50 protein-coding genes and 1 pseudogene (1 of these 51 running past the window's edge) are annotated in these 57,671 nt (G+C 53.0%); 31 read left to right on the forward strand and 20 right to left on the reverse strand.

Annotated features, from left to right (window positions below; genetic code table 11):
- A partial coding sequence (locus tag JMI88_RS13210) for a cyclase family protein (protein WP_201362332.1) occupies positions 1–437 on the reverse strand: 437 nt, incomplete at its 3' end.
- 600 nt (positions 438–1,037) lie between these two features.
- Here JMI88_RS13210 and JMI88_RS13215 point away from each other — a divergent pair.
- Both JMI88_RS13215 and JMI88_RS13220 read left to right on the forward strand, forming a co-directional pair.
- Positions 1,038–1,565: a response regulator transcription factor gene (locus JMI88_RS13215; RefSeq protein ID WP_201362333.1), complete on the forward strand. Its 528-nt coding sequence runs from the start codon at positions 1,038–1,040 to the stop codon at positions 1,563–1,565.
- Positions 1,566–1,592: 27 nt separating this feature from the next.
- Positions 1,593–1,781: a hypothetical protein gene (locus JMI88_RS13220; protein WP_201362334.1), complete on the forward strand. Its 189-nt coding sequence runs from the start codon at positions 1,593–1,595 to the stop codon at positions 1,779–1,781.
- Between the two features lie 202 nt (positions 1,782–1,983).
- Here JMI88_RS13220 and JMI88_RS13225 read toward each other — a convergent pair whose 3' ends face one another.
- Positions 1,984–2,220 carry a hypothetical protein gene (locus JMI88_RS13225; RefSeq protein WP_201362335.1) on the reverse strand — a complete coding sequence of 79 codons (237 nt, stop codon included), beginning with the start codon at positions 2,218–2,220 and terminating at the stop codon, positions 1,984–1,986.
- Between the two features lie 674 nt (positions 2,221–2,894).
- On the opposite strand from JMI88_RS13225, the gene JMI88_RS13230 reads away from it, so the two are divergent.
- Together JMI88_RS13230 and JMI88_RS13235 are read left to right on the forward strand one after the other, a co-directional pair.
- Complete coding sequence (locus JMI88_RS13230; RefSeq protein WP_201362336.1) at positions 2,895–4,133, forward strand: MFS transporter; 1,239 nt, start codon at positions 2,895–2,897, stop codon at positions 4,131–4,133.
- Between the two features lie 174 nt (positions 4,134–4,307).
- Positions 4,308–5,360 (forward strand): FTR1 family iron permease, encoded by a 1,053-nt coding sequence (locus tag JMI88_RS13235; RefSeq protein WP_201362337.1) that lies wholly within the window; start codon positions 4,308–4,310, stop codon positions 5,358–5,360.
- Positions 5,361–5,435: 75 nt separating this feature from the next.
- On the opposite strand, the gene JMI88_RS13240 is transcribed toward JMI88_RS13235, so the two are convergent.
- Positions 5,436–6,098, reverse strand: coding sequence for a GNAT family N-acetyltransferase (locus JMI88_RS13240; protein WP_201362338.1), 663 nt, complete (start codon positions 6,096–6,098; stop codon positions 5,436–5,438).
- 339 nt (positions 6,099–6,437) lie between these two features.
- Between JMI88_RS13240 and JMI88_RS13245 the strand changes: the two genes are divergently transcribed.
- On the forward strand, positions 6,438–7,409 hold the full coding sequence (locus JMI88_RS13245) for a hypothetical protein (protein ID WP_201362339.1): 972 nt from the start codon (positions 6,438–6,440) through the stop codon (positions 7,407–7,409).
- 89 nt (positions 7,410–7,498) lie between these two features.
- Here the strand turns inward: JMI88_RS13245 and JMI88_RS13250 are convergent, their stop codons facing one another.
- A complete protein-coding gene (locus JMI88_RS13250) occupies positions 7,499–7,993 on the reverse strand; it encodes a hypothetical protein (protein WP_201362340.1) in 495 nt (164 codons plus the stop codon).
- Between the two features lie 277 nt (positions 7,994–8,270).
- Entirely contained in the window at positions 8,271–9,503 is a 1,233-nt protein-coding gene (locus JMI88_RS13255) for an FAD-dependent oxidoreductase (protein WP_201362341.1), read from the reverse strand.
- Between the two features lie 121 nt (positions 9,504–9,624).
- Here JMI88_RS13255 and JMI88_RS13260 point away from each other — a divergent pair, with 121 nt between their 5' ends.
- Positions 9,625–10,104, forward strand: a complete 480-nt coding sequence (locus tag JMI88_RS13260; protein ID WP_201362342.1) for a MarR family winged helix-turn-helix transcriptional regulator — start codon at positions 9,625–9,627, stop codon at positions 10,102–10,104.
- Positions 10,105–10,315: 211 nt separating this feature from the next.
- Positions 10,316–10,921 (forward strand): hypothetical protein, encoded by a 606-nt coding sequence (locus JMI88_RS13265; RefSeq protein ID WP_201362343.1) that lies wholly within the window; start codon positions 10,316–10,318, stop codon positions 10,919–10,921.
- Positions 10,922–11,049: 128 nt separating this feature from the next.
- Here the strand turns inward: JMI88_RS13265 and JMI88_RS13270 are convergent, their stop codons facing one another.
- Both JMI88_RS13270 and JMI88_RS13275 read right to left on the reverse strand, forming a co-directional pair.
- Positions 11,050–13,056 carry a GNAT family N-acetyltransferase gene (locus JMI88_RS13270; RefSeq protein ID WP_201362344.1) on the reverse strand — a complete coding sequence of 669 codons (2,007 nt, stop codon included), beginning with the start codon at positions 13,054–13,056 and terminating at the stop codon, positions 11,050–11,052.
- A 23-nt stretch (positions 13,057–13,079) separates the two neighbouring features.
- Positions 13,080–13,772, reverse strand: a complete 693-nt coding sequence (locus JMI88_RS13275; protein ID WP_201362345.1) for a CBS domain-containing protein — start codon at positions 13,770–13,772, stop codon at positions 13,080–13,082.
- A gap of 392 nt (positions 13,773–14,164) precedes the next feature.
- Here JMI88_RS13275 and JMI88_RS13280 point away from each other — a divergent pair, with 392 nt between their 5' ends.
- Positions 14,165–16,501 (forward strand): alpha/beta hydrolase family protein, encoded by a 2,337-nt coding sequence (locus tag JMI88_RS13280; RefSeq protein ID WP_201362346.1) that lies wholly within the window; start codon positions 14,165–14,167, stop codon positions 16,499–16,501.
- 252 nt (positions 16,502–16,753) lie between these two features.
- On the opposite strand, the gene JMI88_RS13285 is transcribed toward JMI88_RS13280, so the two are convergent.
- Positions 16,754–17,083 (reverse strand): hypothetical protein, encoded by a 330-nt coding sequence (locus JMI88_RS13285; RefSeq protein ID WP_201362347.1) that lies wholly within the window; start codon positions 17,081–17,083, stop codon positions 16,754–16,756.
- Positions 17,084–17,412: 329 nt separating this feature from the next.
- Here JMI88_RS13285 and JMI88_RS13290 point away from each other — a divergent pair, with 329 nt between their 5' ends.
- The 4 genes from JMI88_RS13290 (at position 17,413) to JMI88_RS13305 (ending at position 21,527) form a co-directional block, all read left to right on the forward strand.
- On the forward strand, positions 17,413–18,435 hold the full coding sequence (locus JMI88_RS13290) for a DNA methyltransferase (protein WP_201362348.1): 1,023 nt from the start codon (positions 17,413–17,415) through the stop codon (positions 18,433–18,435).
- Positions 18,436–18,578: 143 nt separating this feature from the next.
- The gene (locus JMI88_RS13295; RefSeq protein ID WP_201362349.1) at positions 18,579–19,379 is read left to right on the forward strand and encodes an inositol monophosphatase family protein; all 801 of its coding nucleotides are present in this window, start codon (positions 18,579–18,581) and stop codon (positions 19,377–19,379) included.
- A 158-nt stretch (positions 19,380–19,537) separates the two neighbouring features.
- The gene (locus JMI88_RS13300) at positions 19,538–20,671 is read left to right on the forward strand and encodes a L,D-transpeptidase (RefSeq protein WP_201362350.1); all 1,134 of its coding nucleotides are present in this window, start codon (positions 19,538–19,540) and stop codon (positions 20,669–20,671) included.
- 145 nt (positions 20,672–20,816) lie between these two features.
- Positions 20,817–21,527, forward strand: coding sequence for a hypothetical protein (locus JMI88_RS13305; RefSeq protein WP_201362351.1), 711 nt, complete (start codon positions 20,817–20,819; stop codon positions 21,525–21,527).
- Between the two features lie 297 nt (positions 21,528–21,824).
- On the opposite strand, the gene JMI88_RS13310 is transcribed toward JMI88_RS13305, so the two are convergent.
- On the reverse strand, positions 21,825–22,526 hold the full coding sequence (locus JMI88_RS13310; protein WP_268905994.1) for a serine hydrolase domain-containing protein: 702 nt from the start codon (positions 22,524–22,526) through the stop codon (positions 21,825–21,827).
- Between the two features lie 105 nt (positions 22,527–22,631).
- Positions 22,632–25,922 (reverse strand): hypothetical protein, encoded by a 3,291-nt coding sequence (locus JMI88_RS13315; RefSeq protein ID WP_201362353.1) that lies wholly within the window; start codon positions 25,920–25,922, stop codon positions 22,632–22,634.
- A gap of 211 nt (positions 25,923–26,133) precedes the next feature.
- On the opposite strand from JMI88_RS13315, the gene JMI88_RS13320 reads away from it, so the two are divergent.
- Positions 26,134–26,967, forward strand: a complete 834-nt coding sequence (locus tag JMI88_RS13320; protein WP_201362354.1) for a nucleotidyltransferase domain-containing protein — start codon at positions 26,134–26,136, stop codon at positions 26,965–26,967.
- 383 nt (positions 26,968–27,350) lie between these two features.
- On the opposite strand, the gene JMI88_RS13325 is transcribed toward JMI88_RS13320, so the two are convergent.
- Both JMI88_RS13325 and JMI88_RS13330 read right to left on the reverse strand, forming a co-directional pair.
- Positions 27,351–28,169: a hypothetical protein gene (locus tag JMI88_RS13325; RefSeq protein WP_201362355.1), complete on the reverse strand. Its 819-nt coding sequence runs from the start codon at positions 28,167–28,169 to the stop codon at positions 27,351–27,353.
- Entirely contained in the window at positions 28,166–28,744 is a 579-nt protein-coding gene (locus JMI88_RS13330; RefSeq protein WP_201362356.1) for an RNA polymerase sigma factor, read from the reverse strand. Before JMI88_RS13330 ends, JMI88_RS13325 begins: the two co-directional genes overlap by 4 nt.
- Before the next feature lie 285 nt (positions 28,745–29,029).
- Here JMI88_RS13330 and JMI88_RS13335 point away from each other — a divergent pair, with 285 nt between their 5' ends.
- The 5 genes from JMI88_RS13335 to JMI88_RS13355 all read left to right on the forward strand — a co-directional run bounded on the left by JMI88_RS13335 (position 29,030) and on the right by JMI88_RS13355 (position 37,286).
- Positions 29,030–31,030: a WD40 repeat domain-containing protein gene (locus JMI88_RS13335; RefSeq protein ID WP_201362357.1), complete on the forward strand. Its 2,001-nt coding sequence runs from the start codon at positions 29,030–29,032 to the stop codon at positions 31,028–31,030.
- 264 nt (positions 31,031–31,294) lie between these two features.
- Positions 31,295–34,348 carry a PAS domain S-box protein gene (locus JMI88_RS13340; protein WP_201362358.1) on the forward strand — a complete coding sequence of 1,018 codons (3,054 nt, stop codon included), beginning with the start codon at positions 31,295–31,297 and terminating at the stop codon, positions 34,346–34,348.
- A gap of 213 nt (positions 34,349–34,561) precedes the next feature.
- Positions 34,562–34,999, forward strand: coding sequence for a CHRD domain-containing protein (locus JMI88_RS40665; RefSeq protein ID WP_373323844.1), 438 nt, complete (start codon positions 34,562–34,564; stop codon positions 34,997–34,999).
- Positions 35,000–35,281: 282 nt separating this feature from the next.
- Complete coding sequence (locus JMI88_RS13350) at positions 35,282–36,295, forward strand: CapA family protein (RefSeq protein ID WP_201362648.1); 1,014 nt, start codon at positions 35,282–35,284, stop codon at positions 36,293–36,295.
- 133 nt (positions 36,296–36,428) lie between these two features.
- On the forward strand, positions 36,429–37,286 hold the full coding sequence (locus JMI88_RS13355; protein ID WP_201362360.1) for a DUF72 domain-containing protein: 858 nt from the start codon (positions 36,429–36,431) through the stop codon (positions 37,284–37,286).
- Between the two features lie 86 nt (positions 37,287–37,372).
- Here JMI88_RS13355 and JMI88_RS13360 read toward each other — a convergent pair whose 3' ends face one another.
- From JMI88_RS13360 to JMI88_RS13375, 4 genes are all read right to left on the reverse strand, one after another.
- Positions 37,373–38,008 carry an SGNH/GDSL hydrolase family protein gene (locus JMI88_RS13360; RefSeq protein ID WP_201362361.1) on the reverse strand — a complete coding sequence of 212 codons (636 nt, stop codon included), beginning with the start codon at positions 38,006–38,008 and terminating at the stop codon, positions 37,373–37,375.
- A gap of 192 nt (positions 38,009–38,200) precedes the next feature.
- Entirely contained in the window at positions 38,201–38,881 is a 681-nt protein-coding gene (locus JMI88_RS13365; RefSeq protein ID WP_201362362.1) for a methyltransferase family protein, read from the reverse strand.
- Positions 38,882–39,498: 617 nt separating this feature from the next.
- The gene (locus JMI88_RS13370) at positions 39,499–40,074 is read right to left on the reverse strand and encodes a ZIP family metal transporter (protein ID WP_201362363.1); all 576 of its coding nucleotides are present in this window, start codon (positions 40,072–40,074) and stop codon (positions 39,499–39,501) included.
- Positions 40,075–40,759: 685 nt separating this feature from the next.
- A complete protein-coding gene (locus tag JMI88_RS13375) occupies positions 40,760–40,924 on the reverse strand; it encodes a ZIP family metal transporter (protein WP_201362364.1) in 165 nt (54 codons plus the stop codon).
- A gap of 475 nt (positions 40,925–41,399) precedes the next feature.
- Here JMI88_RS13375 and JMI88_RS13380 point away from each other — a divergent pair, with 475 nt between their 5' ends.
- A complete protein-coding gene (locus tag JMI88_RS13380; protein WP_201362365.1) occupies positions 41,400–42,380 on the forward strand; it encodes a M56 family metallopeptidase in 981 nt (326 codons plus the stop codon).
- A gap of 376 nt (positions 42,381–42,756) precedes the next feature.
- On the opposite strand, the gene JMI88_RS13385 is transcribed toward JMI88_RS13380, so the two are convergent.
- Entirely contained in the window at positions 42,757–43,200 is a 444-nt protein-coding gene (locus tag JMI88_RS13385) for a BlaI/MecI/CopY family transcriptional regulator (protein ID WP_201362366.1), read from the reverse strand.
- Positions 43,201–43,758: 558 nt separating this feature from the next.
- On the opposite strand from JMI88_RS13385, the gene JMI88_RS13390 reads away from it, so the two are divergent.
- Positions 43,759–44,427, forward strand: a complete 669-nt coding sequence (locus JMI88_RS13390) for a DUF305 domain-containing protein (protein WP_201362367.1) — start codon at positions 43,759–43,761, stop codon at positions 44,425–44,427.
- A gap of 52 nt (positions 44,428–44,479) precedes the next feature.
- On the opposite strand, the gene JMI88_RS13395 is transcribed toward JMI88_RS13390, so the two are convergent.
- Positions 44,480–45,457, reverse strand: a complete 978-nt coding sequence (locus JMI88_RS13395; RefSeq protein ID WP_201362368.1) for a DUF1259 domain-containing protein — start codon at positions 45,455–45,457, stop codon at positions 44,480–44,482.
- 201 nt (positions 45,458–45,658) lie between these two features.
- Here JMI88_RS13395 and JMI88_RS13400 point away from each other — a divergent pair, with 201 nt between their 5' ends.
- The 7 genes from JMI88_RS13400 to JMI88_RS13430 all read left to right on the forward strand — a co-directional run bounded on the left by JMI88_RS13400 (position 45,659) and on the right by JMI88_RS13430 (position 52,087).
- Positions 45,659–46,108 carry a Chromate resistance protein ChrB gene (locus JMI88_RS13400; protein WP_201362369.1) on the forward strand — a complete coding sequence of 150 codons (450 nt, stop codon included), beginning with the start codon at positions 45,659–45,661 and terminating at the stop codon, positions 46,106–46,108.
- Positions 46,105–46,527 carry a chromate resistance protein ChrB domain-containing protein gene (locus JMI88_RS13405; protein ID WP_201362370.1) on the forward strand — a complete coding sequence of 141 codons (423 nt, stop codon included), beginning with the start codon at positions 46,105–46,107 and terminating at the stop codon, positions 46,525–46,527. Before JMI88_RS13400 ends, JMI88_RS13405 begins: the two co-directional genes overlap by 4 nt.
- A gap of 43 nt (positions 46,528–46,570) precedes the next feature.
- Complete coding sequence (locus JMI88_RS13410) at positions 46,571–47,269, forward strand: 3-keto-alpha-glucoside-1,2-lyase-like domain-containing protein (protein ID WP_201362371.1); 699 nt, start codon at positions 46,571–46,573, stop codon at positions 47,267–47,269.
- Positions 47,270–47,279: 10 nt separating this feature from the next.
- Positions 47,280–47,642 (forward strand): hypothetical protein, encoded by a 363-nt coding sequence (locus tag JMI88_RS13415; RefSeq protein ID WP_201362372.1) that lies wholly within the window; start codon positions 47,280–47,282, stop codon positions 47,640–47,642.
- A gap of 16 nt (positions 47,643–47,658) precedes the next feature.
- Positions 47,659–48,120 carry a chromate resistance protein ChrB domain-containing protein gene (locus JMI88_RS13420; RefSeq protein ID WP_201362373.1) on the forward strand — a complete coding sequence of 154 codons (462 nt, stop codon included), beginning with the start codon at positions 47,659–47,661 and terminating at the stop codon, positions 48,118–48,120.
- Between the two features lie 55 nt (positions 48,121–48,175).
- A complete protein-coding gene (locus JMI88_RS13425; RefSeq protein WP_201362374.1) occupies positions 48,176–49,537 on the forward strand; it encodes an MFS transporter in 1,362 nt (453 codons plus the stop codon).
- 309 nt (positions 49,538–49,846) lie between these two features.
- The gene (locus JMI88_RS13430; protein ID WP_201362375.1) at positions 49,847–52,087 is read left to right on the forward strand and encodes a sensor histidine kinase; all 2,241 of its coding nucleotides are present in this window, start codon (positions 49,847–49,849) and stop codon (positions 52,085–52,087) included.
- A gap of 488 nt (positions 52,088–52,575) precedes the next feature.
- Here JMI88_RS13430 and JMI88_RS13435 read toward each other — a convergent pair whose 3' ends face one another.
- Complete coding sequence (locus JMI88_RS13435; protein ID WP_201362376.1) at positions 52,576–53,418, reverse strand: MerR family transcriptional regulator; 843 nt, start codon at positions 53,416–53,418, stop codon at positions 52,576–52,578.
- Between the two features lie 403 nt (positions 53,419–53,821).
- Between JMI88_RS13435 and JMI88_RS13440 the strand changes: the two genes are divergently transcribed.
- The gene (locus JMI88_RS13440; protein WP_201362377.1) at positions 53,822–54,712 is read left to right on the forward strand and encodes a DUF2268 domain-containing putative Zn-dependent protease; all 891 of its coding nucleotides are present in this window, start codon (positions 53,822–53,824) and stop codon (positions 54,710–54,712) included.
- Between the two features lie 242 nt (positions 54,713–54,954).
- Positions 54,955–55,389, forward strand: a pseudogene (locus JMI88_RS13445) (GNAT family N-acetyltransferase); the annotation flags it as partial.
- 67 nt (positions 55,390–55,456) lie between these two features.
- On the opposite strand, the gene JMI88_RS13450 reads toward JMI88_RS13445, so the two are convergent.
- Positions 55,457–56,086: a helix-turn-helix transcriptional regulator gene (locus JMI88_RS13450; protein WP_201362379.1), complete on the reverse strand. Its 630-nt coding sequence runs from the start codon at positions 56,084–56,086 to the stop codon at positions 55,457–55,459.
- A 190-nt stretch (positions 56,087–56,276) separates the two neighbouring features.
- Between JMI88_RS13450 and JMI88_RS13455 the strand changes: the two genes are divergently transcribed.
- Positions 56,277–57,182 (forward strand): Rieske (2Fe-2S) protein, encoded by a 906-nt coding sequence (locus tag JMI88_RS13455; protein WP_201362380.1) that lies wholly within the window; start codon positions 56,277–56,279, stop codon positions 57,180–57,182.
- Positions 57,183–57,193: 11 nt separating this feature from the next.
- Positions 57,194–57,671, forward strand: the 5' portion of a protein-coding gene (gene folE / locus JMI88_RS13460; protein WP_201362381.1) for a GTP cyclohydrolase I. 236 nt of this gene lie beyond the right edge of the window; 478 of the gene's 714 nt are visible here — the first part of the coding sequence; it begins with the start codon at positions 57,194–57,196; its stop codon lies off the right edge, out of view.

Here is a 57,671-nt window from a genome sequence, read left to right on the forward strand (position 1 = left end):
TGCTCATAACGGTGAAATGGACAATCAAGGTAGGTCCCGGTATTGGTCACCATTTCAATCTTGCCGATCTGAAACTCAGTCCCCGGCGCATACTGCTTGCGCGACTCTTCGCGGCTCAGGTAATCACAGATCAGCGGCGCGGGCAATCCCTTGTAGGTGATCAATCCCTGCTCGATGGTATGGCTCAAATCGACCAGGCGCGGGCCAGCGGCAGGCAGGGGCACGCTGCTCTGACGTTTATGCAGTTCCTCCAGAATAAACTTATTGGAAATAGAGACACGACCAACCATCAGCAGGCGCATATCTTTGACGATCGCATCGGCCAGTTCCTGATCAGAAATATCGTCTCCCTCGATATCTAATCGGAATCCCTGTCCCTGCACGCTGCCACCGTTAGTAAACTCGATTACAAAATCGAACTGAACGCGTTTATCCATCAGAACCTTCCTATCACTGAATAACATGAGAACGTTTATGAGCGCTAAATTCATTTTGGTAGTATATTACAAGAGCTAATCGCGGTCTGTAAATAGGCAAAAGCTCCCTCCGCCTGTCTGAACGAGCGCAGCCGCCTGTGAAGCCAGCCGGGCCCTGGAGGCTCGGGATGATAAACATGGTGAAGAGCAAGTCGCATATAGGAGGTTTCCCCATGGAGATAGGAACGCGGCAATAGACATTTGGCGTGGGATAAATGCCTATTGCCTGTTGTGGCGCAGATGCGTCAATGCCAGCCGTACAAGCGTGGCATCGGGCTAGTCGGCGAGGCGATAGCGGGGGGAGAAACCAATAGACCGCAAAATAAGGGGAAAATTAAAGATTTTCACACAAATTTCACACAACTGCTCAGATGTTCACATGATTCTCACTCGTAATCAGGTAAGCTGTACATAGAGAAAGTTAGCACATCATCTGGATGTACTTTCTTTTCTGCATCGCACCAGCGGCAATCTCAGTCTGAAAACACACGCTGCGTTGCAGGAAGTGTTCTGCCCGGTTGGTTGAAAGGTATGGTAGCTAGCGGAAGCAGGATGCCCGTCATGCACGACCAAAGCGCTGCGAACGATCCGTCGGATAGCAGCCAGACAAATGGGATGGAGAGATCGCCTGCTGATGAGCGGTCACAGCCATCGCGTTTCTCGGATACTGTTATGCCCAACCAGCAACGAGATGGGGGGGCCAAACGCACATATCACATCCTGGTGGTCGAAGATGATCCAACACTCGCCACACTGGAAACTGATACATTAACAGCACAAGGTTATACTGTCGTTACCGTACATAGTGGTGAGCTTGCGATCACTACTCTCCATCACGCGATACCCGATCTCGTAGTGCTCGATCTTGAACTCACAGGAGAAATTCATGGCTGGGATGTATTGCAAGCATTGCGCTCACTGGCAACCATCCCTGTTCTCATTACTTCGAGTTCAGTCACCCATGCACGCTTGTATATGCGCGAAAGTGGAGAGACGCGCCTGACTTTGGATCATTTACCAAAGCCGTACTCTTTACAGGCGCTTCTGAAGCGCATTCAACGCATGCTGCCAATCTCACCTGCTCACTAGTTCTTCTTAGTACCAAAGGAGGCTCATATGGACCGCTACGAAGATCGTGAAATTCTACGTAAGGGTGGATTTGCTGAAAATGAGGTTGTTCAACTGAGCAAGCTTCGTAAAGACTACAGCGAACGGGAGAAAAGGCAGGCCCAGATCGTTAAACGCCGCATGGAATTCATTCGCTGGCTGGTCTCAACCGGAAAACTTTCCGATCAAATTGCCTAGTTGTTATGCGCCACAGCACTATAACTTGAAACTCAGGTGTTTAGATGCGCTCTGTGAATAGAAGTGGTACGGCGACAATCGTTCCGGTTGTCGCTTTTTTGTGGCCTGTCTTCCAGTTCTTCCACCTATCCTCATGCCTCAGTTCTGCAAAAGTGCTGTCTACCTCACCTTACCTCACTCACTCACCCACAAAACGAAACTGCTAGGATGGATCATTATCATCGTGCCGGACAATCAGGCCTTCCTGATCTTTGAAGGAGGTCTCGCACTGGAGCTTCTGCATCTGTGGATAAGGAGGCAGTTTCGACACTGCTCCCATAATGCGCGCCACCATATCGGCAGGCGGATCGAAATGTTCTAATTTAGAGAATAGGCGATCAACGTCTGCGAAATTATCATCGTCGTCGCTCTGAAAACGAACAGGTGAAACGTTCTGCATGTGCAATCCCCCGTTTATCATTCGTATCGCTCATAATTATATTACGGATAACTGGAAAAGGCGGTTTCAGTTTTTTCTAAGTTTTCTTATCTAATTCTTGGCTAAAATCACTGTTTCTCAGCAAATTATAAGCTAAGCAACTCACCAGGAAGAGTAAAAAAGCGGCAAGCTATTGCTAGCTCACCGCTGCCTGAAAATACGATCAAAATGCTGGCACCATCGCGCAACACACTTGCTGATCGTATGGCAGATACTAGTGTATACAGAAACTATCAGACGGTGTACGGGATATTAGCACTACAGCGTTGCACTAAGATGAAGCACACTACGAATTGACATTTTCTGACGTGTGTTAACAGACCATTTTGTGACCGCAGGGCTGTCATCTTTTATATACTTGATATTTTTTAGTCTTTCAAGGTGGATTAGTGGTGTGAAGCCGCCAGTAGTCTGCCAGCAGGTTTTTTTCGGCCACGACAAAAGTACCATGGCTATTTGTGAAGTGTGAAAAAACGTGCATATGCATATTTTTCACACTTCACAATACTTAATGATCATACAAGTAGATATTTTTGTGGATATACGTTTGCTAAGTTTAGATAAGTTTGTTATATTTAAATGCTCTGCTTAAAATTGCTAAGGTTTGACCTGAATTGAAGGAGATCTCTCTCATTATGCTGTCCCAACGACTTGGTATCCCCCAACACAAAGGGACGAAAAGCTTTTTACTCATCTTATTTATAGATGCACTAGGGACGGGCTTATTTGCGCCTTTCTCGCTCCTGTATTTCCATGTCATTGCCGCGTTGCCACTCACTGAAGTGGGTGTGGCGCTGAGTATCGCGACCATCTTCACTGTACCGATTGTGCCGCTTACCGGTACGCTGGTGGATCGCTTTGGTGCCAGGCGGCTGGTGATCTTTGCGCAATTGCTGCAAGGTATAGGCTTTCTAGGCTATCTATTGGTCAGCAATATGCCGCTACTGATCATCATGGCTATCTTTGTCAACATTGGACAACGCGTCTTCTGGTCATCTTACTTTTCGCTGGCAACCGAGCTGGCGGGGATAGGCGAAAGGGACCGCTGGTTCGGCCTGCTCGGCACCTCACAAACTGTCGGCTTGGGGATTGGCACGGCGCTGACCGGCGTGCTCATCTCAGCGCTTGGAACTATGGGATATTATGGCGTCACTGCGGTGAACGCGCTCAGTTTCTTCCTGGCTGCCGGATTGCTCTATTTCTATGTACCGGTAGAGCAGCACAAGAGCAGCGCGCACAAGGAAACGCAGAGAAGCTACAGGCTTGTGCTCAAAGACCGCCCATTTTTAGCGCTGATCGCCACCAACATTGCCTTCGCGCTCTGTTTAAGTCTGTGTGGATTAGGCCTACCGGTATACGCTACTGACGCCCTGCATATCCCGATATGGGTGGCTGGAGTAGCACTGGCACTCAACATGGCTGTTATTGCGTTTCTGCAAACATTTCTCATTCGTCATCTGCGATCGTTGCGCCGCACACGCACGATCATCATTGCCGGGCTCCTCCTGGGCCTATGGTGCCTGCTCTACATCCTGGCCCTCCCCCTACCACGCGTATTCGTCATTCCATACATCATCGTTGTCACCTGCGTGCAAGGGTTGGCGGAAGCTATTCATGCCCCCACCTCCAACGCCCTGGCGGCCGAAGCCAGCCCAGAAGCACTGCGCGGTCGCTACCTGGCGGCCTTCCAGCTCTCCTGGGCGATTGCTATCATCCTGGCCCCAACCATGTTTACAGTGCTCTTCAGCCTCCAACCGGCCCTGCCCTGGGCTATCGCGGCCGTGCTCATCCTGATAGCCAGTCTGTGTACCTTTTTCATTGAACCACATCTGCCAGCAGAGGCGATACGCACGCCAAAACAGATCGAGAGCTAACACTATTGGCATTGAGTTTCATCTTGCTCTTGACAAAAATATTAGGGTGCCCTAATATCTTAGTAGCCAGGTCGGATATTAGGGTTGCCTAATATCCGGGCATAGCAAATTTTTTTTGCACGGGAGGCATACGAAGCGCACTCCCCAGATTATGACCAGAGAGGATTTTACGTTGTGAAGAAGACGCTCTCTTCAACGATAGCACGCCCCGCTCTTCTTGTAGGACGAATAGCACTGATAGTTGGTGCGATAGTGGTAGCCGCAATATTGGTATGGCAAGGTATCACGGCAAATGGAAATCCAAATCCAACCGCCGCCCATATTACCCCCCAGGCAGCGATTGTGAATACAGGAATTCTCGTTTTCCGTGAAGGCCTGGAGTGTATTTTGGTATTGATGGCAATTACAGCCAGTATGATGGGAAAAAACCAGGGCTATCGGAAACCGATTGCCATTGGTTCGGCAATGGGCTTTGGGGTCGTGTTGCTAACGTGGTTCGCGGTGGTGGGTATTTTAAGCACACTTTCCAACAATCTACCGGCCCTGGATATCCAGGCGGCAACTGGATTGCTGGCCGTCATTGTGCTGATGGTCATTATGAACTGGTTCTTCCATAAAATTTACTGGACGGGCTGGATCTCTATGCACAATAAGCGCAAAAAAGCGTTGCTCAATCAGAAAAATGAAGAAGGACATTCACAATCTCGTCTGATGTCTGGCCTTATCTTGCTCGGCTTTGCCTCGGTCTATCGTGAAGGCTTCGAGGTCGTACTGTTCTTGCAAACCTTGCGGCTACAGGTTGGCTCGCTCATTGTCTTGTATGGTGTATTGGTCGGACTGGCCCTGACAGGGATTGTAGGCGCGCTCACCTTCGTATTGCACCATAGACTCCCCTACAAGAAGATGCTGGTGCTGACAGGTGTGATGCTGGGTGCCGTGATGCTGGTGATGGTCGGTGAGCAGGCACAGGAAATGCAGCTCGCCCACTGGATTTCAACCACGCCGGTCAACCTGCCGATTCCTGGCTGGATGGGCCTGTGGTTTGCCGTCTTCCCAACGGTCGAAACCCTGGTCGCGCAAGTCCTGGCAGCCATCGTCGTCATTGGTTCCTACTTCCTGGCTCGCTACCAGGTAGTCCTGTTACCGCGCAAACGTGGAGAGAAGCCCGCAGAGCGTCCGGAAGCTCCTCCCGCCCCGGTAGCAGAAACCAGTAACGCCACAGCCTAATCGGTCCGGGTCATAATAAAAGACCTTACAAAAAAGAGGAAGAGCGGTATATATCGCTCTTCCTCTTTTTTAGTGCTAGAGAGACTTTTGCATATATGTAACCATCTCGGAAAAGATTCTTTTATTGCCATGTTTGTCGATATGCTCCCATTGAATTTCAAATTCACCACGTCCCCAATCAACATATCCCAGCTTTTCATACAGCCGTTTTGCCCCGGGATTATCCGTACTTCCAACCTCTAATCCGATATGGGTGCATCTTTTTTCTGCGGCTAATCGCTCAGCTTCCTGAATCAACGCCGTTGCGACACCACGGCGTTGAAATTCACTTTTTGTTGCTCCTGCTTGCAGGAAGGCACGGGAAGTAATATCGAGGTAGCGGGTCACTTGTGCATCATAAGGGCCACTCCAGTAAAGTAAGAAATGTCCCACTGGAGTATAGTTATGCCAGGCGATCAGATAGACGCCTGCGCCACTTTTTTGGACCTCAAAGCGCTTATAATGGTATTTTGAGAGACTATCTGGATCAAATGCTTGCTCAAGGATATCTAATTGTGCTTCTTCCACTGGCTTGATCGTTATTTGCAATGTATCCCTCATTTTGTTTCCTGCTTCTTCACCTGGAATTGATAGCTCAATCATACCACAAGCCAGAACAGACGAAAATCCTGTTGAAGAATGAAACTTCGCTTTGATAATTGATGTTTTGCCCGACCGCAAAGCCGAAACAGCGGCCACATAGATGGCACATCACCCCGAAATTGAACTGGTAGTCGATATCGTGGAGGCGCGACGGCGCGGATCGCGTTTTTGCGTTCACAACAAATCAATAATGTCTTACATAAGAATTAGAGAAGATTCTTGACATAAGACACCTACATTGTGATAAAACAGAACACCTCTTTATTAACTTTTAAATACGGAAAAAAACTTTTGATCTGTCTTACCAAGGATGCCGTTAAATAAACTTTGAATAAACTTTAAATGAATAACTATATTTATACTTATAAACATTAGTAGTGACTAAAATCACACTAATCTTATTTGCCCCCCTTAAAAAAGAGGAGTAGCCCAACAATGAAACGATCCTATTTTATCGTTGTAACCACGTTGGCCTTAGCAATCGCAGTAGTGACCAGCCTTGCTAGCTCTATCAGCTCTGCTAGTGCTGCAAGCACAAGCGATGTCCTTCACTCCATCCACAGCATGAAGGTAAAAAACGCCTGTCGCACTAATTGCGCGGGAACCAATAACCTCAGCTACCATGGCGGCACAGGCGGTGTGGGCGTCGAAACCGGAGCGGACAAGGTATATTTGATCTACTGGGGATCACAGTGGAACAACAACGATCCCTCTGGCGAAGCAGCCATCCAACAGAAATTCTTCAACGGCGTCGGTGGCTCAAAATGGAACAATTCGGTGACTCAATACTGTGAAGGCGTCGCCACCGGCACAGTTACCTGTGGTTCCTCCGGCACTCATGCCACAAACCCTTCCGGCGTGCTCGCTGGTGTCTGGTATGATAATGCATCCTCGGCTCCTTCCAAGCCTTCTCAGTCACAACTTGCCAGCGAAGCAGTCAAGGCAGCGGCACACTTCGGCAACACAACTTCGTCTTCAAATACAACGGTTCAGTATGTGATCAACACCTCGACGGGCCATAACGCAAGTGGTTTCGGGACACAATACTGCGCCTGGCACAGTTCGACGAGCTCGAGCTACGGCAACATTGCCTATACCAACATGCCCTACATTACTGACGCAGGCGCGAGTTGCGGCGCCAACTTCGTGAACTCGGGTAGCGCGGGCTTGACCGACGGCATCACCATTGTCGGTGGTCATGAGTTCGCCGAGACCGAAACCGATATTTTCCCCAGTTCTGGCTGGGTCGATGGTAGCGGGAGCGAGAACGGAGACAAATGCGCCTGGATCAGCTCTGGCCAGGGCGCGTCTGCCAACATCACTCTGAGCACCGGCACCTTCCCTGTCCAGTCCCTCTGGAGCAATGCGTTCAATAACAACACTGGTGGGTGCGTCCTTTCCTACTAACTCTACCTTGTGTTGCACGAGGGGATCGCCAGGATTGGCGATCCCCTTTTCTTTAGGCAATCCTAAAAGCTGCCTCATCATCCACGGGCCTACATAGGCACAACCACATCACCTTCATCACCACACCCCGAAAAGTGAAGCCCATCTGACTTCGCCGCAACTCCCGTACACGTATAGGTCCTGGCCGCCGAAAGCTTCGCTGGCACAATAGCGTGCTGCATAGTATCGGTAACGGAACAGCTCTGGCCGCTGGTACGAATACTGAACGTATGAACGGCCACCGTATCGACAGACGTGCGGGTAAATCCAAGCGTTGCCGGTTGACACTTTTGATAGGCCTGCCAGAAACACGCTTCAGCCTGTTTAGCCATGGCCGCATTCAGTGGAAGACCCCGAGGACTCGTTTGTACGCTGCCGCACTTGCTCACTTGCCGGGTTGGTGTTGGATTCGGAGCCCCCTCTACCATAGAACCACACGCTGCTAATGCCACAGCAACCAGAACACAGAAGAATAGCATGGCCGCCACGGCACTCTGAGTAGTCCAGCAACTCTGCCGAAAGTAGCGTTGTAATCTGTGCACCATTTCTTGTAACTCCTGTTGAAGGCTCTTTTCGTATCTCCCAAAACCTCTGCACCAACTGCATCTACTACAGAAGACGATACCCAATCTGAAAAAGTTCCCGACGTAGAAGGACTCCTGAGGAATCCCTCGGGTTCCACGGCGTAAGCGCTCACAGTCTGGCTGAAAGGATTGTCCTGAGGACGCAAGAAGTGCAAGGCTCCCAACAGGAGCGTAAAGGCCGCAAAACACCCGATGCTGATGAGTCCGACGCACTTGGCCAGGGTTCTGTTCGGCTGGTTCATGAGCGCATCCTTTCGGTCGGGTGAGCTTGCTCATCCCAGTCAATCTGGTAGTGATACAACCATGCTTCAGCTTCGGGATGAACCAGGTATTTGAAGACCAGCGGCATGAGCAGATCCTGTATGCCGCGCACCATAGGACCGGCAACCTTGGTCATATTGGCTCTTCTCGCAAGTTTCGCAACTTTCTCTACCCGTGGACGGCGAGTGGCTTCGTACATGGACAGGGCGTGTTGCGTATCCGGGACGTCCCGCAGGGCTTTGGCGAGCGTGATGCTGTCTTCAAGCGCGAGCGACGCGCTCTGTCCCGAGGTCGGGGACGCCGCGTGCGCGGCGTCCCCGACGAGCACCATTGCATCACGATGCCAGCAGGGCACCTGCGGCAGCATATTCAGCAGCGAGGGAGTGAAGCCATGCTCTTCTGCAGTGGAGCGAATGATTTCGACCGCAGGGGTGGCATCCTGGGCGAACAGGTCAAGCAGCCGCTGTTTCCACTCCTGTCGGGAGACAGAAACCAATCGCTGCTCTTCCATTTCATTAGCGTACAGGGAAGAGGGGATGTTCGCAAACCAGTAGATCTCGCCGCTGGGACTGGCGATCCATCCGAAAAACGCCCGTTTGCCTAAAATGAAGGTAAAGGTATCTGACGATGCGTTGATGTTGGGAACACGCTGAGCGCTCACCCATCCACCAGTTCCAATCAACCCCACCAGTTGCGGCGTGGGGGCACCCGCATCAATCACCTGGCGCACGCGTGAGTGGATGCCATCAGCTCCCACCAGCAGATCGCCGCTGGCCGTCGTGCCATCCTCAAAGTGCACCGTGACCCCCTCCGGAGTGGTCTGGCAGCTTCGGAATCGCTTTCCCATCTCCAAGGGAATGCCTCGGCGAACCGCTTCGTCGCAGAGCGCCGAGGCAAGCTGGCCGCGCTCAAGCGCAATGCCCTCTGCATTGCTGCCCATTTCCCCGAGACGTTTGCCGCTTCCACTGTAGATGCCCATCCGCGACACCCAAAAGCCGCGCTCCATGACCGTCTCAAAAGTATCAAGGGTCCGTAACGCATAAACGCCATTCCTGGCGACCGTCAGAAACGCGCCTTTATTCTCTTCTGCATGTGGGCGTGCCTCATAGATGGTGGATCCTATGCCCACTCGCTGGAGCGCCAGAGCGACTGCTGGGCCGGCTATGCCTCCTCCGATAATCAGCGCGCGCTTGCCTATGGGGTTCGTCATCTGCTTTCTCCTATGGTATACTCTCCATAGCTCAAAACATGAGCAAGTGAAATCGTGGCTATCTCATTTTTTCATTATCTCAAAAATTGAGATAAAAAGACTATACCCGAAAGGATCAGCAATGTCAAGTGGTTCAGAAGAGCGCACCGCTCTCATTGAATCCCTGTCCCTGGCGATGCGCAAGGTCATTGTCGAAACCGTTCTCTTGTTCGATACGTTGGCAGAGCGGATCGGGGTCAACGCGACCGATATGCAATGTTTGAATATTCTGGATTATGAGGGACCAGTCCCAGCTGGACGGCTCGCTGAGTTGACCGGCTTGACCACAGGAGCGATTACCGCAGCCATCGATCGACTTGAACGAGCGGGCTATGTCCAACGCGTGCGCGATCCTCATGATCGCCGTCGCGTCGTGATTCAGCCCACACCACAGGAAGGTCAAGAGGTGTTTGGGGCAATAGACCAGACCTGGAAGGATTTGTGCTCGCGCTTTAGCGACCAGGAGCTGACGGTCATTCTCTCTTTCATGAACACCCTCTACCAGATGAACCGTGGCACCGTCGCGCATGTGCGTAAAGATGACGCTCGCTCTTCTACGTAACGCCTGAACAGCACGTGTGGCAGGGGGCAAGCGTCTTTGTGTCCACTCCTACCCTCTCCGTTTGAGGAGAGCAGAGCGTCTCAACCGTTTTGCGAATTACTCGACCGGTTCTCAAGGCAGTGTCAGAGCCAGGTTATTCGTCAAACAACAGAAAAAAACTAGCGCGTATTTCTGGCACAAGAAATTCATCGAAACAAAAGGAGGGTTGAACATGCACGATCCGGGAATGACCATAGCGAGAGGGAATATCTCCACGGATGTGAGCCACATAACCCACAAGGTTATCACTGAGTATAGTCGCATCGGAGATTTGGCGTTTGGCTACGGGCAGGGATCGGTGTTCGCCGGGTTCTCTCGAGATTCAGACCTCGACATTAATCTCGTATGGGAGCGTGCCTGCCCACCACAACTCTCGGAGCGTCCAGTGGCTCTTTTATGCGACTCAGAACGTGAACCGGTCCAGTTTGATGAAGCGTCCCTGGCGCTCGACAAATTATGGGTGGATGGTCGTCAAGTCGATGTGGTCCATCACACAGGGAAAACGTTCAACAATTGGCTTGAGCAGATCCGTCATGGCGATGGCTGGCTATTCCATGACCTGCAGGGCAAACTTCTGCGAGACGCCTACATTACCTGGTTCGCTGCCGAACACCATTATTGCCCACACATGAAGCGGCTGCATAGTTGGATTGAGCGCTTCAACATGAATGCGCAGATTTCCGAGATGGAACAAAAGATATGGGAAGTACCCAACCTGGCACCAAAACTTCAGCTCGTTGTCACGATGGTGGAGAACATTCTCCAGGTGAATCCATAGGTTCGGAGCTTGCCTCCGATTATCTCTCCACCGATGGGAATAATTGGGAGCATGGTCATGTATCCGATTATTGTCCTCGGCGAAGATAATAATCGGAGGCAAGCTCCGAACCTATTTTGCCACCCGCGTTACCAATGAGGTGTGAAGGCGGTCGAGCGGATCAGGCGGTTAAGGAACTGTTTGGAGACGCGCTGGTCCACGCGGTCCCCGATGCGGGCCACAAGCACGTTGGCAGGCTCCATGCTGACATTGGGTTCGGTAGTAGCATATTCCACAAAGCCCTGCGTGCCAAAGAGATGTTTGATCAGCTCGCGGTAGCGAAATGTGGAGATGCCCAACCCTTCGGCGTCCCAGTGCCAGGAGAGGCCAATGGCGAAGAAGATCATATCCTCTTTGGCATCGAGCTCCAGAGCAAAGGCCAGCAGCTCGCGCGCGATCCCCAGGCCGCGCCAGTCCGAGCTCACCTCGATAGCTACCTCGTAGAGATTTTCGACCCCTTCCCACCATTCATCGGCCGGCGCAATCGTAACCTGGCCGATGATCTCGCCAGCCGGAGTATGGGCTACTGTCAGGGCACAATCAGGACTGCGGGCAATATCCAGCAGCAACTGGTGCTCACGTTCAGGCATGCGAGCAAACGAGCTGAGTCCACGATCAGGGCGCAGGCGCTCGATCAACGAAGGTGGACTAAAGTCGCGCAGCAGGATCGGGCCGCGCATGGTCTGCAGCGTGCGAATACGCGATGGCGTCGAGGAGCGATTGAGGTGCAGCAGATCAAACAGGTCCGAGAGCGGCGAGCGATGGCGCGCAATCGGAAACGCCTGGCGGATCGAAGAAGGGATCAGCAAGTGGCGCACCATACCTACGGTCTGCCGGTTGGTATAGTTGATCTCCCAGCGCCGAGGCTGGGGAGGAAACAGCTCGGCCCGATCATTGAAGGTGGTTGGAAACTCCTCCTGGCTGGCCTCTTTGCCCATGATCTGCTGACCTTGCTGCTCACGCTCCAAAGCGGCCTGCCAGACAGGCTTCCAGCGCTCCAGCCACTCCTGCGGCAACTGCTCAGGGACCTCTTGGTCGGACATTTCGGCCCAGAGCTTGCTCCAGGCGCGCGGCACCACGCTGTAGAGGGCGTAGCCACCGCCGCCAAGGGCCACCCAGCGCCCATTACAGTAAGTATGGGCCAGTTGGTGAGCCAGCTTGATTTGCGCACCAATGCCCCGCATGGTCAGATTGAGATGCGTCAATGGGTCCCAGGCATGCGTGTCGCAGCCATGCTCGGTCACGATCACATCAGGCGCAAAGGCCGTCACCAATTGTGGCAGCAGGGGGTCAATGGTCTCGATATAGCTATCATCCTCGGTAAACGGCTCCAGGGGCACATTGATCGAGTAGCCACGACCACTACCGTTGCCCATCTCAAGCACATCGCCGCTACCAGGGAAAAGGTAGCGCCCCGTTTCATGAATAGAGATCGTCATGACGCGCGGATCATCATAAAAGGCTCGCTGCACGCCATCTCCATGATGAGCATCAAAATCGATATAGAGGATTTTGGCCTCGCTGGCCTGCAGGACATGCGCGATGGCGACCGCCGCATCATTATAGACGCAGAAGCCTGAGGCCCGATCAGACCAGGCGTGGTGCAGTCCACCCTGGGGGTGAAAAACGTGCAGGGGCCGCTCCTCTTCTGAAGCAAATGTGCCCCCTTCAGGCAGGCCCATGACCGCGCTGAGCGCTACCAGCGAGCCGCCGGTAATCACCGCCGAAACCTCATGCATCTGCGGCACCGCTGGCGTATCGCTATCCCCAAAACCGTAGCGTTGCGCCAGTTCGCTCCGCTGCTCTTCCTCTTCAGGCGTCATGGTTGAGGACACCGGCTCACTGAGACGCTGGACGGCCGCGATATAGGCAGGATCATGGATCAGGCTTAGCTCCTCGATCGAGGCTGGTCGCAGATTCATACGCGTGCGCTCATCACCAGCATCCCATAACTCGCTACAGCCCAGCAGATCGACTAGCGCCCGCAGCCGACCAGGATTCAGGGGGTGTTGCTCGCCAAAGTCATAGTTCAATTCCAGAGGATCGAATATGAGACGAGCCCGATGATTGGGAATCGAAGGATGTTGCTCAGTCATATCTCAATTGCCTCTCTGCTTACTTACCTGGACGCCAGCAAGGGACTGCCAAACGAGTATTGGATGCCTTCTGTTTTCAAGCGCAGTAGTAAAGGGGTCGGATTGATCGTACCCAGGCGCACGGTGGCAACGGACACCTTTCCATTGCTCTGCGGCGCCGCCAGCGCGCTGCGGATGTGTACATGTAGCTCCGCCGCCAGCAAGAGTGTGCGTGCCAGAGGCGTCATATCACCATGTGGCAGCGCAATATCTAGCTGCATGCCTGGTTCAAACGCCCCCATCGCCCGCGAGAGCGCGATCAACAGATCACTACGGGTCAGCAGGCCCACCAGAATGGTCCGCGTCTCACCATCCACCAGTTTATATTCCACCACCGGTAAACAATTCAAACCACGCTCAACCAGCAACTGGGCCGCCGCCGCCACGCTGGCCGTCGGAGTCACACGAATAGCCGCGCTATGCATAACCTCCACCACGCGCCGCTCCTGCCAGGGCTGCTTGCGCTGATCCTCACCCTCGGCCACCGCCACCGCCAGATCAATATCCTGCGCATACAGCAGGCCCTCACAGGTCAACAGCGCCACCCGCATCCCCTCGCCATTAGTTTGATAAATACGACGCGTCACCGGCAAATGATGAATGCCATACTGGCGAAACAGATTGGCAGCGTGAGCCAGCGTATCATCAGGCTCAACCGTCGTTAATTTTGTAGACATAATTTCTTGGACAATCACGACGCACCTCCCAGAAAGCATCATTGCACCTGGTTACTCGCAAAACAATCGCCGACGCCACTTGCCGAAAATTGGGTGCAAAGCCCAAAACATTCCATTTTATGCCAATGAGACACAAACGCGCCAAGAAAAGATTTCTTGGTGCTTTTGCCCATACATTGTGTTCCTAAATGATGTATTGGACACAAGGCCCGAACATACGGGACGATTAATTGTATCATAGCACATGATGCTCATGAATCGCTTTCTGACAATCCATGAGCATGTGGTTCGGGCCTTGCGCCCGATTTCCGAACCTATATTCCATCTGGCACGTATAAATTTGTGTAATATCGATACGACAAATTTATTCTATTGTATTAAAGGGGATTGTTATGAGTATGCTAGAGAGCGAAGATCCAACCACGCAACGGCCACAGGCCGTAAAGCATGATGATGAACCTGCGACTCAGCTTCCATCCCAGACTTCTCAGCATGCAGACGCAGCCGCGTCACCAACGCCACCCGATCAGCAGGAACCGGCCAAACAGCAGGCTGAACCGGCTCCGATAGAGCCCAGCACCGAGCCGGCTGAACAACAGGCCCAGGCTTCTCCAACAGCAACCAGCGCCGAGTCGGCCGACACTCCATCAGAGCCGGTCGAGCCTGCCAGCCAGCCGGAACCGGCATTTCCAGGCACGTCGGCCAATACGATCCAGGTGCCAATTGAGCAAACGCCTTCACAGACGACACAGTCTGCCCCGCTGCCGGCGGCTATTCCAGTTGTGCCTCCGATGGATGTCGAGGACCTGCTATCACTCAAGATCGCTTCCGATCCACAGATTTCACCAGACGGCAGCTTGATTGCTTATACCATCCTGGAAAGTGATGCCGGGGCAAACACGACGCGGAGCACCATCTGGCTGGCCGAAATCGCGGGTGGCAAGGCGGTGGTGCCACGTAAATTGAGCAGCGGCACATACCATGACATCACGCCCCGTTGGGCGCCTGATGGACAGAGCCTGGCCTTCCTGAGCGATCGCTCGGGCATACCTCAGATCTATTTGCTCACCTTAAACGGTGGCGAAGCCCAGCAGGTCAGCGACCTGGATCAAGGGATTACCGAATATAGCTGGCATCCCAATGGGCAGATTTTGCTGGCCCACAGCGCCTGGAAGCCACAGGACGACCAGCCCGAGGCCTCCTCTGAGAACTTCCTGCACATCTACACACGCCTGGGGAGCCGCTGGGACGGCAAGGGCTATAGCAATGGTCGTCACCAGCAACTCTGGCTCATCCCGCTCAGCGGCAATCCTATGCGCATCACCTCTGAGCCGGTCGATCTCGTGCAGTCCTGCTGGTCGCCCGATGGACAGGAAGTCGTCTTCTGCGCCAACCGCCGGGCTGATCCAGATCTAAGCGTGAGCATGGCGCTGTGGGTGCTGACGCTCTCAAACGGGCATATGCGCCGCCTGACGCCCGAAGAGGGTCTGGCCCAGATGCCCTCGTGGTCGCCCGATGGTCACCAGATAGCCTATCTCTACACGCCAGACCAGACCGAGGCGGGCAATATCATGCCCTGGATCGTCGATGCTCGAGGAGAAACGCCACGGTTGGCGGTCCCGGGTGCAGACGCGTTCACCTGCCAATCCTGGATTATTGATGAGCTACGTAATGAATACCTGACACCTCCTCAATGGTATCCTGATAGCCAGGCCCTGCTCGTACCGGTGCAAGAACATGGTCAGCTCCATCTTTATCGCCTCAATCTCAATCAGCAAACGAGCGAGCGCCTGACCAATGGCAATGGACGCTACATCAGTCCTCAACTCAGCAAGAATGGTCGGACGATCGCGATGGTGCGCGCCGACTGGTTCACGCCCGGCGATATCTGGTGCATGGATAGCACGGGCAAGCAGCCACGCAAGCTGACCCGCGTCAACGACGCCATCCTGCAAAGCCATCGTCTGACGCGCCCTAAACGCATCACCTGGCGAAGCTTCGACGGACTGGAGATCGAGGGCTGGCTCTACCTGCCACAGCTACCCGAAAACGTCAAAGCGCCACTAATCGTGTGCCCGCATGGTGGTCCCTCGTTGGCCTGGGGCGATAGCTACGTCCACGAATTCCAGGTCCTGGCGGGACGCGGCTATGCCGTGCTGGCACCCAACATCCGTGGTAGCGCGGGCTACGGCGAAGACTTCGCCCGCCGCGTCCTCAACGACTGGGGCGGCGATGACTTCAAGGACCTGATGGCGGGCGTCGACCACGTTATCGCCACTGAACCAATCAACGGCGAACGGCTCGGCATCGGTGGCCTCAGCTATGGCGGCTACATGACCAACTGGAGTATCAGCCAGACCACGCGCTTCAAGGCCGCGGTGAGCCGCAACGGCATCAGCTATATTCCCAGCGCCGCCCTGCTCTCCGACCAGACTATCTGGTTCAACCTCTCCATGGAAACGTGGGCACGCCAACACGAACGCTCCGCGCTTACCCATGCCGAGGCCATCCAGACGCCGCTCCTGCTGCTGCACGCCGAGGACGACCAGCGCTGTCCCTTCAGCGAGTCGAACCAGCTCTTCGTTGCGCTCCGCAAGCGCAAACAGCCCGTCGAGCTGATCGGCTACCGTGACACCAGCCACCTGATGGACTGGCCCGGCATCGGCACGCCCCAGCAACGCATCGACCGCCTGCGCCGCACCATCCAATGGTATGAGCGCTTCATTTAAACTATACCCACCTGCGCGCGCCCGGCGGAAATTTCCGCCGGGCTCTCACAAATTTACACAAAAATGTGCACAAATAGATCGGATGCAAGGCCCAATACATTTCATTTATGAAAGAACATCGAAGAACCAAACGCAACAAGAAAAGCGGGAAATCCCAAATGAATTCATAGAAAAAACCGCCTGCATCCATATAGATACAAATACAGATGCAGGCGGTTTGCACTTTGAGTTGAGTATAGTGCGGATGATGGTTCAAGCAGTGAAGAGTTGAACCATACAGTAGACAGCGGCTACGACCAGGCAGATGCAATAGAGGCCGGTCACAACTTGCGAAATCCTATTGGTGCCAATCGCATACCTTGGGCGCAGGCTGAACATGGCCAGGCGGGCCGTGATCAACATCACACCAATAAGTAAAAGAAAATCAATAATCTTAATGACAATATTCGCATTAAAGACTGCCAGCATAACAATAATCCCCCCAAAAGAGAGGATCGCCCCAAGAATATCGGCTGCCGCAATCGCCATAAACAACCCTTCATCATAGGATCGTGCAAGCAACATTGGCGTTGTCTTCAACATAATGTATAGTCCAGCGAAATATCCAACTATACTGAATAAGACCCATAGAACATTCGACATGTATTTTTAATCCCCAAATTTTTTCTGAGCACGCATTCTTTCTTGCTGCCCATGCAAGGTACATCCAACGTATCGACACAAATCTGATGCAGCGTCTGCGTTACCTGCATCGCCATTATACCATGCCATTAAAATGGATTGGAAACACAAACCTTTCATGGCTAGCTATAAAAGGCATCTGGAAACGCCGCGCACTATGGTGGATATTTTGGCCTGCATATGCTACAGTGTGCGCAGATGAAAACGCAAGCAAGGGGTGTTCCGAGCAGATGGCTGAACTGGTTTGGAAGGGAAAGAAGGCGCCGACATACAATCCTGCTGAGGTGGCGTTGAGCGTGGATGCTTGCTATGGTCTGGGCGATGAGCGACCAGCAAAACCGCCTGAGGGCTGGTATAATCGCTTGATCTATGCCGATAAAGGGCTGGTACTGCCGACACTACTGCCAGAATTTAGTGGCCGCGTCAATTTGATCTATATTGATCCCCCTTTCATGACGGGGCGCACATTTAAAGCCGGAGCGCAAATTCTCACCGCTGGCGGCATTTCCTATCAAGATATCTGGAACAATGACCTGGATGTATATCTGCAATGGCTCTACGAGACGTTTTACTACCTCCATCAATTGCTGGCTGAGAACGGTAGCCTCTATGTCCATCTCGATTGGCGGGCCACCCATTATGCACGGATTATGCTGGACGAAATCTTTCAGGCTGGCTCACGGAACAAAGGGGCCGGGCTCAAAAATGAGATCATCTGGCACTACCAATCGGGCGGACGAGCAACAAAGTCCTTTGCCCGCAAGCACGACACGATCCTTCTCTACACAAAATCGCGCCACTACCCGTTTCATGCCGAGCGCGTAGGCCAGATCCGAGGCAGCGAGAAACGCAACCACATGCGAAAAAGCATCGGACCCGACGGCCATCCGGTCTGGACGATCCGTACCGCCGGCAAGATATATACCTATACTGAAAACAGCGTGATGTCGCGGGACGACGTGTGGAGCGACATCAGCCACCTTCATCAAAAAGATCCCGAGCGCACGGGCTACGCGACCCAGAAGCCGGCCGCATTACTGGAACGTCTCCTACTGGCTTCGTCGGAAGAAAATGACCTGGTACTGGATTGTTTTTGTGGTAGCGGCGTTACGCCCGTGGTTTCAGAACAGCTTGGTAGACGCTGGCTGGCCTGCGACCAGAGTGAGGTAGCCATTTCGGTCACGCTGACACGACTTTTGCGCCAAAGTCGCCGCAACGTTTTTGCACTGCAAAGCGTTAAGGGGGTAGAATAAAAACGATTGCAACGGATGCAATAGTTGAAATGTGGCACACAGAGAGCCAATGCAGGCAGATCTTGCACGTACCGCATAAGTACTGATATGATACAGTAGTCACCCCTTTTGGAATGTATCACAAGAGATAGGCGAAAACAGCAATGCTAGAACTTCTAGAACAACTCTTTCGACAGGTCAGAGCTTACACGCAGGCAGAACGTTATGATCGCAAGCAGGTCTACGCTCGGTCGTCCAAGCACACGACGATGCAGTTTGACAGAGATGCTGAAGATTTGATCATCAATGGTCTCTCCACGAGCGGCCTGGGGTTTGAAATTATTACCGAGGAACGTCCAACCTTCGCGACATCCGAACATCCTCAATATCGCATTGTGGTGGACCCCATCGATGGCTCAACCAACGTTGAGCGAGGGATTATGGTTGCCGCGGTCGCCCTGGCCGTGCTTCCCATCGATGCCCCGGTTATCCCAGAAAATGTACAATGGGCCCTGGTCGGCGAGTTGTTTACCGGCACCGTCTTCGAAGCGCAGAAGGGCGGCGGCGCATTTCGCAATGGTCGTCGTTGTCAGGTGAGTACAACCAGCAACATCAAGGATTGTGTGGCAGGACTCAACCTCGATGGTCGCAATGGCGATACGCTGCGTTCCTTGCTGACCGAAAATCCACGCCTGGGTATTGTGCGGCGCACCGGCAGTTCGGCCATGGATAGCGTCTATGTCGCCAGCGGCACCTTCGATGCGTATATAGATATTGGAGATGATATTACGGGTGAGTCGTTCCTGGCTTCAGCCAGCATTGTTTTAGAAGCAGGTGGTATCGTTACGGACCATGAGGGCAAGCCGCTGCGCCCGATCACCTCGCTCAACGACAAATTCTCTCTGATACTGGCCGGCAATAAAAAGCTGCACCAGAGCATCCTGGCCAAGATTCAAAAGGGATGACTGGCATCATTGAACTGAATATTTGACAGACATAGCGAAAGGTATAGTAATATATATTGAGTAGGAACAAATAAGGCAAGGATATGTAATTATTCATAGCAAGAAATGCGTGTCATAAAAACGCTTGCCGCCATTTATGATCAAAAGGACTTTTACCTATGCATACGACACGGAGCACATCCACCTCTTCTATGCAGCGTACAGTGCTGTCGTATCTGCTGTGTGGTCTGACACTCTGCCTGATTCTGAGTGGGTGCCAGGTGCCCGGTTTCACGAACAATAATAGCACGAACAACAATACACCTACGGTCCCGGCGCCGACCCCAACGCCGGCGGTCAGCGCCAGCTTGAAGAGCCAGGGAACGATGGAGCTGCAGACGATGCAGCAATGGATCAATACGATGAAGCAGTATGGTGGTCAGGTCGATAGCTACCAGCAACAATATAACAGCGACCAGCAGGCATTGCAGAATGCGCATAGCGCCAGCACGTATCAGGTCGCACTGGATACGACGCGCAACCACGTCAACGATCTCAAATTGGCAGCCATTAAGCAAGAGCAGCAAACTACACAGCAACAGCTGCGGCAAATGGTATCCAGCTGGGAAAATAGCCATCCCCATCACGATTCATTTAACAACAAAACATATAAAATGGGCTTTGAATACGACGACAATACTGGCATTGGCACCTGGATCAAAGATGATCGATCCACCGCCAAAACATTTTCCGACTACCAGCAAATCGTCGAAAACACCAATATGTATATCACCAACCTCAAAGCCATGATGGACAACGCCAACGACAAAACGCCATATAACCAGCCGCACCAGACCGATCTGAAGCTACTCCAGACGTATAACAAGGCTGATCGGCTGGCCCTGGTCGTCTCGCTGAGCGAGCAAACGATGCGCGTCTATGACCATAGCAAGCTGATCAAAACTCTGCTGGTAACAACCGGCCAGCCCGACAAACCCACACCGCCGGGAAGCTGGTGGGTCGAGAGCCACCAGACGCATGTCACCTTTAAATCCATCGCCCCCAAAGGCAATCCCTTCTGGTTTCCCGATACCCCCATCAACTTTGCCATGCAATATCACAGCGACGGCTACTATATTCATGACAGCTGGTGGCGCGCCGAATATGGTCCCAATACGCAATTCCCACACCAGGATACCACCGGCGACACGGGCGCGGACGTAGGCTCCCATGGCTGCGTCAACCTCTCGAAAAGCGATGCACAATGGGTGTATGATCATGTCCAGCTCTTTACGGGCGTCATTATTTATTAAGGAGAAACAGAAAGGAAAAAAACAGCACGGCCTTTCGGACCAGATCGTCTGGTCACATAACTTACATCATAGCAACCAATCTGACTGAAGCTTTTGCGCGTAACAATGCAATGAAATTTTTCGTACAAAGAAGGTATGATCAATTATGCAAGAGTTTGATATACAGTTTGTATGCAGTGAATGGGAGCATATCAGAAGGCGCATCAAAACTGTCCATAATGGGAGCAAGGTCGCTGCCCTGCTTGGAGGATGTTGCCCGATAGATGTAGATAAAAACTGCGTTCCCCCACTGTTAATTATCCGTGCTTCGGCATACTATCAATATCGTAATCTGCTACCATTTGTAGAGGAAGACGTAGTCAGCTGGGCCATCGAGATGACACTGGGAATAGCATGCCAGGTCCAGCTATTACCTCCACTGGATGTCGTGCCACGCGTGCAGCCTCCACTGAATGTTGAGCTACGCGTGCAGCCGCCGCTGGTAGCCGTATCGCCAGCCGGGCAAGACTCACCGCTGACGCAACCCCTGGTGAAAACGCGCACCATCCGGCGCCAGAACTGGTTCGAGCCGCTCAAGCTGGAACGCATTCAAGCCGATTGGATGCAGATCAAGCAGCTCATCAGCGAGGAAGACAAAGACGGAGAAATCGCGGAGGCGCTGTCTGCTTGCCAGCCAATCGCGCTGGAAATGGATGAATATCCTCCAACGCTGGTCCTACAGGCCATCAATGCAGCCGCCCAGGCAACGCTAACCAGACATGCCACTGATGGCAGCCTGATGCTGGCCCTGCTCAACGAGATCGGCCACGTCTGCCGCATGAAAATCCTGGCGCCCGGCTCATCCTTGCCATCGTAACCTTCGCCAGAACAAACACAACAAGAAAAGCGACCCCCCATAGGTTCGAGGCTTGCCCTCGATTGCCCCACCGTTTGTGGGGCCCTGTGTCCTCGCCGCCTGGTTCCTCGTGGGAAGACACCCTGGCCCACGCGGTGCCCAAAAGCGGACCTTCCTTTTGGGCACCGCGTGGGGCAACGTGATGGTAAAAGCGGAGCCACGTCGTAGGGATACAGGGCCGCCACGCTGCGGCGGGCGGCAAGCGGCCGTTGAAGGCCGCACCTACGTGTCGTGTTTCTCCTCTGAAAATGATCATTTTCATGCCGCGTGGTGTCGCCAGTCGAAATCATAAAAAGGATAAGGCGATCCATCCTCTTCATAGCGCTGGGCCTGGAAGGCTTCCAGGACAGTTCCGATGTTGACGGACGCCCGCAACATGCCAAGGGGAAGGAAGACCTCCTGGCGCAGGAAGTCAGCATAGCTCTTGCCTGAAAGACGCGCAATCACCTCGCCGAGGATGCCATAGCCCAGGTTGGAATACTGATAGTGTTCCCCGGGAGCGTTCACCTGGTGGCCATAGCGCCGGATCGTCTCGTCCATTGACGGCGGCAGATACGGTTCATCTTGATAGAAAAACTGATAGTGCAGCGGCAGGCCCGAGGTATGGTTGGTCACGCGGTGCACCGTCGCCTCTTCGGCGCTGCCCACATGGGCCTGCAGCTTGCTATCTCCCAGATACTCATTGATGGGACGATCGAGGTCGAGCAGCCCGCGCTCCTTCAGAATCATCAGCCCGGTAGCCGTGGTAGGCTTGGAGATCGAAGCCAGCGAATACATCGTATGGGGCGTCGCTGGAATGCGGCGCTCGCGATCGGCCCAGCCAAAACCTTCTTCCCACAGAATGGTCGATCCCTGCGCCACGGCGACGGTGAGGGAGGGTATGCTACGTTCCACCAGCCCCCGCTCGATTCGTTCTCGGATGGCCTCAAACCGCTTCTGTTCTGACGATGTTTCAAGCATATCTTTCCCTCCTTATTCAATGAAGCGATCGCAGGGATCACCTGCGAATCACTTTTGTCTGTCGATTTCAGCAAAGATGTATTGCCTCTTGCATATCTCCTGCCATCAAGGAAAAACGTTCAGAGCGGCCTCGGCAACCAGCAGCGATGGGTCGGACTGGTACGTGTGCAGGCGAGCGATTAACTCAGGAGTCCAATTGCTGGAGTAACGCGTTTCGCGAGCCTGGGCGATCAGGGCAGCCAGCGCCACACGCCGGAGCCGCTCATCAGGGTGCTCAGCCAGAGCATCCTGCACGGCTTGTAGGTCGTCCGTTGTCATTGTGCGTGGATAGGTAGCATTGAGCAAATCGCAGGCATCCATCAAGGCATCGGCATGCAGCTGGTTGGTCTCAGCTAGATGCTTGAGTAACTCAATGATATCAGCCATTGGTAGCAGTTTAAATGCATTACACAGGCGTACTTTACCGGTGGCAGGGTATTCTGCCAGAACAGCAAACAGAGCTAGAGCCAGCTTACGCTTACTTTTCAGCTTCCTCTCCGAGATATTCAGGAAGTTGCGATATTTAGTTGAACGCCACAGTGAGAAGCAAGGGAGCAGCTCAAACATGCGGCGCCGATCCATGTAGAGGATGCGCAGGCTCTCCTGCAACTGAGGGATATCCCGATCAGTACAGATAGCCATGAACGCGGTAATCGCGGCTTCCACTTCAGCGGTCGACTGAGAAAGCATCGCATTCAACAACGTGGGCGTCAGGATGCGTTGCGTATCGCGCAGCGACAACTGCGCAATATTTTGCAACAATTCCAGACGAGCCTCCTGCCCTGAATGTTGCAACACAGTATGGAGAAGGCGCAGCAGTTGTTGCAATTCCTGAGGGGTGAGTTGCTCAGGCGAGATATGACCTATCTTGAAAGCCATACTACTGCTGGCTGAGCTAGCGGCAAGTTGCAGAATTTCCCAGGTCTGGGGTCGGTCCAGATGATTCCAGAGCGCCCGGATGCCTGCGGCACGTAAATCGGGATGGCGCTCGCTTTGCGTTTGCAGATCTAATAGATACTGATAGGCTGCGTCCAGAGATAATTTCCCGATCAAAAATATAATCTCTTTTTGCACCATCAATTGCGGAAATGTATATGACGTCAACAGATAGAAGGCCGCCTCTTCTGGCATGCGCCGCAGGGCACGCCACAATGCTCTCAAAGTAGAGCGTAACATGGCGGTCGATTCATTTTTTTCCGCCTGTCCACGTAAAAGTGAAAAAATGGCCTCAGCTGCCAGAGTATTATCAACCATTGCCAGCGCATTAATGGCGTTCAACTGCTGATTATAGCTATGCGTATCCTGACTAAGTCGCAGCAGGCGTTCTGGCGCGATAGGCGGTAAGGCAGCTAATTGCAAACATGTCTTTTTGAGGAGTTTACGATCACGCCCACTCGCTATATCCTGTTCCAGGTGCCCGGCATAGCGCTCTTGCTGAGATTGTGTCAGAGTAAGTGGAAAATCCACAAACAGGAGAAAACTGATCTCTTCAAGACTGAAACGCCCCTGTATCGTGGTTCGCTCCAGAAAAGGGGCCAGCAGGTCCTGGCGATAGCGCTGAAGATATTGTTCTACCTCTGAGACCAGAATCCAGCTGGGATCTTGCTGCACCAGCGCAGGAATCAGATTGTTCGAGAGTTCTGGCTGCCACTTGACAAGTAAACTCAAGATACTCTGGGCATCAGCGGTTGTCTGTGCCTTCTGTAAAGATTGAACAAGTAGCTGCGCCAATTCTGGAAAGTTACGGAACTGTCTACCAAAGGCCTCTGCACAAGCAACCAGGGCCTCGCTTTTATCCCGCTGCCGCCAATCAGTCAACGTTGGTAGAAAAATCGGAGCAATGCTACGAATAAGCTCGGGGCGGAGTTGCTCTTCGAGCGGCGGGACATCATAAAAATATGCAGGCAGCGGAAAGGTATCACGCACCTGTAAGATAGTGACCATCTGCTCAGCGGCCCATTGCGTATGCCAGGGAACGAGACGAATCAATAAATACATCAATTGCCATAATGTATGATTCGAGAGGTCGATTGCATCTAAGCTTGCATGCAACAATTCGGCCAACGCCGGTAGATGCGCTGTCTGCCAGGTGCTGGGAGGCAGAGAATTAAGGCCCTCAAACATAGATAGGCGAGCGGGGTCGGGCTCATTGCGATGCTCCAGAAACAATGCCAGCAGATCATCTAGTCTCTCGCGCTGATAGACTACCGAGCGAGCCAGCGTTTCTAATGCCTGGGCACGCCGCTTCACATCTGAATGCCGCAACTCATAATCCAGCTTCTCACACGCCTCAGCCCATGGCAGCAACTGCGCATACTCGCGACGTACCTCCAGTTGACGTAACGCAAGATCAGTACGAGACCAGATACGCCGTGCCTCCTGCTCACGCTGCTGACGAGACAGGAGCGTAAGAATCTCGAATGGGACCAATCCCTGGGTCGTCACATGCTGAAGCTGCGCCTCAAAGACTTCGACGCGCTGCCGGGGCGGCAAGATTTCCAACCACGCGACAAGCTGGTCATCTGTGCTATATTGCTGGGCGAGTATGTGCAAACGTTCAAGCGTGAGGCGCCGATGAACCTTGTACTTATACAGATCAATGCTAGCATGCACGGACAGCAACAGGTCAAACAGTTCATTGGGACGCTGACGCCAGAGCTCAACCAATTGAAGTTGGAACAACAGATCCGCCAGTAGAGGGGAACGCAATAATGCCAGCAAAGCATCCGGGAGCACACGAGCCAGGATAGGAATAACAGCATTCAGGTGGTCAACGAATAGCTCTTCCTGTTCAGCCAGGTTTTCCAGACGTTGCTGGAGGGCGGTCAATGCCAGATCCGGCTGCCAGCGTGCCAGGCGCCGCCATTGAGCGCGATTAAAACGTTGAGAGAGCTGGGGCAGATATTGCGCCACCAGTTCAGGCGAGCCGAACGAGAGTAAGCTGACAAGTGATTTATCCGCCTGACCAGCTAGCTGATGCAAGAAAAGATCGATTGGCTCCTGCAAATCATAGCGCCGCAAAAAACGTATCAGCGAGGCCCGCAACTCGCGCGGCACAATCTGTAATGCCTGCCGCTGCTGCTCCTGATTACAGGTTAAAGCCACCAGCTTCACGGCCAATTGACGAATACAGGCCGATGGATCTGATAGTGACGCGAAAACGAGATCGCCATTACGGCTACCGTAGCAAGCCTGCAGGGCCAGGAAACGCTCATAAAAAGGGCCGGTGGCCATCTCTGCCAGCGCCTGATCTAGCTGGGGATCAGCTAAAGCAAGTCGGCCGAAATCAACCATCCGACGAGAACGCTGCGCAAAGGTAAGAACTTCGACTTCCTGGAGAAGTTGTGCTTTATTCATGCAGAAAAGTGCGCCCTATATTATTTGGCACGGGCAACATGCACATGTTAGAGGGTTTCAAGAGGGTAATTCGGCTATTTCATCTACTACCAACCGATTATAATTGATGCAATTACGTCTGTCAACTCTTTTATAATATAAAGGGACCACTTCGAAAAACGATATCAAGAATCTTGCCATCCTGGATCTGACAATGAAAGGTGAAAATGCAATGACGGACGCGCATCACACCCGTAATGCAAGCAGGCTTATCGCATTCGCAGAGCAGGCGACCGCGATTCTGCACAAGAACGAACGCGTGCGCATTCTCTGGCTCACTGGCAGTCTGGCAAAAGGAACGGCAGACGGGCAGAGCGACGTGGACCTGCGCACAGCTGTGCGCGCAGAGGATTTCGCGACGATCGAGCAGTGGTGGCCAGACTTGCTCGACCAGATCGCTCCAACCGTCTGGAAGCATCGCTGGCCAGGATCAACCGACGAAGCTATCCTCGGCGCGATTACGACCGACTATGTACGCTTTGATGTGGTGGTTCAGTCGATGCAGGATAGGAAGCCGCGCACGTATGAAGCGGCACGGCTGTTATTCGATAAGGATGATCAGGCAAAACACTTTCTCCTGACGCAACCCCCACCTCCTCATGACCCCTCTACGCGCCTGACGCCTCTGGTAGAAGAGTTTATCCGCCTCGTGGGCATGTTGCCCATCGTGGTCGAACGCGATGATGTACCCATAGGCATGGAGGGGCAACTGGCCCTCCATAGCATGCTCATAAGCTTGCTGCTGCTGGAGAACGGGATTGATCGTATGTCCAGCGGCAAACGGCATGTTGCCGCACATCTCAACGACGAGCAGCGAGCTCTGCTGGCACAGATACCAGCCCTGGCTCCAACCATAGAGTCCATTACTGAAGGGATCCGGGCCTATGCTCGACTGTTTCTGCCACGAGCGCGACGCTTAATGGAAAGCTACGGGCAACCCTATCCAGAAGCATTCGAAGCGGCAACCATCCGCCATCTGCGGGAGACGCTTGGCTTGAACCTATAGGTAACCTCGTGACACCACACGTCGGCCCTGGCGCCCGGCTCATCTTTGCCACCGTAACCCTCGCCAGAACAAACGCAACAAGAAAAGCGAAAACCCATAGGTTCGAGGCTTGCCCTCGATTGCCCCACCGTTTGTGGGGCCCTGTGTCCTTGCCGCTCGGTATCTCGTAGGATGACACCTTCCCCCACGTGGTGCCCAAAAGCGGCCTTTGCTTTTGGGCACCACGTGGGGGAAGGCGATGGTGAAGAGCGGAGCCACGTCGTAGGGATACAGGGCCGCCACGCTGCGGCGGGCGGCAATCGAGGGCAAGCCTCGAACCTATGGGTTTCCTCTTTTCTTGTGCCGTTTGGTTCTCTTCTGCTTAAATGAAATACAACTGAACATTAATGGACTGTGGTCAATCGCTCGCTTCGCGTGGATGCGGGCTGGGCGCAGACGCGGCGGGCACGAACAGCCAGCGATGGTTCAGCCCACCAGCCTGTGCGCCTGGGATGAGCGCTGCGGGTCACCAAGCCCTGCAATCCCTGGCAGGTACGTTCGCGTCCCAACCAGCGTACAACCTGGGCATCGGCCAGCAAGGCCAGGCGATATTTGTGCCAGCCAGCCAGCACGAGAGAGCTTAATAGCACAATGAGAGCCAGCCAGAACGGCCAGGAGAATACTTGCTTCCAGGCCAGCCAGAACGAGGTCAGGCTGGCAATGACAACCAGGAGGCCCAGTAGACGGGAAATGATAAGTTGTCCGGGCTTCAGGTAGCAGAGGTAACGTGCCAGCCCACTGGCCAGCAAGACATCCAGTTCGTCCTGCTCCAGCATGCGTTCAAAACCCCGGCTGAATGTAATATGGATAGCGGAAGGCCACAAGAGCGAGACACCGATGGTCGGCAGCAGCCTGCGTCGGCGTAGATGATAGCGTAAACGAGGAGAAATCCAACCCTGAACATGTGCCTCCGCAGCCACATTACGCAGTGCTTCCTGCAGGTAAAACGGCACCAGGCGTATGGGGCGCCGGGCGCGCCTCAGCCAGCTCGGACCATCCAGGCGCACACGCCGCCGCCGCGTCAGCTGCTCCTGTACATCCATCCAGGCCGCAGAAGACAAAGGCTGCTCCTTGAGGGGAGGACCATAATAGTCTGTGAGCAGTTGCTCCAGGTCTCCAGCCCGCTGCTGTTTGGGCGACTTGTCAAAAGATTTATGCGTCACAGGCTGCTTCCTCCTCTTGAATCTTCTAATAAATAGTGTCGCAGTTGCTCACGGGCACGATTTAAGCGCGACTTGACGGTCCCAATCGGCCAATCCAGCACACTGGCAATATCGCTCTCGGTCAGGTCGGCTCCGTAGCGCAAAGCGACCACGCGGCGCTGCTCAGCGCTCAAGCGGGCCAGCGCCTGGCGCACCTCCTCGCGCTGTGCCACCAGTTCTTGCAGATCGCGCTGCTCCTCGCCATACACCACGCCCGCGAGCGCTTCCTGCTCCAGCACATCATGAAGAGATAGTGGATGCAAATGCAGGCGCTGCTTCTCCATCACATCCAGGGCATGACGATAGAGTATGCGCATCAGCCAGGGACGAAACGGACTACCAGCTTGAAAGCGAGGCAAACCGCGCCAGGCCAGCAAAAACGCGCCCTGAGTAATCTCCTCAGCCAGGGGTCGCTGATGACACATCCTGAGGGCCGCCGCCATGGCCAGGGCGTGATGCAATTCCCATAACTGCTGGAACGCCCACTGGTCTCCATGGCGTGCCCGCTCGACAAGGTCAGCTTCGCAGATAGACACACCGTCCCTCCCTTCTAACAAATACATACGGGAGGAGCACGCCAAAAGGTTCCGCCTGATCAGCTATCCTCAACATCCGTCTGCAAGTTAGCTTTGAGCGCCCCTCATCGCGGCGATCATTTTCAGCGCCTGCTTACTCTAATATCTAGCACCCAAAAAATCCTATTTTAGCGTTTCTTAACAAGAAAAAGAAATGATCCTGTCTCTAATATTGACTGAAATATATTATAACGCAGAAAAATAAGTCATCAGAAAAGCGTTTTTTAATAGGTAAGGAGATCTAATATGCGGAAGAAATCTTTCTTTCGGCCATTCCTATGGATGGCGTGCCTACTCCCACTATTGCTTCTCACAGCCTGTACGAGCCAGCCGACGCTAGACACCAGCGAGCCACCCACAATACCAACAATTGGCAAGACACCTGCGGCACACACCCCTTCTTTCCCCGAAGGGAAGGTACTCTTCACCTATAAAGGCCATCAGCAGCGGGGTTCTGATGGTCGCATGCGACATGTGACAGAGATACAGTGGTCACCCGATGGCAAACGCATTGCCTCCAGCGATGGGGTAACACTCGACATCTGGGATGCCTTGACCGGTGAGCACGCCTTCAGGGTCCCGTTGAAGTCAATTGGCCGCTTCACCTGGTCGCCTGATAACAGATATATCGCGACAACGGAAAGTAAAACGGATTCCAGTATTCAGATCTGGGATACAACCACGAACAAAATAAAACTTGTCCTGGCAGGAAAGGTCAATCCGCTTGTTGCTCCCGTCTGGTCCCCTGACGGCAAATATATCGCTGCCAGCGATCTCACACGCAAAACGGTACAGATCTGGAACCCGGCAAGCGGCAAGATCCTTTTCAATCTGGCCTCACCTGTTTCAAGCATACAACTCCTGGCCTGGGCGCCTGATAGCCAGCGCCTCGCAAAAGCTACCTGGAACAACATCCAGATTTTGAGCATCCCTTCCGGGAAAGTTCTGGCAACCAATCCTCTGCCTTTAACCTCAGCAATCGCGGCTTCCTGGTCGCCCGATGGCAAACAACTCACCACTACCACCAATTCCCCAGGCCGAAAACCAGCAATCGCCATCTGGTCTAGTGCCACGGGTAAGCTTGTTTCCATGTATACCGGCTATGATTTGTGGCCCTCGCTGGTGCAATTCTCACCCGATGGGAAACGCCTGCTGGTTGTTGACGGCTATGTCAATCCGCAGGTACAAATAAGAGATGTGGCAACCGGCAATTTCATTTTCTCTTATACAGGGGTGGTGCACGGGCTAGTCTCAACAGCGGCCTGGTCTCCTGATGGCAAATACATCACATCCAGCGATGAAAATACGATCCAGGTCTGGAGCGCCACGCCCGGACGTGAAATGCTCACCTACCTGGGTCTGTCATCGCTGGACGGCAATGGTGACTATGGGGTAGCGGCGCTGGCATACGCGCCCAACGGCCAGTATATCGTCGCATCTGGTGACGACAAAAAGAAGACAATCCAGGTCTGGAGCGCCAAAAATGGGGCGCATATCCTGACGCGCTCCGGAGTGGCAAGAAGCCTGGCCTGGTCCCCGAACAGTGCCTTGATCGCCTCGGCTCAAACGGATAATACAATCTACATCTGGAACGCGCTAACGGGGCAGCAATTACTGGCGTATAAGGGCCACCAGACGATCATCCAAAAAGTAAGCTGGTCGCCCGATGGAAAAAGCCTGGTATCCGCCGACATCGACGGCCATATCCAGATCTGGGACGCCAGCACCGGCCACCTCCGCACCAGCCTGACCGATCCGCGGCGCGATCTGTTTGCTCTAGCACTTTCTCCTGATGGGCACTTTCTGGTTGAAGGCGGCAGTTCCTTGAACGTCTGGAATCTTGCGACAGGAAAAATCGTCTATACCTACAAAGGGCAGAGCACGCTCATTTACGCTGCCTCCTGGTCACCCGACAGCAAGCGTATCGCCTCGGCAAGTTATGATCAGACCGTCCAGGTCTGGGACGCGACAACTGGCGGACATCCACTCACCTATCGCAATCACCATGAGAAAGTGTTTCTGGTCGCCTGGTCTCCTGATGGCAAATACCTTGTCTCAGCTAGCAGTGACCTGCCCAGGCGCAGCATCCAGGTCTGGAACGCCAGCACGGGCAAAACCGTTGTTACCTACGACGGAGTATTATCAAATGTGTCAGCGCTAGACTGGGCCCCTGACAGCACAGCGATTGCATTGGGAGGCTTACAAACGCAAGATATAAACATTGTCCAGCTCTGGCATCCTTTCTGAGCAAGCTCAGAAAAAACCCAGGGGACGGTTACGTTCACAAAGACGCATTTGATGGGTACGCAGATGCTCACCTTGTCTGTTGCTCTATTCGTGGTGTAATCTGAACGCATCTTCACCAATGTGAAAGCATGTGTGCAGGATGAGGATGGTGAGTATGGTCGCGCCAGCGAAGATGAGTCATAGGGGCAGGCAGCAGATGGTGGTACATGCAGCGTCCTTCAAGCGTCCGGCGCTGTTCCACATAGAGAAAGATGAGGCAGGAGGATGGAGGGCTATCTGGCAACCCGGAGCATTGCGCAACAGCTAGGTGTCAAGTTTGAAACGGTACGTCGCTGGGTGCGGCAGAGAAAACTTCCCGCTTTGCCGCTCGGAGGCGCGGGCTCTCGCATCAGCGAGACGGCGTATGAGGCGTCTTCTCACCAACAATCTGATGCTATCGTCCCATCCTTCACGGGCCCACCTTTCCTGCCGCTACAGGAACTATCGGAGGCTGAGAAGCACCTCGCCCACATGGCCGCCATCATCGATTCCTCGCAAGATGCTATTATCGGAAAAACGCTCGATGGCATCATCACGAGCTGGAATGCCAGCGCAAGTCGCCTCTACGGCTATACGGAGGCTGAAATACTGGGCCGCCCGATTACCCTGATCATCCCCGAGGAACGACACGCCGAGTATACACACATTATGGAACGATTACGTCGGGGCGAACGTGTCGAAGCTCTGGATACCATGCGTCAGCACAAGGACGGCACACGTTGTCCGGTCTCGATCACCATCTCACCCGTGCATAATACCAAAGGCGAGCTCATCGGAGCTGCCATCACCGCTCGCGATATCAGCGAGCGCGTGCAGATGGAAGCGGCCCTGCACACGAGCGAAGAGCGTTTCCGGGCCACCTTTGAACAGGCGGCGGTGGGCATAGCGCATGTTGCCCCGGATGGGCGCTTTCTCGCGGTCAATCAGCGGCTCTGCGATATGGTCGGCTATACTCGTGAGGAACTCCTCGCGCGCACCTTTCAAGACATCACCTTCCCCGACGACCTGGAGATCGATCTCGCCTACGTGGGCCAGTTGCTCTCGGGCAAGCGGCAGACCTACACGATGGAAAAACGCTACGTATGCCGCGATGGGTCGCTGATCTGGATCGATTTGACAGTCTCATTGGTACGCGATGAGCATGGCATCCCTCGGTACTTCATTTCTGTGATCGAAGATATTGATGAACGCAAGCACTTAGAAACGATCCTTGAACGTGAGCAGCAAGTGCTCCAGCAGATCACGGACAATATTCCGGATGTGATTGAGCGGTTTGACCGCTCCTTTCGGCGCCTCTACGTCAACCCCGCTATAACGGTCGCCACTGGCAAGCTGCCTGAAGAGATGATCGGCAAAACGAATGAGGAACTGGGCATGCCAGAGGAGGCATTGGCTCTCTGGAACACTGCGCTCAGGAGGGTGGTAGAGACAGGAGAAACAGGCAACCTGGAATTTTCCATTCCCTCTGCAACAGGTCCGCGCTTCTATCAGTCACATCTGGTTCCTGAACGCAATGCTCAGGGAGAAATTACTTCGATTCTCTCCGTTGCCCGCGACATGACAGATCTCAAGCAGACGCAAGCGGCGCTGGCTCAGAGTGAAGCACGAGCGCGCCGCTTCGTCGATTCTAATATTATCGGCGTGGTCATCGCCGACATGAACGGGATCATTGAGGCCAACGACGCCTTTCTGAACCTGATCGGCGCGACCCATGAGGACCTGGAAGTCGGGAAGGTTGACTGGCGGGCGGTGACGCCGCCAGAATACCTGCCGCGTGATGATCTTGGCTTGCAAGAGTTGCGCGAACGCGGGGTCTGTACGCCCTTTGAGAAAGAGTATGTGCGCTCGGATGGCAGTCGGGTCGCGGTTCTTATCGGGGCGGCCGCCGTACAAATAGAACCTCTACAATGGGTCTGCTTCATCCTTGACATCACTGAGCGCAAGCGCCAGGAGCAGCGCCTCCAGCAGGCATTGGATGCACTGCTCCTGGTCGCAGCGGCCCTGGTTATCCGCAAGGAGCCCACTGGCGCACTACAACACGATACTGCTCCATACACGGCGACCGCTCGACGTGTCCTGGTCCCCATTTGCCAGGTGCTTTCCTGTCAGGGAGCAATCCTGACGAAATTCTTCCCGGCCAGTGATATGATCGATATGCTCGTCACCGTTGGTTTTGACAGCTCTACCGAGCAGACCATATTTGGCCGTCTGCGGGGACAGTCCCTCTCCAGCCGGTTTGAAGACGAGACGCTTGTCGCGCGGTTGCATCGAGGAGAGGTGGTGACCCTTGACTTGACTCAAGAGCCCTACTCCCAGCGTCAACCTCGGCCGGACCTGCATACAGCTGTCGTCATCCCCGTCCGGTTAGGAGAGGAACTGGTCGGGCTCCTCACGCTGTATCTCCAGGCCGGGCGAGCCAGCTACACACAATGGGAATATACGCTTGCCGTTGCGATGGCAAAGCTGGCGGCATTGCTCATTGAGCGGGAACGCTTGTTCACTGAGCGTAAGGAGGCGGAGATGCAGGCGCGGACTGCACAAGAGGTCACGCGGCAGATGGACGATTTCATCGGGATCGTGAGCCATGAACTCAAGACTCCCCTTACGGCAATCAAGGGCAATCTACAGCTGGTCACGCGACAACTGCAGCGGTTGCAAGCGCAGGTGTCAGCACCGGAAGAAGAAAACGCGAAGACGACGGCCACAGCTCTGATGCTCTTGAGTCGAGCAACGGGACAGTTGAGCATGCAGACCCGTATGGTGAATGACCTGCTCGATGTCTCACGCCTGCGGACTGAGCGGCTGGAGTTGCAAGTGGACCGGTGTGATCTGATACGGATCGTGCAGGAGGTGGTGGAAGACCAGCGCGTCCTTGCTCCGACTCGTCACATCGAGCTGCACGCCACGGTTCAGGATATACCAGTCTATGCCGATGCCGGGCGCGTAGGACAGGTCCTGACCAACTATCTCAACAACGCTCTCAAATATTCGAAGGCAAGCTACCCGGTGGACATCCACGTGAGCCTGGAGGGTGCGATGGCGCGTGTTGCCGTACAGGATCACGGACCGGGTCTCTCTCCAGAACAGCAGCAGCACATCTGGGAGCGCTTTTATCGGGTCCCCGACATCAAGGTGATGAGTGGCTCAGGCGTCGGACTCGGACTTGGGCTGCATATCAGCAAACAACTCATTGAGCGCCAGAGTGGCCAGGTTGGTGTGGAGAGCGTGCCGGGAGCAGGCTCGACCTTCTGGTTTACGCTCCCACGCGTTCAGTCGTAGAAGAAGCACTGGCTGTTTTCAGGTCCTCTGCGCTCCCGACTCCCCTCTTCCCTGAAACAAAAAAATTATTCTGACGTGTCGAGAGGTAGATGGCCTGATAGCAGAAGAGCCAGGAAAGGAAAGGAAAGGATGAGAAGCTGCATACTTTGTAACAAACGCAACGTCGTTCGGGGAAGTATCATAGCGGTGCTGTTACTCACCCTGTTCACGATGATGAGTTTTACCGCATTGGCTCATGATCAAAATAGACACGTCACGAGCTCCCCTACAGTTACATCTCCTTCTGGAACAGCAGATTTAAGATGGGATCCACGGAATAGGGTGATTACCGCGACCCTTCATCTCAGAGGATTACAACCACGAAGTAATCACGCCGCGCATATCCATACCGGTTCTTGCGCATCAATGGGAAAAATTCTTTATCCATTCAAAAATGCCGTTGCTGATGCAGCAGGAAATGCGACATCAGTAGCTACCGTTAAGAATGTGACTGGCGGCATATCAGCAAAGGGCTGGAACGTCGTGGTTCACCGTGGATCCACTGCCCAAACGGGTGATCTTCTTTGTGGAGATGTTGTCAATTCAAAGAGGACAACATCGGTATCCGTGCCATTGCGAGCAGTCCCCGCAATGCATCAGAAAGGGGCCTAGCATCGCTAACTTTTCGCTGGAGTCGGGGATAGTAGCCAGGAAGATACAGGATGTCAACCTGCAAGTGGCGGCAAGCGACTCTGAATATTGGGTGGAAGGTTTGCCTTTCCATCGTACCAACATTCAGAGTCGCTTGCCTTTATCAGGCTGTTACTGTCTGTTCAACGTTGTAACGCATCACTCTAATAGGAAGGAAAGGAAGATGTTATGAACCAGGAGGGAGTACAGATTCCACTGGAACAGATAGATGCCTATCGCTTGCGTATTATGTCATCGATGCCACTGAAACTACTGTTAGTGGGCGACGTCATGCTCGGACGGCTCGTCAATGATATCCTCAAAGGTATATCTCCTGCTTATCCATGGGGAGATACACTGCCACTTTTCCAGGATGCCAACGTGCGCTTATGCAATCTCGAATGTGCTATCTCTGCTAGAGGAAAGCCCTGGTCCGCCACGCCGAAAGTATTTCACTTCCGAACAGACGCTAAAAATGTAGCCGTACTCAACGCAGCACACATCAATGCGGTCTCACTGGCAAACAATCATATCCTTGATTTTGAGTATGAAGGGCTATTTGATACACTACACTATTTGAAGCATGCTGGCATTCATACCGTCGGAGCAGGTGCAACGCTAGGTGAGGCATCTAAGCCTGTCATATGGGAAGAGCAAGAGAGAAAACTGGGACTGATCGCCTGTACGGACAACGAGCCAGACTGGGCCGCATCCGAGACAGATCCAGGCGTCTGGTATGTGCCAACGCGGATAGGGGATAGCCGGGCGCAGCACCTGTTCGAAATCGTGCAACGAGCCAGGGCGGACGTAGAGTGCCTGATCGTCTCTATACACTGGGGACCCAACTGGGGCTACGAACCCCCTCCTGAACATCAACCGTTTGCTCATGCGTTAATTGACCATGGGGCTGATATCGTCTTTGGACATTCCTGCCATGTTGTGCGCGGCATTGAGGTGTACAAGAACAGGCCCATCATCTATTGCGCTGGCAATTTCATCGATGATTATGCTGTTGATGAGGTTGAGCGGAATGATCAAAGTTTCATATTTCTGATCGAACTGAATGGGACGACGATTTCACGTGTGTTCTTGTATCCGACGGTAATCGACAATTTTCAAGCCAGACGAGCAAAGAATAATGAGCGCACGGCAATCGTAACCAAGATGCAGCAACTATGTACACAACTGAATACAGTAGCAAGATGGAATGAGCAAGAAGAGCGTCTGGAGGTGGAGATCAGTACAATGCCAGGCACAGATAATGTTGACCTTGTTTAGAATGGGAAGCTCTGCTTTTAATACACATGATGTGTTTTGCCTTGCCATCTTTGGTACAATATGAGGACCGCTGCGAACACAGTCTATCATCGCCCACACGGGGACGATATCGGTTGAAGGAGCAAAACACGCTATGTTTTATATTGGCTGCCCGATGTGGGGATATAAAGAGTGGCTCGGAAATTTCTTCCCCGCCCGTACGCCCGCGAACGATTTTCTGCGTCTCTACAGTCAAAAACTCACGACCGTCGAGGGAAACACTATTTTTTACGCGCTACCGTCAGCGGAAACCGTGGCGCGCTGGTCGCAGGAGACGCCAGCCAGCTTCCGCTTTTGCCCTAAAGTGTTGCGCAGCATCAGCCACGAGGGGCAACTCTCACAGCAGAAAAGTGAGACGCTGGCCTTTATCGAACGCATGCGGGGCTTTGGGGAGCGTCTGGGACCCATCTTTCTGCAACTGCCGCCCTCCTTTGGTCCCGCTCAGATCGATCAGTTGCAGGCGTGGCTGGACTTCTGGCCCGAGGAGGTGCGCCTGGCCGTCGAGGTGCGCCACCCAGACTTCTACCAGGAGCCACACGTCGGCACGCTGGACGAGCTGCTGCGCTCCCACAATGTTGCGCGCGTCATCATGGATACGCGCCCGATCCGCACCGGCACGCCCAAGGAGCAGAAGGAGCTGCAGGCCCGCGAGCGCAAGCCCCACCTGCCTGTTCACATCACCACCACCACCGATTTCGCCTTTGTCCGCTACATCGGCCACCCCAGGATAGAGGTCAACGAGCCATTCCTCGATCACTGGGCCCAGCAGCTCGCCGACTGGTACAAGCAGGGCTTAACCGTCTACGCCTTCTGCCACTGTCCCTACGAGGTGCACTCGCCGGAGATCTGCTACCAGCTCTACCAGCGCGTGCGCGCCCTCATCTCCCTGCCCCCTCTCGCATGGCAACCCGAAGAGCCTGACTCAGGCCCGGAACAGATGCGCCTCTTCTAAGAGCTTGTAAGCTTCAGGTGGCCGATCGAGCACAGGCCATCCTGCTTGCCGTGCAAGCAGGATTAGGATCGTTAAGGAACAGAGCACTAAGCGATGGCTTGGACAGCTCGTAGCCAATGCTGGGCCATCAACGCATGCCCGGCTTCAGAGGGATGAACTCCATCGGCAGCCCAGAAGGCCGCATCCCACTGCGTAGCGGCCTCGGCAAAAATAGTATCAAAGGGAATCAAAAGAGCGCCGTACTCCTGAGCCAGCTTATGGACAACGGCAATTTTGGGATCCAAATCGGCTCTCCAGTCTTTGCGATCAGGAGGAACTGGCAAAGCGAAGGGTTCACAGAGGATCAGGCGGGCATCAAGTTTAGCTTTCACACTATCCAGTAATTGGCGATAATTGGCCTCATATGCTTCGACAGGAGTTCTATCATTCTGATCAAAAGCGCGCCAGGTATCATTTATGCCAATCAATATGGAAACCCACGTAGGATGCAGATCCAGGCAGTCTTTCTGCCAGCGCAGGGTGAGATCGATGGTTCGATGACCGCTGATGCCACGATTGAGAAAGTGAACCGCTCGCGCCGGATAGAGTGCCTGAAACCAGGCGGCAGCCATCAACGCATATCCTGATCCAAGATGATAAGGATTGTTATAATCGCGCCCCGCGTCAGTCACACTATCGCCCTGAAAAAGAACGGTATCGCCCTGTTTTAACAATGGTTCCATATATACCTCATTTCGCTTCATTACAATACAATGTTACTGGTAAGATCAGCCTTTCCAAATATGCTACCCAAAGTCAGCAGGCTTCTTCCAGTCTTCATGCATAATAGACCCGACAAACAAAGATTTGTTGAGTTCCGGACGAACAAACCAGATCAGAAATGTCTTCTCCTCCCGAGCACGATCCGTGCCTGCTTACCAGATATACGGGATGAAGCGATATTTGACCTGTGCCATATAGGCATCGTACCCTGGCAATTCCTCTCGCAATACACGTTCCTCCAGGATGGCTCGCACCGCCATCCCAGCGATCAGGACCAGGGCGAACAGTAAGCCGTACCACGATCCGAGCAGCAGGGGCGTTCCGAGAAAGAGGAGGAGCGCACCGGCATAGAGCGGATGGCGCACATAGTGATAGGGGCCGGTGGAGATCACCGTTTGTCCCCGTTCTTCCTGAATACGCACCGTTGGTGAGAGGAACGCGTTTTCCCGAAAGGTCAGGATCATGAGAGGAAACGAGGCTATCAGGGCAATAGTACCTATGATCTGGAGGAAAAGAGGCACGTGCGACCAGTGAAATCGCACCGCGTCCAGTGGCATCAGAATGGCCCAGGCAAGACAGAGCAGGTAGAACAAAGGCATGAGCACCCTGTCCCAGGTTTTTTGATTTGGTTGGGAGAGACTGAAACGCTCTTGCAGCAAGCCAGGGCTGGATGTGAACAGCATCCCGATGTTCACCAGAGTGTAGCCTGCTAACAGGATCAAGAAGATCCAACCAGCAGGCCACAGAAGCGTGCCTGCCGGAAGAAACAGAACCAGAGCAATAAACAGAAAGCTCATTACGGTCAATACAAGTGTTTTGATCAAAAGAGTCATAAGTCACCTCTTTCCATCAGGCTGTGGGTCACGACACAACGGTATCTCCAGACATCCATCCGCTTGAGGCACAGATCGTGCCTCTCGGTAATCGTCTCCATCAACACATCAAAGGATGGTCTGTTCAATCTGACGCATCCGCGCATTACATTCTAATAACAGGCTTTACAAAGCCTTCAGGTTTCTCATACGAGGCCGTGAACGCTTCCTGAATTGCATCAAGCTCATAATAGTGAGTGGTAAGCTCATCCAGACAGAGCTGATGGGACGTAAGAGCGCTGCCTTCATAGAGAATTCCTTTCTACTATATGATCCTGAATCCGCGTGGTCCCTCTCTACTATATTTTACAATCATTACCGTCTGCGGGTGTAAACTACAGTAAGAAACTGGCCCATGGGGCTAGAACGCGATTTTGAATGTAGACCTCTTACGATAGCCTCACACGATCATCATCCTCAATGAAGCTCTCTCTATGCAGATATAGAAAGCGCTTAAGCCATGTATAATCGGATGAACAGGCGGTGCTTTGTGTCTTTATGTTCTTCATGATCTTAAAGGCACAAAGCTCTGGCAATCTCTCCGTTTTTCCACCTCAGTTTTCACACATCAGTTAATGTTACCCAATAAGTGTGGTTACTACATAAGCAAAAACGGCACCAAGTACTGTGAGCATCAGCGTGAAGATACTGCTTTTCTCCTTATGGGCTTCAGGGAGGACGTGAGATGCACCTATATACAGGAGAAATCCGGCCAGGAAACCAAGATATAAGGGCATCTGTCCCTCGGGGATCTTGATCAATAACGTTGATGCAGCGCCAAGAATAGGAGCCACAGCGACCAGAAGGAGCAAGCGAATAGCCTGGAGCCTGGTAAGTTTGTTCAGCAAGAGCAATGTCATCGTATTGAGGCCGTCACCAATATCGTGCAGAATGACAGCGAACGCCACCAGAAATCCTAGCGTAGGACTTACCTGGAAACTGGCGCCAATTTCGATCCCTTCTAAAAAGCTATGGCCCGCAAATGCCAGTGCGGAGGCCACACCAATCACAGGATGGTGATGAGAGACAACTTCTTTACGATTTTGACGAGCATTCAGAAGAAGAAACAGCTTCTCAAGAAGATAAAAGAAGAGGAAGCCCGCGACAAGCATTGCAAAGGCGGTCACCTTCACGAAGTGGGGTATCCCTTCCATCAGCTCGTGCGCCGCATAGGCGCGTATTCGATTCTTTTCGGAGAAAGGGGAGGTTGAGAGCAAATGACCTCTGGGGCGGTGGCTTACCTGGCGGGAAACCTCAAGGGGACAATAGCATGCCACAAAGCCGGGCTTGCCTGAAGGCGTTTACGGCAAGGCCCGATTGCCCCGCGCATCATGGTGAAGCTGAATTGCCGAACCTAGCCTACCAGCGGCGGTAAGGAACGCTCGTTGTTGGAGATAGCGCCTGTTGCAACGTTCCCGAAATACACACCAGTTGAGCAGGGGTGTGAAATACACTGGGATGGATGAGACCAGTGGAACGCTCTCTTCGGGAAGCGATGGGAAATGATCCCATTTAAGGAGGCGAAAGGGCACCTAAAATGCGCTAGAACGTCGAATACGTGAGAATGCGGGATACTCCTCCCTGTGCAAGCAGAAGGAGTACAGAGCCATCGTAGTACTCGTGGAAGTTACGCCCCACCAAGGAGCGCCAGAAAGTGGCGTACAGGGGAAAGGGTGGCAGGGAGTACAGAAGAAGAGGGGATGTTGACGCGTGATGCGCCGATAAACAGTCCTCAGAGACTTCTGGAAACTGGAGAGCCCGTTGCATCGAAAGGTGCCCGGCGGGTTCGGGAAGGGGCCATCGGAAAAGGGCCGCGTTTAGCGGTACCTCGCTGGTGGCCTACTTCATAAACATTGCAGGTAAAAGATCAAAACAGACGACTCCAATCAGTACTCCTGCGGTAAATCCCATGATGAGATGCAGTTTTTCGCGGAAACGGAGCGCAAAAATGCCACCAAAGCAGGTAGAAAAGAACGTAACAAATGAAAGAAGGATCGCATTCATGTGTTTCTCCCTTACACCATTTCCTCAATTTCTCTCGAGCAAACCCCAACATGAACAAAGAGATGCACTTCCTTGTGTATACATAAGAGCAAAAATGCGTTTTTTAAGCAGCAAAAGCTATTTTCCCTAATACTATCCTACATAGTACCATCAATGATAGTAAAGCAAACATCGTTGATAGATACATAGCTGGAAAGTACCAACCATACTGCGGTCGTTGGGATAGAGATAGAGGGAAAACGCAAGCATCATAGCATTTTATCTCTGGGCAGCCAGAACAAACTCCCGGATACTTCTACTATTCTCATCTCCTATGGTAAAATATGTATAACAACAGCAAAAAAGAAAAAAATCGCGTAAGAACCACACGATGGGGAACACGACATCCCTTTTTTGTGGAACGTTTCTTTCTTACATAGCATTCATCTATGCCAGTCATCACGATAATAAGGCAGTGGGCAGAGGAGGCAGGGCAGTGCATACGTTGATTGGGGGAGCAATTTTTCTTTTGCTCATACTTGGAAGTAGCGTCACCCTCAAAAACCTGAACAATATTTCTCAGTGGTCACAACGACGCAATCTTCAACTGCTGGTTCTTGCTCTCCCCTTGCTCCCGCTAGGATTTGGCCTTTTCTGTCTGTATCATTTCTTGGAGCACCTCTGCCTTGCTGGAGATCCGCCATGGGATGAACTGCTGGAAAGTGTGCTGCCGCTCATCACCGCTGCACTGATGATAGGCGCACTTATCACAACACTGGTCCGCTTCTTTTTGATGCGTCGCTTCATTTCCCACTATCGCCAACGTGCTACTGCGGACATCCAACAGCGTGTTGATCGGCTTGTCCGGGGGCGATACACCACACCTATTCAGGTGTTTCTTCTTCCTGTTCAGCATCCAATTGCTTTTACCTGTGGTTTCTTCCGACCTATGATATTTCTTTCACCCTGGATGATCCACCATCTCGATACCCACGAGTTGGATGCAGTGTTGGCGCATGAAGTCGAACATGTGATACGGCGAGATTATGGTATCCTGTTCGTGGCCACCTTTTTACGCGATGCATTCTTGTACCTTCCGACCAGCCATATGGGCTATCATCAACTACAACAGGATAAAGAACTGGCCTGTGATGAGCAAGCCGCTTTCACTACCCGGCGTCCGTTGACTCTGGCCAGCGCATTAACCAAAGTGTGGCTGCATGGAGTGGGCGAAGAGCAGCATGTATCCACGGGACTGGCGCAATCACTGTTACCACACCATACCACCATGAAATATCGTGTCGAGCGGCTTCTTGAGGCCGCACCTCCCATTCCATCCCAGACCAGGAACTGGTACCGCTGGAACATCTGTGGGATTGGCATGCTCTTACTCATCCAGATCCTCTTCTTTTTTGTCGGGATGAAATTGATCGGCTGTGATCCTGCCATGACCATCATGCATCTCCTCCAACGATGAAGCAGTCGTCTGCAAAAGCAACACTGATAATGTATGGATGATCACACAGAAAAAGATGAATACATCAGCAGGGAGATGCTATTTTTCTGCTTAAGATGTAAGAATGTGTCTAAAGCCTATCGCCATGGGAAGCAAAGCGCCCCCGTACGGGCGGGCGCATCCACGCCCGCACCCGTTGTAATTGGTGGTGCAGAAAATGTGCATAGCACATTTTCTGCACCACCAATTACAACCATTTTGAGCACCGAAGGTGCGAATCGTCAGGAGCCGAAGGCGCGAAAAGAGGGCATTCAGACACACTCTAAAACATTGCGGAGAAGAGTCGTTAAGAAGATCAGTGAAGGTTTTTTTCTGAAAAAGAGACAGAGATCCCAGTCTACTCTGCCTCTTCCTGGCGTCGTCGACGCGCGATTTCCTCATACAATCGGCGAGCTTGTTGAGCCGCCTGGGGATCTTGGATGGCATGAATACTATCGAGCATCTCTCCAGAAAAACTGACAAAGAGATCTTCAAGAATACGCCCCACGAAGTGTGAGATAAATTCCTGCTGCGTATAATTCGGATAATACACATATGCCTGATCCTGCTTTTCCACACGCAACAGTTTTTTCTTCGCCAGACGCGTCATCGTGCTCATGACGGTTGTATACGCAATGCGCCGTCGCTCATAGAGCGCTTCAAAAATATCCCGCACAATGGTCCCTTCATGAGCGGGCCGAGCCCAGATGAGTTCCATAATTTCGGCTTCCAAATCACCCAAAACTTTGCGAATGCCAGGACGATCAGGGCGAAAGGTACTCAAATCTATCTCTGCGTCCATACTCATCTCCTTATCACAATGTCAGTGGTATCCATGCACAGGCGAAGAGGATAGCGCATTGTTCACACGACGCCATATCAATACTCTCTTCCCATGGATAGTTCTCGTCCCATACATGTGCGTATTCTACCATAGAGCGCGCGGAGAGCATAGTACAAACTCGGAATATCAACCCTTATGTTATTTCTGGCTGTTTTGTTCTTTCACAAAAGAAGCATAAACCCAATAATGGGGTGAAAGTAACAAAGGGTGTGACTGGATTATTCCGCTTTGTGGTTCAGACAGAAACATCATAATAAGCTTTTGGTACTCATTATGGGAGTACCACACAACCTGGAGATCTACTGTAACTACGCTCCTGCCCACAACGTAATGTCAGAGGATAGCATACTCAAGGTACGCCACAACTGGTACGATGTGCTTAGTACTATTGACAATAGTATACTTCCTCTCTATACTGTAGCACTGAACGAAGGCACGTCAAAATGACCCAAGGACCTGTTACGGTGTCCGTTCTACCTACGCTTGTATGCAAGTCAGAAAGAGAGAAATACACTCATGAAACGACATACCTGGGGACTGCTCATCGGGAGTCTTCTTGTCATCATCATACTTGCGTCTTGTGGCGCTCCCACTTCATCAGCCAAACAAGATCTTCCCAGTACGAAGAAACAAGACTATAGGGGATTGGTGATGGCAGCCCCGACTACAGCCCCAACGATGAAGACAGGTAGTGATCCCATGACCGATAGTCTCAAGGACCTCACAGGCAAAGCATTTGAAGTGAAGTTTATGCAAGAGATGATTGTTCATCATCAAGCTGCTGTAGATATGGCAAAATTGGTCCCGACCCATACCAAACGTCCTGAACTGAACACGCTCGCCACCAACATTATCACCGCGCAAACCAAAGAGATTGGTCAAATGACCACCTGGTTAGACCAATGGTATAAAGAAAAGCCTGTGACAGATGCGATGAGCGTGCCTGGAATGATGGATATGATGGGCGGTATGGATCAGCTCAAGGCTGCGAAAGATGCTGATTTCGACAAGCAGTTCACCACGATGATGATTCAACATCATCAGCAGGGCGTCAACATGGCCAATCTCATTCCTTCAAAAACGCAGCGGCCAGAATTAACACAGCTTGGTCAAAATATTATCAAAACACAGAGCGCAGAAATCCAGGAAATGAAAAACTGGCAGCAAGCATGGTTTAAAGCATAACATGCGTCCCTTGTTCTCGCTCAGGAGAAACAAGTCCTCCACGTGCCAGTTCCTAGCTTGCTTGAGCGCTCCTGGTTTGATCAAGGGCTGCCCGTAACCCCCGCGCCAGTTTGGCCGCCGCATCGTTAGCCCAGAAATGCAGGTAGAACAGGCGTGGGTTTTCGGTGAGCATATGGCCATGGACAGCCGTGACCTCGATGCCATGTGCCCGTAGAGCCTTTATCACCGGGTTGACCTCCTGGGCGAGCAAGACAAAATCACCTGTAATGACTGCATTTCCCAGCCCGGTTGGCTGAAAGTTGATCGCTGTCGCTGTGCCCATTGCAGGTGGAATGTCCATACCATCAACACTGATCTTTTCTGCGCGTGGGATACTGTACTGATAGATGCCAGCATTGGCCTTGCCATGATATTTCAGAATGGCATCCAGCTGCCTGGTATCGAGATCAATCGGCTGCGGTTGACTGGGGGAGGCGGGCGCGGCCAACGGCGTTTTGGTTTGCGTCAGGGCCGCATGGATTCCTCTCGCAAGCTGAGCCGGGTCCCCTTGCCCCTCAATGTGCAGATACATGATACGTGGTGTCTCACCTAACAGGTGATTGTGTAAGGCGGTTTGCTGGATGCCCTCCTGTTGAAGCCTGGTCATGACCCCGTTGGCCTCATCTTCTGTGAGCACCAGGTCTCCCATCACCATCGCGCCTGATCCCATCGGAAGAAACTCGATATGAGTTCCCAGAGCCAGGCCCGATTTAAGAGAGACAGTGCCAATCCGTACGGCGAGGTCAGTTCGTGGGAAACTATATTTGTAAACCCCTCCTGGCTGCATGGCGCCTGCCTTGCCCATGGCCTGATCAACTTGCTTCCAATTGATCGGTGGAGACGGTGTGCTTGCCGTACCTCGTACAGATGCCTGGCTCGTTGTTGCTGCTCCTGCACAGGCACTCAGGAGCAACAGAACAAGGATGCCACTACAGGTCAGCATGCTGACCATGAACCAGGGACGTCGCTGCTTTCGTTGTTTGCTCATCATTCACTCTCCCTCTCTTCGACATCAAAATCCCTTCCGCGTGAACTCGTTAGCGAGATGGCTGCTCCATCCTTGTCTTTTCGGCTGTCTCGCCATACAATGTAACCACGGTTATTATAATCCATAACGCAAGTTATGTTCCGTCGTTTTTGATCATGCATAGAGGATCCTATGCACAACTTTTCACCGCCAGGAGGCATGCTGATGAAAGCACCGCAAGCACGGACGTGGGTACTGCTCGTCTACAAGGTTCCGCGTGAACCCACCTCTCATCGTGCCTATGTCTGGCGGAAATTGAAACGGCTGGGAGCCCTGCTCGTGCATGATGCCGTGTGGGTCTTACCTGCCACGCCGTGGACGCAGGAACAGCTGCAATGGTTGGCGGTGGAGATTCTTGAGTTAGGGGGGGATGCGCATGTGTGGGTATCACATGAGTTGTTGGTAGGACAAGAGGAAGCCTTGATTCAGCAGTTTCAGCAGCGGGTGGATACGGTGTACCAGGAGATCCTGCATGCTCTGAAACAAGAGGATGTCGACCTGATCGCCCTTTCACGCAAATACCAACAAGTTAAAATGCAAGACTACTTTCAGTCAGAACAAGGGGAGCTGGTTCGCACGCAGCTCTTGTCAGCACGAGGAGGACGTGACGTATGAAGTGGGTAACCTGGGAACAGGTGGGCGTTGACCGTATGGCCTGCGCCTGGCTGATCCAGAAATACATTGATCCACAGCCCGAGTTTGTGTTCGTGCCTGTGGGAAAGACGCCGCTGCCTGAAGGAGCGGAACCTTTCGATATCCCAGGGATGCGTCTGTCCCACCATCGGGGACATTGTACGTTTTACACCATGCTCAAAGAATATGATCTAGCTGATCCCATACTGCACCGCATTGCTCGCATTGTTGATGAAGCTGATGTGGTCCAGGAGGTGATGGTAGAGCCGGTTGCGCCGGGTTTGGATCTGCTCACGCGGGGGATCCGCTTAATCAGCCCCGACGATCACATTGCCCTGGAACGCGGGCGGCTCATCTACGATGCGCTCTATGCGCAATTGGCGCGAGGCGAGCAAACGTGATGCAGAACTCGGACGCGGCGGGATTCGAGAAAGGACGGAAAACATGTGCGCTTCTGATGTTGGAAGACGGGGAAGATGGAGACACCACAGCGGGTGGATAGCTCTGCTGCTCATCGTGTTTCTGGTGGTTGAATGCGGAGCAAGCCAACCCACCACGAAATTCCAGCCGATGGGTAGAAACATTACCCCAGGGCAAACCACGCAGTGGATGTTCGATACCGATCCCGTGGGAGGACTGCCTGCGGGAGCCACCGCATTGAGCGGCACCTGGGCGGTGCGTGCGGAAACCGATGCACCCAGTCCGCCGAACGTTCTCTGCCAGACAGGGACAGCGGAGTTTCCAGCTCTCTTGCTCAGCAACAGTGTGTACACAGATAGCGTGATCACAACGCGTTTCAAACCAATCTCTGGTCAAACTGACCAGGCTGCGGGGATCATCTTTCGCATCCAGGATAAGGACAACTACTACATCTTGCGGGCAAACGCGCTGGAAGGGAATGTGAACGTGTTTATCTACCAGGCTGGACAACGGAGCCTGCTCAAAGAAGGAACGGCGAAAGTGGTCACGGGACAGTGGCAGGAGTTGCGCGGGGAGGTAAAGGGCTCACATATGCGGGGATTTTTGAATGGAACGCTGGTCGTAGAGACAACTGATACCACCTACAAAGCCGGGAAGGTCGGCTTGTGGACCAAATCCGACTCGGTAACCTGCTTTGACAATGTGCAGGTGAAAGCTGCCTAAGGAGGTGTAGATGATGTCAACATTTCCTCTCTGGCATATTGCCCTGACCGCAGGGATTGGATCTATCATGGCTCTCCTGCTGCTCGTGATCGGTCGCCGATGGTTCAAGATAGAGGCACTTTACGAGATGATCATGCTTGCCATCGTCGTTGGCTTTTCCATTTTTGTATGGCGATCAGTGGGGAATACGGCTGTGCTGAATCTTGATCTCATTCCGGCAGTCAGCCCGAACGATGTGCTCTGCCCGGTCGTGACCTACGTCTTGCTTGGGCTGTACACCACGTTCCAGGAAGATCGCGATCCACGTCGATGCGCGCAGGCGTGTGCGGTCCTGACCCTGCTGTCTTTTGCCGTCAACGTGATCACGATTTGAAAGGAGCACAGCGATCATGAAGTGGATTACGCGTGAACGAGTCAAAGTGGACCGCGTGGCCTGTCCCTGGCTCATCAAAAAGTTTGTGGATCCGGACGCCGAGTTTCTCTTTGTTCCACCAGATCAGGTGATGGAGACCGCCGCACAGGCAGGGGCGATTCCTTACGATGTGAAAGGTGTGGAACTGGGACATCATGGCAAGGAATGCTCGTTTGAGGCCATTCTCAAGACCTATACTTTGACAAACGATCTGGCCCTGGTCTTGCTCGGCAAGATCGTCAATGGCGCGGATACCGACAATACCCTCTGGAACCAACCTGAAAGCGCGGGGCTCAAGGCGATCGCTGAAGGCTTCCGGCACCTGGGCTTCAAAGACGATAACGCCCAGAATGCGGCAGAATGGATTGTCTATGATGCGCTGTATGCCTATTGTCGGGAAATGATCCGCCAGGGCAAACCCAATGGAGAGTTCAAGTAATCACGTCACTCCCATGCAACGACAACCACAGAACCAGGATGAAGAAGGAACCAGGATGAACACAGAAGATGAGGCTGCGAGAGTGGATCCCGGAACAGATCACAAGCCAGGAGAGGCAACGGGAAAACGACATCAACGAGATGCTCGGCTCATCGTCCTCATGCGTGGGCTCCGCTCATTTTCCTATGGGCTCATTGCCGTGCTGCTGAGTGTGGCACTCAGTCAGGCCGGGTTTTCTCCCGCTGAAATCGGCCTGCTGATTACTGTGTCTCTGATCGGTGACTTTGTGGGAACCTACCTGATCGCGCTCGTGGCGGATCGCTGGGGACGGCGCCGAACGCTATCCATCCTGGCTCTCCTTATGGCCGCAACCGGCCTGATTTTCGGATTAGTCAATCTCTACGCGATCCTCCTTGCTGCTGCGTTTTTCGGGACCCTTGGAACCTCTGCATCCGAAACGGCTCCTTTTCTGCCCATTGAACAGGCAATGTTACCCCAGACCTGCGCGCCCAGGCAGCGTACTGCCCTCTTTGCCCACTACAACCTGGTCGCAACGTTTGCCGGAGCCCTGGGGGCGCTCGCTGCAGGCCTACCTGATCTGCTGACGCACGTAGCCATACCATCAGCGACAGGTATTCGTCTCTGCTTTGGAATCTATGCGCTGGCGGCACTCATCGTAGCCATGTTTGCTTCCCGGCTCTCAGTGGTGGTCGAGGCTCCACAACGAGCCATCGTCCAAAAGGAAACTATGTGGCAACACGTGCTCCCCCAGCTTGGACAGCAGCGCAGGCGTGTCTTCCTGCTCTCTGGACTCTTCAGCATTGATGCGCTCTCCGGTGGATTAGTGGTCCAGAGTTTGTTCGTGTTGTTCTTTCACCTGCGCTTCGGCGTCCCGCTCTCGCTGCTGGCAGTACTCTTCTTTGCAGCCAATCTCTTCTCCGCCCTCTCATTTCTGGCAGCCGCCCCACTCGCACGGCGGATCGGGTTACTCAATACGATGGTGTTCACCCATCTACCATCAAATCTGTTGTTGGCCCTGGTTGCACTCATGCCAACCTTCCCGCTGGCCGCCACCCTGTTACTGCTCCGGCAAATGCTCTCACAGATGGATGTCCCTACCCGTCAAGCCTATACCATGGCCCTGGTGGCTCCAGAAGCACGCACGGCAACGGCGAGTGTCACCTCTTTAGCACGCAGTGGTGGCTCCGCAATCAGCCCGGTGGTGTCTGGCCTGCTCTTGCAGGGGCCCGGATTGGCATTGGGTCTTCCCCTCATGCTGGCTGGGGCGATCAAAATTGGGTATGATCTCTCACTGTGGGCCATTTTCCGTCATGTGCCAGTAGAAGACACGCAAGAAGCATCCATCGATCCCACCGCACACATGGATGCTTCTTCAAAGAAAAAAGGCAACGCGTGAGGAATACATTCATCGGCACATCAATTTGTAGCAACGTAGTGTTGCACTTTTTAAGCAGGCGCTACCATAGTAGAGTTAGGTGTAGACAAAAGCAGGTGGCAACTGCTGTGTTTGATCTCCTTCTATCCTGCATGATACTCTGAAAGAGAGAACAATTAGCAGGAAACGACGCTGCTTCTCGGGGCATTCCTTAAGCACGGGCATTCAGAACCAGGAAACTTTTTCGTTTCATCCTGAGATCACCCTCTCCTGTAAAGTTTAATAAGCGTTATCAGATCTGAACCTGTTTTTTCACAGAGAAGAAAACCTATGGATGCAAAGCTTCACCATCCTCTTGCGCAACAAACCGATGATCTGAAGGCCTCGCCAGCACGGTTGCGTGCACTCACCCAGGAGATGTTCGATGTCTTTTGGATGCTGACCACAACAGGAGAGCTGCAATCAACGGATACTCGCTGGCATGCCTTTCCAGAACTACAAGACCATCAGGGCAGGAGATGGCTTGCAACCTTTCATCCGCTCGATCATCAACGAGTGAATGAAACATTCACAGAAAGCGTGACTAGCGGACAACCCCATGAACTGACATGCCGTCTTCTTCAGAGCGATCACACCTATACCCTGACTCGCCTGCGCTTTATCCCGGTGCACGATGCCTCTGGCACGCTCGATGAAATCCTTGCCTGCGGTACGCATCTTCATCAACAGGAACAAGCGAAAGACATGGGTGAGGCAGAGGTGCAGCTTGCTCTCCAGGCTTCTGGCGTCGGCACCTGGAACTGGAATCTTCTCACTGGTGAGTTAGTCTGGGACGACCAGAAACGGGCCCTCTTTGGCCTCCTACCCGGGACACCCATCAGCTATGAGTGTTTTCTGGGCGCATTACACCCTGATGATCGTGAGCTTACGCACCAGATCAATATGCAGGCACTCGCTGAGCAACAAGAATATAAGAAGGATTATCGGGTCATCTGGCCTGATGGGAGCGTGCACTGGCTGACCGACCGAGCACGCATCAGCCGCGATGAGACCGGAAAGCCAATCCAGGTCATCGGTGCAACCATCGATATTACTGAACGGAAACAGCGAGAAGCACAGCTTCAACAAGCCAACAACCAGGTGAACACCATTCTCGACAGCATCACTGATGCGTTTCTCTCCCTCGATGCACAGTGGCGCTACCGCTATGTGAATCGACGTTTAGAAACGTACCTTGGGATGACGCAAGAAGAGGTGCTGGGGAAATGCATGTGGGAAGTCGTCCCGGCACTCCTTGGTACCCCATTTGAAGACCACTACCGTGCAGCGATGCAGAGCGGACACACAACGCATTTCGAGGCCTTCCATCCCGCGTGCGGGAACTGGTTCGAGGTCCATGTTTACCCTCAACTAGATGGGCTCTCCATCTACATGCACGACATCAGCGAGCGCAAACAAGCGGAAGAAGCGCTGCGCGAGAGCGAAGCCCGCTTCCAGCGGCTGCGCGAATCGAATATTATCGGCATGATCACCACCGATGAACAGGGAAACGTCCTCGAAGCCAACGACGCCTTTCTTGCGCTGCTGGGCTACACACGAGCAGAACTCGAGGCGGAGCAGATCACGTGGAGCACCATCACATCTCAGCAGACACAGCAACGAGACGGTGAGGCCTTCGAGGAAGCCCTGCAAACCGGGGTTGCACGTCCCTATGAAAAAGAATATGTGGCCAAAGATGGGAGGCGCATCCCGGTACTCATTGGTCGTGCTCTCTTCCGCCGGGAAGGAGTGCCACCACGATTTCTGTGCTTCGTGCTCGATCTGACCGCGCGGAAAGAAATGGAACGACAAAAAGATATTTTTCTGGGGATCACCGGACATGAACTACGGACCCCACTGGCCGCCCTGAAAGGCACGCTGCAATTGATCAGCCGACGTCTCAATCGGTTCATCAAGCGAACAGATCAAGTCACGCCCGAAACGACCTCTTTTTTGGCAGACATCCAGGAACACCTGCTTGAAGGGGTGCGGCAAGTTGATATCCAAACCCGTTTAGTGAATGATCTCCTCGACATTTCACGCATCACCACCGGCACGCTCACACTGTCACTCCGACGCTGCAACCTGGTTTCCATTGTCCGTGAAACCATAGAGGATCTCCGGATCGTCGCCCCTCATCGGCAACTCTTGTTCGAAACACCAGAGAACGCGTCAGTCACAATCATGGTCGATCCCACTCGAATTCAACAGGTCGTCACGAATTATCTGGCCAATGCCCTGCGCTATTCGCCTGCAGATCAACCAATTAGCGCAGGAGTACGTGTGCAAAACCACATGGCCCACGTCTGGGTACGAGATCATGGGCCCGGCCTGTCGAAAGAAGCCCAAAAGAAAATCTGGCAACGCTTTCACCAGATCAAGGAGGTTCCCATACAAAGCGGCTCAGAGAAAGGATTGGGGCTGGGTCTCTATCTGTGTCAAACCCTCATTGAACAACACCACGGAACGGTAGATGTTGAGAGTGCTCCTGGAAAAGGAGCCACATTCTGGTTCCGTCTTCCCTTAGCTTAGGAAGCCTTTGGAGACTGTTTTCTCCCTGCATGCATGTGCCTATGCACAGCATCGCCTGATTCTGTTTCAACCCAGTAGTTCAATCTAATTGATTTGACTTATCTTCCAGCAACAAGTGTTCACTATTTTGAGCGGTTTTTCGGTTTCATAATCATTGAAAGAAGAACTCGATCAGACCAGTGTAACAAGCATACCGCTTATGATACTCAATCGTTAGCACAAAAGAAAGTGGGAGAATTGATTGAAATCAACATTCCCGAACGGCGGCTCGCTATTGTGGGCGTGAAAGGTCAGCACCTTCCCGAAGATCAAATACAAAGCATTCTTGCAGATCGGCACCGTCACTGGACGCCACCGGAGCCACGCCACAGCCACGGCATATCGGCCAGTGAAGCTTGTTAGTTGTCAACAGGCTTCACTCATTTCTCGCGTTGATACCATATAACAAAAGTTATATGGTACTACGGTGCCCAACTGTCAGAATGACGCTAGTTCTGCGAACACTGCATCCCATTGCTGCGCTTGTAGTACACCAGCGCTTTCTGCAGAAACGCTTTTTCCTCCTTACTAAAGTGATACATTGGGAACGGCTTCTCCTCCAGGGGAAGCTCCTCATAGTTCTTCCACCATTGTTTCACACCTGCCTCGACATCCGCATCACCCCGAGTCAATTGCTTGATCAGTTCACTGTGCTGCTTCGCCAGAGCCTGGCCTTCCACACTGGTTGGATCTTTCCTCTCCGCAACCAGCCTCCTCAGTTCCGCGAACACTGCATCCCATTGCTGACTTGCACGTTGCTGATCCTCCTCGGTCCAGTTCTCTCCCCATACTGCCAGTTTCTGCGCTGTTTCAGGGCTGTACGATTTCTGAGAGATTTCAGCCAACTTCTGTTGTTGTTCCTCAGTGAGATATTTCTTCACCCACGCTTTATCCTGTTCCGTATGCATCACCTGGATCACATCGATAAGAATTGATTCCCAATCTCTCTGGTTCCTTTTTAACAATCCTTCAGCTTTCTCGATGACCCGAAGGACCGCATCCAGTTGGTTGCGCTTCTCCCGCAGCATCGCCTTCTGCATCACCAGTGCCTTTTGTAAATGTTCTGGATTCTTTTGCAGACACACTTTGATCTCTTGGAGAGAGAAACCCAGAAGTTTCAACGCTAGAATCTGCTGCAAACTCCACAGATCCTCATCTGAGTACAGTCGGTGTCCTGCCTCGGTATACTCAGAGGGGGAGAGCAGACCCACTTTGTCATAAAAACGTAAGGTCCGTGCTGTTACTGCAGCCTTCTGCGCAAATTGACTGGTCGTATAGTGTTTGCGATCCACGCGTTTTCTCCTTTCATTCGAAAGTATACGGTATGACGTAGCGTCATACGCAATTCTCTGGACGGCCAGTAGGATCATTGGGTGAGCATTGCATGTGGAGATGGATGAGCCATCGCGCCATTGCCAGACATCGTTTCCCCATCCCGAAAGCCCTGCTCACAGACAGAGAGAAGTCGAACCCACAAAGCGTGAAATGGGCTTGCATATGACGTTACGTCATGGGTTAGACTCTTCCCAGTAACTCTTATCGCTGGTTTGTTGACTCGGAAAATCGCACGCAATTGCGAGTGAACATCCTGAACAATATGAGTTCAGTTGACTACTTTTTGATGGGCTTAAAATGAGCCAGAATCTGGAGTCAACAAACCAGCGTTATGTCGCGAAAGCTCGAAAGGAATACCAGATGAAATTGCAGATCATAGATGTCGAGTCTATCTATCGGCGTTTGCTTAACAGTGCCAGCGCGCAGGAACGCGAGGCCATGTATCGACAGGAACTGCTGGCCCCCTTTGAAGGCATGATGCGTATTTATGGCGGGGGCGACGATCCCCTGGCTTGGGCGAAAATGTGGACCCTCTATACGCCAGAAGATTTCGACGGCGAGCAGCGTCCCATCATAGAAGAGATGGTCAGGCGTTTGACCGATGATGGGGCATGGCAGAGGCCCGCGGCTGCACTTGAACAAGGCGTGGCTGCATTCGCCCCCTACGCTGATCGCATTGCGCTGGACAACATCAGCTGTGCTGTCGTTCTCACGAAGCATAATAGCAATATGCCCGGTCGAGGCTATGCGGGATTTGGCTGTCCAGGCTTCCTTATGGTCACGCTCAGCCTGATCGACGAATATACGCTGCCCCGCGTAGGGCCTGCATTGGCTCATGAGCTCAACCACAATGTTCGTTTCAAGCTCTTCCCCTTTCATCCTATGAGCATCACGCTCGCCGATTACATCATCGCAGAAGGACTGGCAGAATCTTTTGCCGCCGAACTCTTTGGTGAGGAACTGGTCGGCTACTTTGTCACCGATTTCAACGAGGAGGAACTGGTCACAGCCCGGCACGTGATCAGTGGAGTGCTCGATGTGAGCGGATTCAATGCTGTGCGTGGCTATATCTTTGGCGATACGATTGCCGCCTCTTCGGGGTTGCCAAAGGTTGGAGTACCCGATTTCGCAGGATACGCCATTGGCTATCACGTCGTCCAGCACTATCTTCAGCGCACAGGTCAATCCGTCGTTGATGCCACCTTCCTCCCCTCACAAGAGATTATTGCGGAGTCCGGTTTTTTCGAGTAGAAAGCGAGAAGGGCGCAGATTGAAGAAACAGGGAGGACACCTGAAGGACTCGGGATGACCAGGCATTTTCTGTCCATTGACCAAAAGGAAGATTAATCACTTGAGTATGAATGGACCCGACTACAATGGGCATTGTAATCGGGTCCATTCATACTCAAGGGTCGTGGTGTCAACTCAGCGAACTCATTGGCCTTCTATCAGTTATATGGTACGTCGTATTCTTTCGTCAAAAAAACACTGAGTTGAATGATCCTGCGTGGTTGCAGTTTATTGGCGACTTCGGGGTGAGGACACTTGAGGATGCTCGTGTCTATCTTTTAGAAAGTACCCTTGCTATGTATGCCCGCATGGGCTTTGGTCTCTATCTGACCGAGTTGAAGGAGAGCGCGGTCCCAATTGGAGTGTGTGGGCTGATCAAACGGGACTTTTTAGAGGATGTAGATATTGGTTTTGCTTTTTTGCCAGACTTCAGGAAACAAGGATATGCTTATGAGGCAGCTGCGGCTATCCTGGCGTATGGGAAAGAAACGTTCGGCCTCAAGCGTATTGTGGCGATTACCTCTCTCGATAATCAAGCCTCGGGACGGTTGCTGGAAAAGTTGGGGTTGCACTTTGAGCGTGTCATTTCGTTTCCCCCTGATGGTGAAGATGTCAAGTTGTTCGCAGCTCATCTCTAAGGGAGCCAGGACATCGTGGGAAATTGCAACTGAGGCAAAAATAAACATACATTTTCCAGATTGAAGATTAGATTTTTGCTGTGGTAAATCGGCAGCGCGCAACCCCGCTCTGTTCGCACTGCTCAGCAACTGGCATGCAAATAAGTTCGGTGAGCAGCGCTTGCGCCAGTTTGCAAACCTCTGGGTGGTTGGGAACAATGGCGGCCAGGGGACAACTGTATCCCTGGATGATGTAGCTTTCATCATCCTCTTCAAGTTCTGCTAACCCACCCAACTCATTCAGAAGAGCAACTGCATCTTGTAGCCGCGCGCGCAGCTCGCCCGGAGCAATATTCCACTGCGTGGCGAGACGCCGCCCTGTCTCCTGCATGACTTCTTCCACCTTCTCGGTGGGCATGCAAGATGAGAGAACAGCCAACAACTGTTGCAGCACCGACGCGTACGCTTTTGGAAAAAGCTGCTCGGCCTCAGAGGTCAAAGCATACACCAGCGCGGGCTTGCCGCTGCCACGACGTGCACCAGACTGGCGCACCAGGCCATCGCGTTCAAGCGTCGCTAGATGCGCGCGTACCGCGTTATCCGTCAGGTCGAGGTCCTGAGCAAGTTCATCGACCGTATGACTGGAGCGACGGAGTAGCAGAACGATGCGTCCGCGGGTGCTCGCAAAAAAGTGGTGATTCAAGGGCAAAATGGACATCTTTTCCTCCTCTGCAACTTCTATTATATCAGGAGCAGCCTATCTTAGTCAAGAAAGTCAAATAAATCATTGACTTTCTTGACTAACCATGGTATAAAAACAGAGAAAAGGCATATCTCTTTGAATTGTGTGTGTAAACTGAGTCGTGCAAAGAAGAAATGATGTAACCACTACAGAAGGAGAAGAAACCATGTCCGATACACCTCAACCGTTGTCCGAAACTCCAGCCACTTCAGCGCCTCCTCCTTTCGCGGAGCGCTTCAGTGATGGTCTCCAGAGCATCCTACAAAAAATGCTCGGCACACAACGCCAATCGCCAAGGCGGATAAAAAGTTTTCTCAATGGTACCTGGCTGGGACATCCTTTGCACCCGGTTCTTACCGATGTGCCGATTGCTGCCTGGGCATTAACTGCTGTTTTCGATATCATCTGGCTCATCTCTCATGCCACCTGGGCGGCCTCTGGAGCTTTCGTCACTCTCATCGTGGGCTTGCTTGCTGCCCTGGCGGCGGCGGTTACTGGCCTGACCGATTGGAGCGATACCTATGGCACAGAGCGACGTATAGGTCTCAACCATGCCCTTTTTAATGTCCTCGCACTGCTTCTCTATCTTCTCTCCTTTGTACTCCGTCTTCTCGCAGGTCCAGGCGATACAATTGCTGCGACGATCCTGGGTTTGCTGGGCCTGGTAAGCGTTTTCTACGCGGGCTATCTAGGAGGCGAGATGGTTTTTAGCAAGGGCACCGGTGTCAACCATACGGCATGGGAAGCGGGGGGAGAGGACTACGAAGTTGTCATGGCAGCGGCTGATGTGCAGGAGCAAACCTTGTACCGGGTCACTGTTGCTGGAGTTCCGGTGGTCCTGCTGCGGCAGGGTGAGCGATACTCCGCCATTTCTGCGACCTGTCCACACGCTGGAGGTCCCCTGGACGAGGGAACACTCGTTGGCAATACGGTCGAGTGTCCCTGGCATGGCTCGCGCTTCTGCATGTCGGATGGACGTGTGCTGACAGGGCCCGCCGTCGTCAATGCGCCACGTTACGATGTGCGTGTCACAAATGGGCAGGTTGCGCTCAAACGCCTTGAGGAGCACTAAGGAAAGAAAACGTGGCAGCCAAAATTCGCCACGATTTTCTCGTAAAAGGAGGAAATGAATTGTTTGAACGAGAGAGGTACGATGGGGAAGTGTCGGACATTGATCAGGCCATGGAACTGCGCCAGCGCGAGCTTTCGCGAGAGCAGATGCAGCGCTTTGAGGGCTACATTAGCGAAATCTTCGGAGCTTTTGGTATGGACCTCCATACGCCCTCGACCGAAGAGACACCGAGACGTTTTCTTCAGGCGCTGTTTGAGGCAACTGAGGGGTACGATGGTGATCCGAAACTCCTCACGGTGTTTGACACCGAGTGTCGTGGCGAACCGGATTGTCGGCTGGGTCAGGTAATCGAGGGACCCATCCCATTTTATGCGTTGTGTGAGCATCACGCGCTGCCTTTTTTCGGTCATGCCTATGTGGGTTACATTCCACATGAACATATTATCGGCATCTCCAAACTAACGCGCCTGGTCCGGCTGTTTGCCAAAC

It is taken from the genome of Dictyobacter formicarum (genome assembly GCF_016587435.1).

Coding starts and splice junctions, on each gene's coding strand:
- JMI88_RS13395 (WP_201362368.1), bottom strand. CDS start 45,457: ATGATGAGCAAACAACGAAAGCAGCGACGTCCCTGGTTCATGGTCAGC.
- JMI88_RS13245 (WP_201362339.1), top strand. CDS start 6,438: ATGAAACGATCCTATTTTATCGTTGTAACCACGTTGGCCTTAGCAATC.
- JMI88_RS13420 (WP_201362373.1), top strand. CDS start 47,659: ATGAAGTGGATTACGCGTGAACGAGTCAAAGTGGACCGCGTGGCCTGT.
- JMI88_RS13440 (WP_201362377.1), top strand. CDS start 53,822: ATGAAATTGCAGATCATAGATGTCGAGTCTATCTATCGGCGTTTGCTT.
- JMI88_RS13340 (WP_201362358.1), top strand. CDS start 31,295: ATGGAGGGCTATCTGGCAACCCGGAGCATTGCGCAACAGCTAGGTGTC.
- JMI88_RS13260 (WP_201362342.1), top strand. CDS start 9,625: ATGTCAAGTGGTTCAGAAGAGCGCACCGCTCTCATTGAATCCCTGTCC.
- JMI88_RS13215 (WP_201362333.1), top strand. CDS start 1,038: ATGCACGACCAAAGCGCTGCGAACGATCCGTCGGATAGCAGCCAGACA.
- JMI88_RS13310 (WP_268905994.1), bottom strand. CDS start 22,526: ATGCTTGAAACATCGTCAGAACAGAAGCGGTTTGAGGCCATCCGAGAA.
- JMI88_RS13300 (WP_201362350.1), top strand. CDS start 19,538: ATGCATACGACACGGAGCACATCCACCTCTTCTATGCAGCGTACAGTG.
- JMI88_RS13295 (WP_201362349.1), top strand. CDS start 18,579: ATGCTAGAACTTCTAGAACAACTCTTTCGACAGGTCAGAGCTTACACG.
- JMI88_RS13375 (WP_201362364.1), bottom strand. CDS start 40,924: ATGAATGCGATCCTTCTTTCATTTGTTACGTTCTTTTCTACCTGCTTT.
- JMI88_RS13290 (WP_201362348.1), top strand. CDS start 17,413: ATGGCTGAACTGGTTTGGAAGGGAAAGAAGGCGCCGACATACAATCCT.
- JMI88_RS13425 (WP_201362374.1), top strand. CDS start 48,176: ATGAACACAGAAGATGAGGCTGCGAGAGTGGATCCCGGAACAGATCAC.
- JMI88_RS13405 (WP_201362370.1), top strand. CDS start 46,105: ATGAAGTGGGTAACCTGGGAACAGGTGGGCGTTGACCGTATGGCCTGC.
- JMI88_RS13270 (WP_201362344.1), bottom strand. CDS start 13,056: ATGACTGAGCAACATCCTTCGATTCCCAATCATCGGGCTCGTCTCATA.
- JMI88_RS13220 (WP_201362334.1), top strand. CDS start 1,593: ATGGACCGCTACGAAGATCGTGAAATTCTACGTAAGGGTGGATTTGCT.
- JMI88_RS13285 (WP_201362347.1), bottom strand. CDS start 17,083: ATGTTGAAGACAACGCCAATGTTGCTTGCACGATCCTATGATGAAGGG.
- JMI88_RS13280 (WP_201362346.1), top strand. CDS start 14,165: ATGAGTATGCTAGAGAGCGAAGATCCAACCACGCAACGGCCACAGGCC.
- JMI88_RS13450 (WP_201362379.1), bottom strand. CDS start 56,086: ATGTCCATTTTGCCCTTGAATCACCACTTTTTTGCGAGCACCCGCGGA.
- JMI88_RS13385 (WP_201362366.1), bottom strand. CDS start 43,200: ATGGACGCAGAGATAGATTTGAGTACCTTTCGCCCTGATCGTCCTGGC.
- JMI88_RS13335 (WP_201362357.1), top strand. CDS start 29,030: ATGCGGAAGAAATCTTTCTTTCGGCCATTCCTATGGATGGCGTGCCTA.
- JMI88_RS13315 (WP_201362353.1), bottom strand. CDS start 25,922: ATGAATAAAGCACAACTTCTCCAGGAAGTCGAAGTTCTTACCTTTGCG.
- JMI88_RS13230 (WP_201362336.1), top strand. CDS start 2,895: ATGCTGTCCCAACGACTTGGTATCCCCCAACACAAAGGGACGAAAAGC.
- JMI88_RS13355 (WP_201362360.1), top strand. CDS start 36,429: ATGTTTTATATTGGCTGCCCGATGTGGGGATATAAAGAGTGGCTCGGA.
- JMI88_RS13250 (WP_201362340.1), bottom strand. CDS start 7,993: ATGGTGCACAGATTACAACGCTACTTTCGGCAGAGTTGCTGGACTACT.
- JMI88_RS13455 (WP_201362380.1), top strand. CDS start 56,277: ATGTCCGATACACCTCAACCGTTGTCCGAAACTCCAGCCACTTCAGCG.
- JMI88_RS13410 (WP_201362371.1), top strand. CDS start 46,571: ATGTGCGCTTCTGATGTTGGAAGACGGGGAAGATGGAGACACCACAGC.
- JMI88_RS13305 (WP_201362351.1), top strand. CDS start 20,817: ATGCAAGAGTTTGATATACAGTTTGTATGCAGTGAATGGGAGCATATC.
- JMI88_RS13430 (WP_201362375.1), top strand. CDS start 49,847: ATGGATGCAAAGCTTCACCATCCTCTTGCGCAACAAACCGATGATCTG.
- JMI88_RS13320 (WP_201362354.1), top strand. CDS start 26,134: ATGACGGACGCGCATCACACCCGTAATGCAAGCAGGCTTATCGCATTC.
- JMI88_RS13225 (WP_201362335.1), bottom strand. CDS start 2,220: ATGCAGAACGTTTCACCTGTTCGTTTTCAGAGCGACGACGATGATAAT.
- JMI88_RS13265 (WP_201362343.1), top strand. CDS start 10,316: ATGCACGATCCGGGAATGACCATAGCGAGAGGGAATATCTCCACGGAT.
- JMI88_RS13415 (WP_201362372.1), top strand. CDS start 47,280: ATGATGTCAACATTTCCTCTCTGGCATATTGCCCTGACCGCAGGGATT.
- JMI88_RS13360 (WP_201362361.1), bottom strand. CDS start 38,008: ATGGAACCATTGTTAAAACAGGGCGATACCGTTCTTTTTCAGGGCGAT.
- JMI88_RS13390 (WP_201362367.1), top strand. CDS start 43,759: ATGAAACGACATACCTGGGGACTGCTCATCGGGAGTCTTCTTGTCATC.
- JMI88_RS13255 (WP_201362341.1), bottom strand. CDS start 9,503: ATGACGAACCCCATAGGCAAGCGCGCGCTGATTATCGGAGGAGGCATA.
- JMI88_RS13365 (WP_201362362.1), bottom strand. CDS start 38,881: ATGACTCTTTTGATCAAAACACTTGTATTGACCGTAATGAGCTTTCTG.
- JMI88_RS40665 (WP_373323844.1), top strand. CDS start 34,562: ATGAGTTTTACCGCATTGGCTCATGATCAAAATAGACACGTCACGAGC.
- JMI88_RS13400 (WP_201362369.1), top strand. CDS start 45,659: ATGAAAGCACCGCAAGCACGGACGTGGGTACTGCTCGTCTACAAGGTT.
- JMI88_RS13370 (WP_201362363.1), bottom strand. CDS start 40,074: ATGGAAGGGATACCCCACTTCGTGAAGGTGACCGCCTTTGCAATGCTT.
- JMI88_RS13275 (WP_201362345.1), bottom strand. CDS start 13,772: ATGTCTACAAAATTAACGACGGTTGAGCCTGATGATACGCTGGCTCAC.